Origin of the sequence: Streptomyces sp. NPDC091649 (genome assembly GCF_044756785.1) — a bacterium.
GTDB lineage: Bacteria > Actinomycetota > Actinomycetes > Streptomycetales > Streptomycetaceae > Streptomyces.
Genome location: NZ_JBIVTR010000001.1, coordinates 784826 through 841321, shown reverse-complemented (window position 1 = coordinate 841321; position 56496 = coordinate 784826). Strand labels below are relative to the sequence as shown.

The following is a 56496-nucleotide window of genomic DNA, read 5'->3' as shown; positions in this document are numbered from 1 at the left end:
GATCACCAGTGCCTTGGTGCGGTCGGTGATCTTCCGCTCGATGTCCGCGAGGTCCGGCATCCAGTCGGCCTGCTCGTCGCACCGGTAGTGCACGGCCGTCCCGCCGGCGAGCGAGACCGAGGCGGTCCACAGCGGGTAGTCGGGAGCCGGTACGAGCACCTCGTCGCCGTCGTCCAGCAGCGCCTGCATCGACATCTGGATCAGCTCGGAGACGCCGTTGCCCAGGTAGACGTCCTCGACGTCGAGGTCGATCCCCTTGGTCTGGTAGTGCTGCATCACCGCACGGCGCGCGGACAGCAGGCCCTTCGCGTCGCCGTAGCCGTGCGCGCCCGCCAGGTTGCGCAGGATGTCCTCGAGGATCTCCGGCGGGCACTCGAACCCGAACGCGGCGGGGTTGCCCGTGTTCAGCTTGAGGATGCGCTGACCGGCCGCTTCCAGCCGCATCGCCTCCTCCAGCACGGGACCCCGGATCTCGTAACAGACGTTGGAGAGCTTCGTGGACTGGATGACCTGCATGTCCGCGAGCTTACGGCGGCGTTTCGCGAGGTGCGCGGGGATCGCTCCCCGGCTGCTCCCTCCGGGGCACGCACCCGGCCCGCCCCGTCTTCCATCGCCATGCCCGGCGCCGCCCCGGGCCGTGGGATCGCCCGGTCGGGGCGGCGTCGCGGCTTGGAAAGGGGGCGTGGGAGGCCGGGGCGGGTGAGATGCGCCACGCGGGCCCCGGGGCGGGGCCCGCGCGGCGCCGGGGCGGTCGCGCTCGGGCCGCCGGGCGTCGCCCCTCCGGGCGCCGGACGGGCCCCGCCCCGGACGCTCTCACTCCGGCAGCCGGGCGCCCTCCGGGACCCGGAGGCCGAAGTCGTCGGCCAGGACGCGCAGCGCCTCGTCGCCGTCCTTCAGCCGCCGTTCCTTGATCGTGCCGTCGTCGGCCGTCTCCACCAGGTCGAGCCCGGACAGGGCGAGGTGGGAGCCGGCGAGGGTGCGCTGCGCGTACACCGCCTGCCGGAACGGCGAGCGCGGGTGCGTCGCGACGAACCAGTTGACCACCTCGTAGTCCGGCTGCTCGTTCGGGTCCAGGGTGAACGTGTACTGCGGCTCCCACGACCCTCCCTGGTCGGACCGCAGCTCCCACAGGGGCAGGGGGCCGTGGTGCGGTGCGTGGACCAGGCGGTGGTGGCGCGGCGTGTCGAACAGCTCGGAGTCCTCCACCAGCTCGATCGGCTCCATCAGCGCTCCGGTCGCACCGAATCCGACGTCCGCCAGATAGGGGTGCGGCTCTCCTTCCACGTCCACCCGCATCAGCATGTGCGTACGGGGGCGGACGTCACCGGGCGCGGCGCCCAGCACCACCCGCCCCGTCAGCGGCGTCACGGAGAAGCCGATCTGCCTCAGCACGGCGGAGAAGAGGGTGTTGTGCTCGTAGCAGTACCCGCCGCGCCCGCCGCGCACGAGTTTCGCCTCCAGGTCGCCGAGGGCCAGCGACGGTGCGGAGCCGAGGACGGCTTCCAGATTCTCGAACGGGATGCCGGTCAGATGGGCGCGGTGCAGTGACCGCAGCACCTCCAGCGTGGGGCGCGGCTCCCCGGTCCAGCCGATGCGGGTGAAATACGCGTCGAGGTCGAGTGTCATACGCCGACCGTACGCAGCCGGGGCGCGGGCGCGCCTCCGACCGCGGACCGAGTTCCCCGGCCGGGGGACCTCGTCCCCCGGACCGAGACCGGGGCGGGACAGGACAGCGGACAGGCCGGGCGGGGCGGAGCCGGGCGGGCCGGGGAGTCCGAGCGGACAGGCCGGGCGGGGCCGGGGGCCCGGCACGGGCCGGAACCTCAGCCCCGCCCGGCCCCGCCCGCCCCCGGTGCGGCACCCGTACGGCGGGTCGGGCCGTCAGATCCCGCTGGCCGAGCCGGCCGACGCGAGCAGCAGGGCCGTGTCGACGCCCTGCTCCTGGGCCGTACGGAGCAGCGCCGCGTCCCCCGCCTCCGCCACGGCGGGGCTGGTGGGGTCCTCGGCCACGGGCTCGCCCGCGTAGGCGGCGGTCGACGGGGCCATCGCCGTGAGCCAGTCGACGACCAGCGCGCCGAACTCCTTCTGGTCGATCCCCGCGTTCTCCACCAGGGCGAACGCGTGCCGCGCCCCGGCGAACATGGCGGACATCGCGCTGAGCAGGGCCACATCGTGGAGCGCCGCGAACCCCGGGTCGTCGCCGACGTACCGGGTGGCGGCGGGCACGGCCAGCACCTCCTGATGGGCGTCGAAGACGGCGCGGGATCCGCTGTAGAAGACATAGCCGCCGGCCTCCGGCGCACCGATCATCGGCGGTACGGCCATGATCCCGCCGTCCAGGAAGCGGGCCCCGCGCTCGTCGGCCCAGGCCGCGCGGGCGCGGGACTCGGCCGGGGTGGAGGTGGTGAGGTCGACCAGGTCCTTGTCCGTGAGGTCGGCGTCGGCCAGCGCCTCGCGGACCGAGGCGTCGTCCAGGAGGCAGACGACGACGAGCGGGCTCGCGGCCACCGCCTCCGCCGCCGTCGCGGCCACCCGGGCGCCCGCGGCGGCGAGTCCGGCGCTCCTGCCGGGACTGCGGTTCCAGACGGTCAGGGGGTGCCCGGCGGCGAGCCAGGTACGGGCGAGCGCGGCGCCCATCGCGCCGAGGCCGAGCAGGGTGAGAGGGGCGGGCGGGACGGAAGCGGAGATGGTGTCGGACATGCCGATTAGGCTGGCCGACGGTGCCGGGGGCGACAAGTACGCACTATGAGGTGGGTGGTTACCCCGAGGTGAGCGACCAGGTGGGCGAGAGGTGGACGATGCGGATCGTACGGAGGCCGGGGGCTTTCGTCTGCGGGATCGACGCGGCGATGGACGTGATCGGCGGCAAGTGGAAGGTGCTCATCCTGTGGGCGCTGAACGAGCGGACCTGCCGCTTCGGAGAGCTGCGCCGGGAGTTGCCCGGGGTGACCGAGAAGGTGCTCAGCTCGCATCTCAAGGAGTTGGAGGACGACGGCATCGTGCACCGTGAGGTGTATGCCGAAGTGCCTCCGCGCGTGGAGTACTCGCTCACCCCGCTGGGCCTCTCGTTGAACGCGGCGCTGGAACCGCTGGGGCGGTGGGGGCGCGACCACATCAGCCGCGGTGCGGACGAAACCGGTTCCGGGTCCGGGCCCGAGGCCGTGGTGGGACTGGGGCACGGGCAGGTCCAGGGCGTGTCCGGCGGATCAGGGCCGGGCAGGTCCTAGGGCCCGCCGTCGGCCGGGGCAAGGCCCTGGCCCCGGCCTGAACCGGCCTCTTGTGGTGCCCTGACATCTGCGCCAACATGCGCATGTCAAAAGCCGGAAGATCTCCGGCCCTTGGCACCACTGGAGGGGACCCCCCACATGAACAAGCCTCTCGTCGGCGCGTTTCTCGCCGCCCTGCTCCTGGGAGCGGGGGCCGCACCCGTCGCGGCGGCCGACCCCGCCGGCGGTGCGAACCGGGCTCCGGCCGAAGCCGTGCCGCAGGCACCGTACGCCGCACCCGCTGTCGCCGCGAAGGCGGTGAAGGCCGCGAAGGGCCCGAAGGCCGTGAACTTCGCCGGAACCGTCGCGCTCAGCAACTGCTCGGGCTCCGTGGTCCGTTCGCCCGACTCCGCCCCCACCGACCCCGCCCTCGTGCTCTCCAACGGGCACTGCATGGAGTCCGGTTTCCCGGGCCCCGGCGAGGTCGTCGTCGACCAGCCGTCCTCCCGGACGTTCACCCTGCTCAACGCCTCGGGCAGGGGCGTCGGCACGCTGAGGGCGAGCAAGATCGCTTACGGCACCATGACCGACACTGACCTCTCGCTCTACCAGCTCACCACCACCTACCGGCAGATCGAGGCGAAACACGGCATCCGGGCGCTGGAGCTGGACACCGCCCACCCGGTCGCGGGCACCGCCATCACGGTCGCCTCCGCCTACTGGAAGCGCACCTACAGCTGCGCCATCGACGGCTTCGCCCACCGGCTCAAGGAGGGCCGGTGGACCTGGAAGGACTCGGTCCGCTACACCCCGGAATGCCGGACCATCGGCGGTACGTCCGGCTCGCCGGTGATCGACGACGCCACCGGCAAGGTGGTCGCCGTCAACAACACCGGTAACGAGAGCGGCCAGGAGTGCACGGACAACAACCCGTGCGAGGTCGACGAGAACGGCGAGGTGACCGTCCGCGAGGGCATCAACTACGCCCAGCAGACCTACAACATGGTCCCGTGCATCGGGCCCGGCAGCAGGATCGACCTCGACCGCGAGGGCTGCGGGCTGCCCAGGCCGTAGCCGCGCCCCGCAGGTGATGCACGGTGCGCGCCGGGCGGCCCGGCTCCTCCTCAGGGCCGCCGGGCGCGCGCCGCCTCGATCCCGTCCAGCAGCACCCCGAGCCCCACCCGGAACGTCTCACGTGCCTCCCGCTCCGGGTAGGGTGCGGCCTCCGTGCCCTCGTGGCCGCCGTCCGGCCCCGGATACGGCTCCGCCGGCCCTTCCCCCTCCAGCCGGCTCACGGCGGGGAAGCGCTCCGCGAAGTCGGGGACCAGCTCCAGCAGGGCCGCCGAGCGCGCCGCCCACCACTCCTCGTCGGAGCTCCCGGTCGCCGCCGCGGCCAGCCGGGCGTCCGCCACCGCCTGCGCCGCGCCCCGCACGAACGGGAACAGCGTCCCCACCAGCCGCCGCAGCACCCCCGCCTCCAGCCCGGTCGCCCGCAGCAGGGCGACCAGTGTGTCCAGGCCCGCGTACTCGTGCGGCCCCAGCACCGGCCGCGCCTGCGAGACCTGGAGCACCCAGGGGTGCCGGACGTAGAACTCCAGCATCTCCCCGGCCCAGGCGGTGAGCGCCGCCCGCCAGTCGCCCGGCTCCGGGCGGCGGGCGGGCAGCTCGGCGTGGACGGCGTCGTACATCAGGTCCAGCAGTTCGCTCCTGCCGGGGACGTAGGTGTAGAGCGCCATCGCCGTGCGCCCCAGCCGGTCGCCGACCGCGCGCATCGACAGGGCCCCCATCCCCTCCTCGTCCGCGAGCGCCACGGCGGCCGCCACGATCGCGTCCACGCTCAGCCGGGGCTTGGGGCCGGGGCCGCCGCGCGGGAGGGCCGGGGTGTCCGCGCGCCACAGCAGGGAGAGGGAACGGCGGGGATCGCCCTGTCCGGCGAAGACGACCACGTGCGACTCCTTACGTCGTAAGGTAATGTCTGGCGGGTAATTCATTACGCCGTAAACTATCAGTGCGGGAGAGGTCGGGCGCGATGGGCCAGGAAATGCCGGTCACGTATGTGCGGGTCACGGACGTCGAGCGGGTCACCCCCCGGACGGCGAGGATCCGCTTCACCGCCGACGAACTGCCCGGCCTCCTGGAGGACCGCCCCGACCAGCAGATGAAGCTCTGCCTGCCGCGCGCCGGGCAGGCCGTCCCCCGGCTGCCGCGGCGGGACGCCGACGACCCGCACGGCATGCGCTGGTACGAGGCGTACCTCGCGATCCCGGAGGCGGAACGGCCCTGGACGCGCGGTTTCACCGTCCGCTCCTACGACCGCGAACGCAACGTGATGGCCGTCGACTTCGTGCTGCACGGCGAGGACGGCCCCGCCTCCCGCTGGGGCGCGGCGGCCCGTCCGGGCGACGTCCTCGGCATGATCGGCCCCTCGTCCCTCTACGCCCGCCCGCTGCCCGCCGCCCGGCGGATGCTGCTGGCCGGGGACGAGACGGCGCTCCCGGCCATCGCGACGCTCCTGGAGGCGCTGCCGGCGCGCACCGGGGCCGTGGTGTTCGCCGAGGTGGCGGACACGGCCGAGGAGCGGGAGCTGCCGCCCGCCGCCGGAGGGTCCGAGGTCCGCTGGGTGCACCGGGACCGGGGCGGCTCCCTGGCGGCGGCGGTGGGAGAAGCCGGGCCGGACCTCGACGGGGTGGACGCGGCCTGGGTGGCGGGCGAGGCGTCCGCCGTGCGGGCGCTGCGCCGTCACCTGGTCGAGGACCGCCGACTGCCCAGGTCCGCCGTCGAGTTCACCGGCTACTGGCGGCGCGCCCTCACCCAGGACGACGCCCCCACCGAGGAGGACCTCGCCTGGGCGGCGGAACGTGCCGCGGACGCTTCCTGAAGGAGTTCTCAGCCGTTCCCGGCGCCCGCTCCCCGGACCGCCCGGCCCGCCAGCACCGTCGTCCGCCTGCCGTCCTCGATGACGAACCGGCCGTCGATCAGCACGTGCGGGATGCCGGCCGGGAGCGCGCGCGGCTCCGCGAACGTGGACCCCGCCGCCACCGTCTCCGGATCGAACAGCACCAGGTCCGCGCGATACCCCTCGCGCACCAGGCCCCGGTCCGGGAGCCGCAGCCGGGCGGCCGGGCGCGAGGTCAGATGGGCGACGCACTCCTCCAGCGAGAGGATGCCCAGCTCCCGTGCGTACCGGCCCAGATACTGCGGGAACGTGCCGTACGCCCGGGGGTGCGGCTTGTCGCCCTGGAGGATGCCGTCGCTGCCGCCGGTGTGCACCGGGTGGCGCATGATCCGCTGGACGTTCTCCTCGTGGCCCACGTGCTGGAGGATCGTCGTCCCGAGCCGGTCCTCGGTGAGCAGCCGCCGCGCGGTCGCCCAGGGCTCCTCGCCCCGCAGTGCCGCCGACTCCGCCACCGTACGGCCCACGTACTCGGCCAGGTGCGGCGCGCCGACGCCGGAGATCTCGATGGTGTCCCACTCGATCGGCACCCCGTGGCAGCCGTCCGAGCCCAGCACCTCCAGGTGGTGCCGGATCCTCTCCGCGGTCTCCGCGTGCGCGAGCCGGGTGAGGACCGACTCCGGCCCGCCCTCGCCCGCCCAGCTCGGCAGCATGGCCACCAGCGTCGTGCAGCCCGGGGTGTACGGGTAGGTGTCGAGCGAGATGTCGGCCCCGGCGGCGAGCGCCCCGTCGAGCAGGGCGAGGAGATCCGGCGCCTTGCCCTTGTTCACGCCGAAGTTCATGGTGGCGTGGGCGAGATGCAGCGCGCAGCCGGCGTTCCGGGTGAGCCGCACCATCTCCTCGTACGCTTCGAGCGCTCCGGCTCCGTAACTGCGGTGGTGCGGGCAGTAGTAGCCGCCGTGGCGGGCCACCACCCGGCACAGCTCGGTGAGTTCGGCGTCGTCCGCGTACATCCCGGGCGTGTAGGTGAGCCCCGAGGACATGCCGACCGCGCCCTCCCGCATGCCCTGGTCCACCAGCTCCTTCATCCGGGCCAGCTCGGCCGCGGTGGCGGGCCGGTCGTCCCAGCCCACCGCGTACATCCGGACCGTGCCCTGCGGGACGAGGTAGGCGGCGTTCACCGCGATGCCCTGGCCGCCGAAGTTCCGGTCGAGGCGGTCCAGGTAGCCGCCCACCGTGCGCCAGTCGAAGTCGATGTCGCTCCCGTCGCCGTTCCAGCCGGTGATGGAGCGGCGGACCTCGGCGAGGGTGCGGTCGTCGGCCGGGGCGTACGACAGCCCGTCCTGGCCCAGCACTTCGAGGGTGACGCCCTGCGCGGCCTTGGCGCTGTGGTCGGGGTCGCGCAGCAGCGCCAGGTCGCTGTGGGCGTGCATGTCGATGAAGCCCGGGGCGAGCGCGAGGCCGTCCGCGTCCACGGTCCGCAGGGCGGTGGGCCGGGGGCCGGGGGAGCCCTCGGGGTGGATCTCGGCTATGCGGCCGCCGTCGAGGGCCACATCGGCGCGGTAGGAGGGCTCGCCGGTGCCGTCGACGACGAGCGCGTCACGCAGGACCAGGTCCATGGGTCACCTTTCCGGTCGGCCCGGGGGCGGGGCGCCCCCGGGCCTGCGGTTCTAGAAGAACGTGCGGATGTAGTCGGTGACCGTGCCGTCCGCCGTGACCAGCGGGATCAGCTGCCACTTGTCGAAGCTGGTGCAGGGGTGCGAGAGGCCCATGCCGACCCAGTCGCCCACCTCCAGCTCGGCCCCTCCCTCCGTGCGCACCCAGGTGTGCTGGTCGGAGAGACCGGTGACCGTGACCCCGGTGGCGGGCCGGACCGAGCCGTCCCGGCCGGAGCGGACCACCTGCGCCTCGGGCAGATCGAGGTCGTACGCCGCGTCCCGCTTGCCCGCGTTGAGGAACGCCTGCTCGCCGGTGGGGCGGGAGACGACCTGCGCCCAGAGGCGGAAGGCGGGCTCCAGGGCTCCTTCCCCGGGGACGCGGTTGAAGGGGGTGAGGTGCTTGTAGTGCCCGTCGTCGTGCGAGACGTACGCACCGGAGCGGAGCAGCTTCAGTACGGGGCCGCTCAGTCCGGGGATCTCCGTGAAGACGTCCGCGACCGCGTCGAACCAGGCGCTGCCGCCCGCGCTGACGACGATCTCGTCGGCGGAGGCGAACCGGCCGGCGGCGTCGAAGGAGGCGGCCAGCGCGACGAGCCGGCGAAGCCACTCCCGCACCCGCTCCGGGTCGGCGTCCGGCACCTCGCCCTCGTACCCGGCGACCCCCACCAGCCGCAGCGAACCGGCCGCCGCCACCGCGTCGGCCACCGCCGCGCAGTCGGCCTCCGTGCGTACCCCGGTGCGCGCGTCCTCGCCCGCGCCCAGCTCCACGACCACGTCGACCGGACGGGTGGCGCCCGCCGCGCTCAGGGCCGCCTCCATCAGCTCGACGCCGCGCACGGAGTCGACGTAACAGACGAAGCGGAACGCCGGGTCGGCGGTCATCTCGCGGGCCAGCCAGCGCAGGGCCACCGCGTCGACCAGTTCGTTGGCGAGGAAGATCCGGCCGATCCCGTACGCCCGGTAGACCCGCGCCTGGTGCGGCACGGCGGCCGTGATGCCCCACGCGCCGCGCTTCAGCTGGTCGACGAAGAGCTGCGGGGACATGGACGTCTTGCCGTGCGGGGCGAACGCGAGGCCGTGGCGCTCGGCGTACGTCTCCAGGAGGTCGAGGTTGTGCGCGACCGACTCGGCGGAGAGGGCGAGGACGGGAGTGGTGAACCCGCCGGTGAAGAGGTTGCGGCGCTCGGCGGCCAGGGCCCCGACGGTCAGGCCCTCCGCGTCCGGCGGCAGGGCCTTGAAGCGGTGGTCGACGCGTTCGTCGGCGAGGCCGGACGCCAGGGACGCGGGGGAGGCGCCGGGGGCGGAGGGCGCGGGGGCGGCGGTGTGGCCGGTGGGGCGTTCGGCTGCCAAGGGGAGCTCCTCGAAGTTCGTTGCAACATATGCAACACCCATTGCGTATATCGCTCAACGCTGTCTAACATCCGAGCCGATGCCCGGTCAATGGTGACCACCGGCCCGCACGCCGATCAGCGAGGAGCCCTCAGTGTCCGGACCCGCAGCAGGGACGGCCGGCGCCGCCACGACCATCGATGTCGTCTGTCTCGGTGAGTCCATGGTGACGTTCCTGCCCTCGCAGCCCGGCCGCCTCGCCGACGTGCCCTCCTTCGGGCGGGGGATCGGTGGCGCCGAGTCCAACGTGGCCTGCGCGCTCGCCGCCGCCGGGCACCGGGCGGCCTGGGTCGGCAGGGTCGGCGCGGACGGCTTCGGCGACCACCTCGTCGAGACGATCGCCGGCTACGGGGTCGACACCTCCGCCGTTCGCCGCGACCCCGACCGCCCCACCGGCATCTACTTCCGCACGGCCGCCGACCGGGGCGCCGGTGCCCACGAGGTCGCCTACTACCGCGCGGGCTCCGCCGCCTCCGCGATGTCCCCGGCCAACGCGCCGTACGAGGAGCTGTTCGCGGGCCGCGTCCTGCACCTCTCCGGGATCACGGCCGCGCTGTCCGCCGACTGCCTGGCGCTGCTGCGGGACCTGACGGCTCCGCGCCCCGGCCGCCCCCTCGTCTCCTTCGACGTGAACCACCGGCCGCATCTGTGGCGGGCGGGCGACGCGGACGCGTCCGTGCTGCTGGAGCTGGCCCGGCGGGCCGACCTGGTGTTCGTGGGCGAGGACGAGGCGGAGGAGGCGTGGGGGATCGTCGGCGCCGAGGCGATCCGGGCGGCGCTGCCGGAGCCGGCCGTGCTGGTCGTGAAGCGCGGGAGCGCGGGCGCGACGGTGTTCTCGGGGCTCCGCCCCGGACCCCGCTCCTCAAACGCCGGAGGGGCTGAGATTGCCGCCGGGGCCGGCTCGTCGCGTGCCGGAGGGGCTGAGAGCGCCGCCGGAGCCGGCTCGTGTGGTGCCGGAGAGGCTGAAAGCGATGCCGCCGGAGCTGAGAGCGTCGACACCGTCACTCTCGTCCCCGCCCTCCGCGTCGACGTCGTGGCCGCCGTCGGGGCCGGGGACGCGTTCGCCGCCGGATTCCTCTCCGCCACCCTGCGCGGGCTGCCCGTACGCGACCGGGTCCGGCACGGGCACCTCATGGCCGCCGCCGTCCTCACCGTCCCCGGCGACCTCACCGACCCGCCCGCCCGCGACCACGCCGACCGCCTCGCGTCCCTCGACGACGACGCCTGGGGGAGACTTCGTCTCGGCCCCGGCTGGACCGCAGCCGACCGGGCCCCCGAGGAGGTACGCACACCATGAGCCAGACCGTCGACCGGGCACTGAGCATCCTGCCGCTGCTCGCCCAGGGACCCGCCGACCTCGGCCAGGTCGCCGAGCGGCTCGGCGTCCACAAGTCCACGGCGCTGCGCCTGCTGCGTACGCTCCACGAGCACGGCCTCGTCTACCGCCAGGAGGACCAGCGCTACCGCCTCGGCGCCCGGCTCTTCGCGCTCGCGCAGGAGGCCGTCGAGAACCTCGACGTACGCGAGATCGCCCACTCCCACCTGGTCGCGCTGAACGACCGGTGCGGGCACACCGTCCACCTCGCCGTGTACGAGGAGCAGGAAGTCCTCTACATCGACAAGGTCGAGAGCCGCTACCCGGTCCGGATGTACTCACGGATCGGGAAGCCCGTGGCGATCACCGTCGCGGCCGTGGCCAAGCTGCTGCTGGCCGACCTCCCCGAGCCGGAGCGACGCGTCATCGCCGAGAAGCTCGACTACCCCATGTACACGTCCCGTTCGACGCCCAACGCCGCAGCCTTCCTCAACGAGCTCGCCGTCGTCCGCGAACAGGGATGGGCCACCGACCTCGGTGGCCACGAGGAGTCCATCAACTGCATCGGCGCCCCCATCCGCGGCGCGGACGGGCGGGTCGTCGCGGCCATGTCGGTGTCCGCGCCCAATGTGGTCGTCACCGCCGAGGAACTCCTCACCCTGCTCCCGCTGGTCCGGCGCACCGCCGACACCATCAGCCGGGAGTACTCCGGCACCACCCGACCCAGGAAAGCCTGATCAGACATGACCGAGAAGACCGCCCTCACCCCCTCCACCCACACCACCCCGCCCGCGAAGTTCTCGCACGGCGTGAAGAAGGGGAACATCCTCCAGGTCGCCGGCCAGGTCGGCTTCCTCCCCGCCGTGGAGGGCCAGGCCCCGACCCCGGCCGGTCCCACCCTGCGCGAGCAGACCCTCCAGACCTTCGCCAACGTCAAGGCGATCCTGGAGGAGGGCGGCGCGAGCTGGGACGACGTGATGATGATGCGCGTCTACCTCACGGACGTGGACCACTTCGCGGAGATGAACGAGATCTACAACGCCTACTTCGCCGAGCAGAACCTCAAGGAGGCCCCCTCGGCGCGGACGACGGTCTACGTGGGGCTGCCCAAGGGCCTGCTCATCGAGATCGACGCCCTCGCGGTACTCGGCTGACACGCCCTCGCCGACCGCCCCGGCCCGCTGACCACCACCCCGGTGAGCCGACCGGCCCGGCCCCGCCGCCCGGTCAGCTGACTGTCCAGGCCCTGACGCCCGGTGAGGTGGCCACCACCCCGGTCAGCCGACCGTCCGGCCCCGCCGCCCGGTCGGCTGAGCACCGTCCCGGTGAGCCGACCACCCGGCCCGCCGGCCCCCGTCCCCTGATCGCAGGCCCCCGCTGATCGCTCCACCCCACCCGCAGGACCGCTCCAGCACGCCGTACGGCACGGCGCCCCGCCCCCCGGGGGCGCCGTGCCGCGCTCCCCCCTGCCCTCCAGCACCACCGGAGTCCCCATGCTGCTCGCCGCCACCCCGCCTCCGGTCGAGACGCCACCGCGTACCGGTGGCCTGCTCCTCCTGATCGACGGCACCGCCGGTCTGCTGACCGTCGCCGCCCTCGGCATCGCCCTCCTGCTCTACCTGATCATCAAGGTCAGGCTCCAGCCGTTCGTCGCCCTCCTCGCGGTCTCCATAGCCGTCGGCCTCGGCGCCGGGCTCTCGGTCACCGAACTCTTCGGCACCGTGCAGAAATCCGCCGCCGTCTCGGTCATCGAATCCGGCATGGGCGGCATCCTCGGCCATGTCGCGATCATCATCGGGCTCGGTACGATGCTCGGTGCGATCCTCGAAGTGTCCGGCGGCGCCGAGGTGCTGAGCGCCCGCCTGCTGAACCTCTTCGGCGAGAAGCGCGCCCCCCTCGCCATGGGCCTGACCGGCATCATCTTCGGCATCCCGGTCTTCTTCGACGTCGGCATCTTCGTCCTCGCGCCGATCGTGTACGCCGCCGCCAGGCGCTCCGGCAAATCGATCCTGCTCTACGCGATGCCGCTGCTGGCGGGCCTGTCGATGACCCACGCCTTCCTGCCGCCGCACCCCGGCCCCGTGGCCGCCGCCGGACTCTTCAACGTCTCGCTCGGCTGGGTCATCCTGATGGGCGCCGTCGTCGGCATCCCCTCCGTCCTCGCCGCCTGGGCGTACGCCGCCTGGATCGGCAAGCGGATCTTCGTCGAGGTCCCGCAGGACATGGTGGAGGCGGCCGAGGAGGCCAAGGCCGCCGTCGCCGCCGAACAGCGGGCCGCCGGAGTCACCCCGCACGAGAAGCCGGTGCCGCTCGCCACGGTCCTCGCGATCATCGGCACCCCGCTGATCCTCATCCTCGCCGCGACGTTCTCCTCCATCGCCCTGGGACCCTCCACTCTCCGCTCGGTCGTCGAGTTCTTCGGCAACCCGTTCGTCGCCCTGACGATCGCCCTGATCCTCGCGTACTACCTGCTGGGCATCCGGCGCGGCTGGTCCCGCAAGTCCCTGGAATCGGTCTCCACGTCCTCGCTCAAGCCCGTCGGCAACATCCTGCTGGTGGTCGGCGCGGGCGGCGTCTTCGGCGCGGTCCTCAAGGGTAGCGGCATCGCGGACGCGCTGGCCGACACCTTCAACGACGTCGGCCTGCCGGTCATCCTGCTCGCCTGGCTGATCTCGGTCGTCCTGCGCGTCGCGCAGGGCTCGGCCACCGTCGCGATCGTCACGACGGCCGGGATCGTCGTCCCGCTGGTCGAGGGACAGGACCTGTCCCAGGCCCACCTCGCACTGATCATCATGGCGATCTCGGCGGGCTCGATCTTCGCCTCGCACGTGAACGACGGCGGCTTCTGGATGGTGTCGAAGTACTTCGGCATCAGCGAGCGCGACACCCTGAAGTCCTGGACCGTCCTGGAGACGGTGCTCTCGGTCGCGGGCTTCGTGGTCGCGGCGCTGCTCAGCCTGCTGATCTAGCCGACCGGGCAGCCCCGGCGCCGCCCGCGCACGGGACGGGCCGGCCCCCGTCCCCCCGCACGCCCCCTTGTGCCGCCCCGCCGATTGCGCTTCCTTGATCGGCATGGCTGAGACGAGCGCAACCACAGGCACAGCGGAGCCGGCCTCCCGACCACGCCGGTCCAGCTGGAAGTACATCGGCCCCGGCATCGTCGTCGCGGCGACCGGGGTCGGGGCCGGCGACCTGGTCGCGACGCTGATCGCCGGCAGCAAGTTCGGCTACACCCTGATGTGGGCGGCGGTGATCGGCTGCGTCGTCAAGATCTCGCTCGCCGAGGCGGCAGGCCGCTGGCACCTGGCGACCGGCCGCACGCTCTTCGACGGCTGGCGCAGCCTGGGGCCCTGGACCACGGTGTACTTCGCGGTCTACGTCGTGATCTGGGGCTTCATCTACGGGGCGACGGCCATGTCCTCCAGCGCCCTGCCCATCGTGGCGCTGTTCCCCGACGGCCCGGGGCTGAAGTTCTGGGCGATCGTCACCGGGCTGACCGGGCTGGTCTTCGTCTGGTTCAACCGGTACGCCGTCTTCGAGAAGGTCATGACGGTCCTGATCGGCATCATGTTCGTGGTGGTCGTGTACGTGGCCGCCCGCGTCGTGCCGGACGCCGGGGCCTCGTTCGCCGGACTGCTGCCGGTGCTCCCGGACGGCTCGCTCCTCTACACCCTCGGGCTGATCGGCGGGGTCGGCGGCACGATCACCATGGCCGCGTACGGGTACTGGGTCAACGCCAAGGGCTGGAGCAACTCCTCCTGGATGAAGGTGATGCGGCTCGACAACCGGGTCGCCTACATCACCACCGGCGTCTTCGTCGTGGCGATGCTGATCGTGGGCGCCGAGCTGCTGCACGCCTCGCAGGTCGCCCTCACCTCCGGCGACCGGGGGCTGATCGACCTGGGCAAGGTGCTGGAGGACCGCTTCGGAGCGGGCACCGCCAAGCTGTTCCTGGTGGGCTTCTTCGCCACGTCGTTCTCCTCGCTGATCGGCGTCTGGCACGGGGTGAGCCTGATGTTCGCCGACTTCGTGGAGCGGTTCCGGGCCCCGGCGGCAGCCGGTGCGGAGGGGACGGGTCCCGAGGGGACCGGAGCGGAAGGGGCGGGCCCCGAGGAGGCCGGGGAGCACGCGGGTCCGGCCGCCGCCGACCGCCGGCAGCGCTCGCTGCCGTTCCGCGCGTACCTCCTGTGGCTGACCTTCCCGCCGATGACCCTGCTCTGGCTGGACGAGCCCTTCGGCCTGGTCGTCGCGTACGGGGTGCTCGGCGCGTTCTTCATGCCGTTCCTCGCCCTGACCCTGCTCTGGCTGCTGAACTCCTCCCGTACGCCCGGGGAGTGGCGCAACGGATGGCTCAGCAACGGGATGCTCTCCCTGGCGGGGCTGCTGTTCGTCGTGCTGTGCGTCCAGCAGGTGCGCGAGCTGCCCTGGTGACACGGCGGCCCGAGGGGGACCGGCCCGGACGCGGCAGCGCCGCCGGGGGAGCGGCGGCGCTGCTGGTGCGGTGATCGGGTGCCGGGGTGCTACGGCAGGCTGCGGACGTGCGGGCCGACCGCCTTCGACCAGGCGAACCCGGCCGTCGCGTCCCAGTTCGTCGACCAGGTCATCGCGCCGCGCAGCGACGGGTAGGTCTTGGACGGTTTGAACGAACCGCAGCTGGTGCCCTTGGTCAGGCAGTCCAGCGCCGCGTTCACGATCGACGGGGAGACGTAGCCGCTGCCCGCGCCCCGGGTGGAGGCGGGGACGCCGATGCCGACCTGCGACGGGTCGAGGCCGCCCTCCAGCTGGATGCAGGCCAGCGCGGTGAGGAAGTCCACCGAGCCCTGCGAGTACACCTTGCCGTCACAGCCGAGCATCGAACCGCTGTTGTAGTACTGCATGTTGACGACGGTCAGGATGTCCTTGACGTTGAGCGCCGTCTTGAAGTACTCGCCCGAAGTGGACTGCATGTCGATGGTCTGCGGAGCCATCGTGATGACCAGCCCGCTGCCCGCCTTCGCCGACAGCTGGCGCAGTGCCTTCGTCATGTAGGCGGCGTTGAGGCCGTTCTCCAGGTCGATGTCGACCCCGTTGAAGCCGTAGTCCCGCATCAGCGCGTACACCGAGTCGGCGAACGCGGTGGCGGAGGCGTCGTCGTCGACGCGGACCGTGCCCAGCTCGCCGCCGATCGAGATGATGACGTTCTTGCCGGCGGCCTGCTTGGCCTTGATGTCCGAGCGGAACTGGGCGTCGGTGTAGCCGTTCAGCCCGGCGGTGTCCAGGTTGAAGGTGACCGCGCCCCGGGTCGCCGTGGCGTCCGCGAAGGAGACCGCGATGATGTCGTAGTCGGCCGGGACGTCACTGAGCCGCTGGACGGTCGCGCCGTTGTTGAAGTTCTGCCAGTAGCCGGTCACCGCGTGCTTGGGCACGGCCGGGCCCGGCCCGGGGTCCGAGTCCTTCTTCGCCGTACGGGCACTGATGGCGGCCGACTTGACCGACTCGCCGGCCGCGTTGGTGGCGCTCACCGAGAACTGGTAGGCGGTGTCCGCGGACAGGCCGGTGACGGTCGCCGAGGTCCCGGTGGAGGTGGTGGCCTTCGTGCCGTCACGGTAGACGGTGTATCCGGTGGCGCCGGAGACCGCGTTCCAGGAGAGGGTGACCGAGGACGCGGTCGTGGCGCCCGCCGTGAGGCCCGCGGGGGTCGCCGGGACAGCCGGGCCGGGGTCCTCGCCGCCCCCGCCGTCGGGGCCGAGCACCTCGAAGTCGTCGGCGAAGTAGGCGGCCTGCCCGTACCAGCCGTGGGTGTAGACGGTCACCGAGGTGGTGTTGGCGCCGGTCTTGAAGCTGGTGGACAGCTTGGTCCAGCTGGAGGAGCCCGGCGTCCAGGTGGACACGTCCGTGGTTCCGGTGCCGCTGACGCCGAGGTAGGCGTAACCGCCCTGCACCCAGGAGCCGAGGGCGTAGGTCGAGTTCGGCTTGACCTTGACCGACTGGGAGCACTTGGCGTTGTCCTGGCCGGCCGGGGTGGCCTTCAGCGCGGACGTGCCGCCGTGCACGGGGGTGGAGACCACCGCGCCGCTGCCGCCGGAGCAGGTCCAGCCGGCCAGACCCGACTCGAAGCCCGCGTTCCTGGCGTTGTTGACATCGGCGGCCTGGGCGGTGCTGACCAGTCCGGTGACGGTCAGGGCGGCGGCCGCGACGACGGCGATCGTGCCGCCGAGCACGGGCCGGGAGCGGCGCCTTCTGCGACTGCTGCCTGCGGAGCGTTCCACTGGTGCCTCCGGGGGGAGTTGGGGGAGTTGGTGGTGCCGGCGGGTCGTGCAGGAGTGCCGGACGGACGACGGGACCGGGGCCGGGGCTGCACGGGTGGGCGGAGCGGGGATCGGTGACGGTGGAGCGCGGTGACCTCGGGCAGGTCGAAGGTTCTCCGAGTGCGTCTCGGGCGACTCGGGTGAAGTCACGGTGACTCCGGACGAGCCGGGACGAACGGGGGTGTCGTGCGGCGATGGGGCAGAGTCGGGACGAAGGGGGTGTCGTGCGGCGACGGGGCGGAGTACTGGACCGGGGACGCGGAACACGGGGTTGTCCCGCGCCAAGCGGTGGCCACCGCTTGGCGCACAAAACTGGTCCAGACCATTCAAGTTGTCAAGACCTATGGCGGCGAAAGGTCGTCCGCAGGGGCGGCCGCGAGGCCGCGCGGCGGTCCGGCGGCACTCGCCCGAGGCCCTGGCCCCGGGCGGCGCGGGCAGACCGCGCGGGGTTCCGGACCGAGGTCCGTTCGCCCGGAAACGGGCCCCCGGCCGCACGCCGCCCCCCCCGCACGAGTGATCTTGCGGGAGTTCTTGGGGCGGTCACGGAAACGCCCTTACGAAAAGGGAGTCGGGCGCCCTGGAATCCGGGTTGACGTGCGGGAATGGACGGGTGGTCGAAGGCCGGTCGCGCACTGCGGTAACCCTCCGCAATGACAGCCCGGTTGACCGGAATCGATTTCAGCCCGTTTAGCACCCGAGCCCCGTAGGAACCGTGTTCGCATGACTCCGTACTGGTCTCCGATAACTGTTCTCTGCCTGGTGAGACCTGGCTAAAGTGCTGGGGGCAGGAGCACGGAGCAGGAGCGATTGCGGCCGGCGTCCCCACGCCGACCGGAGCCGGAACGGGGAAGAGCGTGCCGACCGCAATAGCAGTGACGAGCGCAGACCTGGTGCTGCCGCCCACCGACCAGCAGACGCCGACCGCCGCCCTGCTCCAGGCCCCCGAGGCCCAGGCGCTGGAGCTGGCGATCGGCGACATGCACCTGCTGCTCGAACAGCACGGGTATGTGATCGCCCTGTACTCCTCAGGCATCCGCCCCGAGCACGAGCGCCGCCTGCACTCCATCCGCTCGGTGCTGGAGAGCGACCGGATCGCCCTGGTCAAGGTGGACCTGCCGCCCCTCGGCCTCGCCGTACTGGTGCGCCAGTTACGACAGTTGTCCATCTGCGACTTCAGCCCCGGAGTGGTCGCCTCCGCCGCCCGGCTGCTCTCGCACTACATCCACGCGGGAGCCCTCGTCAACTCCGTCGCGCGGCTCGACCGGGTGCCGGTCAGTCTCAGGAGTCACGCGAAATCCTGGGTCCCCGGGTCCCAGTTCGCCGTCTTCCTGGGCCCCGAGCCGCACCTGATGAAAGTGGGCCCGACCGCCGAACCGCCGACGGGGCCGGATTTCGGCACGCATCTTCTGGTGGCCAGAGGGAATCTGCAGTCGGACTGGGTACAGGAGACCCTCGCGCCCGCCTGGAAGGTCCAGGCCGTCCACGACACCGCGGTCCCTGCCGACTCGTCACGCTGGTGGGGCACCGGCAAACTGGTGGAGTTCACCGCCCATCTCCCGGACCTCTCCGTGCTCTACCAACTGGTCTCCTCCGTACGCCGGGAGAAATGCCACTGGTGCTCCATGGAACTCATCGGCGACCGCTGCGCATTCTGTTCCGCTCCTCTCGCGGCTCCGGAGCACCGCGCGCTCCCCACCGGTGTCCTCCGCCACGGGGCCGACGAGTCGCCGGGCCCCTAGCGCGACCCACACCCGCCGCCCGCACCCGCCACCCGTCCCCGTGCTCGTACACCGTCCAACGCCACCGACCCCACTCCGCAGACCACGCTCGGCCGCAGCAGCGCGCGGAGGCACATGTAAGCGCGTAACCGCTCCACCGCACAGCTCTCCCGCACAGCTCGCCCGCACCGCGCCGCTCGCATTCCACCACCCGCTCCGACCCGCACCGCCCACACGGCACGGCCCCACCGCACCGCCGGCTCTGTCCGCCGTCCGCCCCACACATCCGATTCGAACGAGGTTGTCCGGACCATGAACTCCCGCCAGCGCCGCGGCGTGATACTCCTGCTCCTGTCGGTCCTGTGTGCCATCGCGGCCTTCGCCGGCGTGCTCTCGGTGATCAGCGACGTCAACTCCAAGGTCGGACCCGAGGTGACGGCGTACCAGCTCAAGACCAACGTGGCCCCGTACACCGCACTGAAGAGCGGGCAGTTCGAGAAGATCACGATGCCGAAACGCTGGCTGTCGGAGAACGCCGTGACCGACCTGCGCGAGGTCGAGTCGAAGATCGCGGTCACCGAGCTCCGCAAAGGCTCGCTCCTCCAGTCGGACATGATGGTCCGCAAGCCGGAACTCAGGGCCGGCGAACAGGAGATCGCCATCATGATCGACGCCTCCACCGGTGTCGCGGGCAAGATCACGCCCGGCGCGGCGGTCAACATCTACGCCACTTTCGCCGGCGAACAGCAGGGCGACGCGGCCCAGTCCAAGGTCATCGTCTCGAACGCCAAGGTCCTGGACGTCGGTGAACTCACCGCCCTCGACCCGGGCGCGGACGACCGGGGCAACCGGGCCACCGAGGCCGTGCCGATCACCTTCGCCCTGAACACGCTGGACACCCAGCGCGTCGCCTACGCCGAGTCCTTCGCGGAGCACGTGCGCCTCGCGCTCGTCGCCCCGGGCAGCGACGGCACCATCCGCCCGGGGGACCGCACCTACACCCTCGACAAGGACAAGTGAGGACGGGATGACCACCAGAATCCTCCCGGCCGTCGGTGACCTCGACGCGGCCCGCTCCGTCACCACCCTGCTCAGCCAGCTGCCCGACGCCGAACCGGCCACGCCCGTCGGCGACTCCACCCAGCTCATCGACACGCTGGCCCGCCTCGCGGGCGAGGCGCTCGACGAACTGCCCGAGGTGGTGCTGGTCCACGAGCGGATCGGCCCCGTGCCGGCCCTGGAGCTGATCCGGGAGGTGTCGCTGCGGTTCCCCTCCGTCGGCGTCGTCATGATCACCGCGGACGCCAGCCCCAACCTCTTCGCCGACGCGATGGACTCCGGGGCGCGCGGCCTGGTCGCCCTGCCGCTGAGCTACGAGGAACTGGCCAACCGGGTCCAGGCGGCGGCCCAGTGGTCCGCAGGCGTACGCCGCCACCTCACCGCCGGGCACGACGTCATCACCGGCCCCGGCGGCACGGTCGTCACGGTCACCGGGGCCAAGGGAGGCGTCGGCGCGACCGTCACCGCCATCCAGCTCGCGCTGGCAGCACAGGCGTCCGGCCACACCGTGGCGCTGGTGGACATGGACCTCCAGACCGGGGACATCGCCTCGTTCCTCGACGTCCAGTTCCGGCGCTCCCTCGTCGACCTCGCCCTGATCACCGACATATCGCCCCGGGTGCTGGCCGACGCGGTGTTCTCCCACTCCACCGGCCTCGCCCTGCTGCTCGCCCCCGGCGAGGGCGAGCGCGGCGAGGAGGTCAGCGACCGGTCGGCCCGCCAGATCGTCAGCGCGCTCCGCACCCGCTACGAGATCGTCGTCATCGACTGCGGCGGCCAGATGAACGGGGCCAACGCCGCGGCCGTCGAGATGGCGGACGTGGCCCTGCTCGTCACGACACCCGACGTGGTCGCGGTGCGCGGCGCGAAACGCATCGTACGGATGTGGGAACGGCTCCAGATCCGCAAGGCGGAGGAGACGGTCACCCTCGTCAACCGCTTCACCCGCAACACCGAGATCCAGCCCCAGCTGATCCAGAAGATCACCGGCACCCGGGTCGCCTCGGTGGCGGTCCCCGCGAACTTCAAGGAACTCCAGGCGTCCATCGACTCCGGGCGCCTGCACGAACTGGACCCCAAGAGCACGGTCAAGCAGGCGCTCTGGGGCCTGGCCGGAGAGCTGGGCATCGTCAAGGAGAGCGCGGCGGCGAAGAAGAGCGGCAGCGCCCTGGTCAAGAGGAGCAGCGGCGCCTTCAAGAACGACCGCGGCTCGATCGGACGGCCGCGCCGCCGGCGCGACGGCTCCGGCCGCGGCCCCGGAGACTCCGAGGGGACACGTTGAACGATGACCACCACACGGACGGCACGAAGCGGCATACGGGCGGGGACCACCGCCCTGCGTGACCGCCGGCACCGGGACCGCGGGCAGACGGCGGTCGAGTTCCTGGGCATGACCCCCTTCATCATCCTGATCATGCTCGTGCTCTGGGAGTGCGCCCTGATCGGCTACACCTTCAGCCTCGCGGGCAACGCGGCGGACGTGGGCGCGCGCAAGGGCAGCGGCGCGGAGTACGGGGCGGGGGCGGCCTGCCGGGCGGGGGCCACGAAGGACCTGCCGGACGCCTGGGAGAGCGCGGCGGATGTGCGGTGCGGCACGAGCGGAGGTCTGTACGAGGCGACGGTGGAGCTCAAGGTGCCCGTGCTGGTGCCGGGCCTCTTCGACCTCGACGCCAGGATCACCGGCAGAGCGGGATCGCCGAGGGAGGACCAGCGATGACGACACGTCCGCACCGGGAGCGAGACCGGCGCCGGGGCCGGGGCGGAGGCCGTGACAGCGACCGGGGCCAGGTCGCCATGGAGTACCTCGGCTTCCTCCCCCTGCTGCTCCTCGTCGCGATGGCGGCCATCCAGCTCGGCCTGGCCGCGTACGCCGCCAACCAGGCGGGCACGGCGGCCCGCGCCGGAGCCCGTACGGCGGCCAGCGTGGACGCCCGGGGCACCGGCCAGAGCAACGCCCGCGACGCCGTGAGCGACTGGGTGGAGGACGGCGGATTCACTTACCGCCAGAGCGGCGGCCGGGACATCACGGTCACGGTCCGGGTGAAGGTGCCGTCCGTCGTGCCGGGACTGGGCGACTGGTGGGCCGAGCGGAGCACGACCATGCCCGACGAGAGGTCCGGCACCGGTTTCTGACGCCCGCTTGCCTCACCCCGGACGCCGGGCCTGAACGCACCTGCCGGACCAGCACCATCCGCGACACCGAGGAGAGTTACGCAGATGAGCCTGCGGGCACGCATGACCGCTCCGGAGGAGCAGGGCGGAGCACGGGAGGACGGCCACATGGTGGCCGCCTACCGGGCCAAACTGCTGGAGGAGATCGACCTCGCGGAGATGTCCTCACTGGCCGCCGCCGACCGGCGGGCCCGGCTGGAACGCGTCCTCGGCCACATCATCAGCCGCGAGGGCCCGGTCCTCTCGACCGTGGAGCGCTCGCAGCTCATCCGCCGCGTCGTCGACGAGGCACTCGGCCTCGGGATCCTGGAACCGCTCCTGGAGGACGCGTCCATCACCGAGATCATGGTCAACGGCCCCGACCAGATCTTCGTCGAGCGCAACGGCAGGGTCGAACAGCTCCCGATGCGCTTCGGTTCCCACGAGCAGCTGATGCAGACCATCGAGAGGATCGTGTCGACCGTCAACCGCCGTGTCGACGAGTCCAACCCGATGGTCGACGCCCGCCTGCCCAGCGGTGAACGTGTCAACGTGATCATCCCGCCGCTGTCGCTGACCGGTGCGACGCTCACCATCCGGCGGTTCCCGCGCTCCTTCACGCTCCAGGAGATGATCGGCTTCGGTTCGCTGGACGAACAGATGCTGGTCCTGCTGGCCGGGCTCGTCCAGGCCAAGCTCAACATCATCGTCTCGGGAGCCACCGGCACCGGGAAGACGACCCTCCTCAACGCGCTGTCCGGACTGATCCCGAACGCCGAGCGCATCGTCACCATCGAGGACTCCGCCGAACTCCAGCTCCAGCAGAGCCATGTGATCCGCCTGGAGTCCCGCCCGGCCAACGTCGAGGGCAAGGGGCAGATCACCATCCGCGACCTCGTCCGCAACTCCCTGCGTATGCGCCCCGACCGCATCGTCGTCGGTGAGGTCCGAGGCGGCGAGTCGCTCGACATGCTCCAGGCGATGTCCACCGGCCACGACGGCTCGCTGGCCACCGTCCACGCCAACAGCGCCGAGGACGCGCTGATGCGTCTGCAGACGCTCGCCTCGATGTCGGAGGTCGAGATCCCGTTCGAGGCGCTGCACGACCAGATCAACAGCGCCGTCGACGTGATCGTCCAACTCACCCGGCACGCCGACGGAGCCAGGAAGATCACCGAGATCGCCGTCCTGGACTCGCACGGCCGCGACCCGTACCGCATCATCACGGTCGCCCGGTTCAACGCCCGGCCGATGGCCCCCGACGGCCGCGTCCACGGCGACTTCCAGTACCTCCCGCTGCCCCGGAAGGTCGCCGAGCGCCTCTACCTGGCCGGCCAGCCCATCCCGCAGGCGTTCGGCGTCGCCCAGTCCGCCGAACAGCTCGCCACCCGAGAGGCCAACTAGGTACCGCGCCATGGACAACGTCAACCTCCCCCTGATCACCGTCGGCGTCACGCTGCTGTGCTGCGTGCTCGGCGTGATGGGCCTGTACTCCTACGCCGGCGGAAAGGCCGACCGCGACGCCCTCGTGGAGAGGCTCTCCCACGTCGGGCAGATCCCCGAGACCGGCCGCGTCCGCCGCTTCCGGGGCCTCGACCGCAGACTCCGCGCCACCGTGCTCGGCCGGAAGCTGGAGCTGAAGCTCGCCGCGACCGGCATGGACATCACGCCCGGCGAGTTCGTCGTCTACGCGCTCGTCGCGATGGCCGGGCTCTGGATGATCGCCTCCTCCATGCTCGCGGCGTTCTTCGGCCCGGTCGCCGCCCTGATCGGCCTCTGGGGCACCAACGCGTTCCTCAACTGGCAGCGGATCAAACGCACTGAGCGCTTCATCAACCAGCTCCCCGAACTCTCCCGCATTCTCGCCAACGCCACCCAGGCGGGCCTCGCCCTGCGCACCTCGCTGTCGATGGCGGCCGAGGAGCTGGAGAACCCGGCCGGGGAGGAACTGGCCCGGGTCGCCCGGCGGCTGGGCGTCGGCGAACCCCTGGAGGACGCCCTCAGCGAGCTGACCGACCGGCTTCCGTCCCGCGAACTCGTCGTCCTGGTCACCACACTGGTCCTGTCCAACCGGGCCGGCGGCACGGTCGTCAGCTCCCTGCGCAACCTCACCGAGACGCTGGAGGAGCGCAAGGAGACCCGCCGCGAGGTCAAGACGCAGCTTTCCCAGGTCACCGTCACCGCTTACGCCGTACCGGTCTTCGGCGTCGGCGCGATGCTCCTCATGAACGCGGTCATGCCCGGCGCACTCGACCGGATGACCGGGGCCTTCATCGGCCAGGCCGCCGTCGTCGTCGCCATCGTCCTGTACGCGGTCGGGTTCGTCGTGATCCGCCGCCTGTCCCGCATCGACGTCTGAGACCAGGAAGAAAGGGGACGGACATGGACCTGCTGCTGGCCCTGGCCGTCGGCCTCGCCGTGTACGGGGCCATCCACGGCATACGGATGTACCGGGCCGACGCCAAGCTCCCCACCGACCTGGCGGTCGCCCTGGAGTCCGGAGCCTCCCGCACGAGCGCGGTCGGCTCCGGCATCGACCGCCTCGGCATGCGCTGGGCCCCCATGGTGCTGCGGATGATGGGCCCCAAGGCCGTCAACAAGAAGCGCCGCCAGATCGACCTGGCGGGCAACCCCGGCGGCCTCACCATCGACCGCTACGCGGCCCGCCGCGCGGTCTACGGCGCGCTGGGGCTCCTGGGCGCCTTCTCCATGCTCCTGCGCGGCCAGCTGTTCCTGGCCCTCCTGATGGTCGCCTTCGGCCTGTTCTGGGTGGAGGCCGGGATCTGGTCGGCGATCCGGGTGCGCCGCGAGCACATCGAGCGCACGCTGCCGGACTTCCTGGACGTCCTGGCCGTCGTCGTCTCCGCCGGGCTCGGCTTCCGGCAGGCGCTGGACCGGGTCGCGGAGAAGTACGAGGGCCCCTGGTCGGACGAACTGCGCATCACGCTCCGGCAGATGGACATGGGCGTCAGTCGCCGGCAGGCGTTCGACGAACTGCGCAGACGTAACGACTCCGAACAGGTCGCCATGTTCGTCACGACCCTCCAACAGGGGGAGGAGCTGGGGGCGCCGATCGTCGAGACGCTCATCCAGATCGCCAACGACATGCGCCGCACCGACGCCCAGAACGCCCGCCGCAAGGCGGCCAAGGCGGTCCCGAAGGCCACGTTCGCGGTGACCACGTTCCTTCTCCCCGGCACGCTCGTTCTTCTCACCGTCGGATTCGTGTACGGAGCCGACGTCGACTTCGACTTCCTCTTGGGGGGCTGACATGAACGACGGGCGGGATGGGGACGGAAACCCTACGTTCCGGAACCCCCGCTGAGCGGACGGACGGGACGCACACGGCGGGGGCATGGGAGGGACACACGCGGCGGGGGACATGAGGCAGACATGAGGCAGGCGGGAACGTGAGGCGGGGAACGTGAGGTGGAGGTGACAGGAGCATGGCATATCAGCTCAGCGGCGCCCAGCCCGGACTGACGGCCGAACTGACCCGCGCACACGCCGGCACCCCGGCCCGCCCGGCCTTCGCCATCCAGGTCAACGCCCTCCAGGCGATGTGCCGCCAGGTGTTCGGCTTCCGGCTGGCGATGATCGCGATAGCGACCCCGTACGCCATCAACCGCACCGCCCCCGGCCTGCCCACCTGGTTCATCGGCTCCGCGATCCTCGTCACCTTCATGGGCTCGTACGTCCTGTTCCGGGACTGGGAGCGCTTCGGCCCGGTGCTGCTGCGCCACCCCTGGATCCTGGCCGTGGACGTCTTCTTCGGCGCCCTGCTGCTGATCACCGCGACCCCCGAGTCGACGCTCGCGTACGTCACCGTCTGCACCCCGCTGCTGGCGGGCCTGATCCACGGCTGGCGCGGCGCGGCGGTCTTCGCGGCGCTCCAGGTAGTGATCGTCTTCGGCGTGTACACCAGCGTTCCGAAGCTGGAGGCGGGCGGGGCGACGACACTCCTCCTGCCCGGCTTCTGCGTGATCGCCGGGGCGGTCGGGGTCACCCTGCGCAACCTCCTGCTCCGCTTCGGTACGGCCACCCAGGCGCTCACCGAGACCCGGGCGCGGCTGGCGGTGCACGAGGCGGTGGAGGGCGAACGCACCCGACTGGCCCGGGAGATGCACGACTCGGTCGCCAAGACCCTGCACGGCCTGGCCCTGGCCGCCGACGGCCTGGCGGGCTCGGCGGACCGGATGGACCCGCCCACCGTGAAACGCCACGCCGAACTGGTCGCCCGCGCCGCCCGCCGGGCCGCCGCCGAATCCCGCGAACTGCTCACCGACCTCCGCCGGGAGCAAGGGCTGGAGGGCGGCGTCGACCTCGTCGCGGAACTGACGGCCCAGGCCCGCGACTTCACCGACCGCCACCCGGTCGCCGCCACGTTCCGCCGCCTCGCCGAGGAGACCCCGGTCCCACCCGTGCCGCAGGCGGTCGCCCGACAACTCCTCACCGTCGCCGCCGAGGCCCTGGAGAACGCCCACCGCCACGCCCACCCCTCGTACCTGATCGTCCTGGCGGGCGTGAAGGGCGGCGTGCTCCGCGTCAGCGTCTACGACGACGGCCGCGGCCTGCCCGCCGGAACGACGCTCGACACCCTCCGCCGGGCGGGCCACTTCGGCCTCGTCGGCATGGTGGAGCGGGCCGCCTCCATCGGGGCCCGTATCCGCATCGGCCGGGGAAAGGCCGAGACGGGCACGGAGGTGCGGGTGGAGCTCCCCCTGGCGGCGCTGACGGGCCCGGCCACCGAGGACAACAGCCCGCCGGCCTCCCCGCCCACCCCCGTGCCGCGGCTCGCACCACCGGCCTCGGCACCGCTTGCGCCCGAAAACATCACGCCCCTTCACCCATGAGCCCCCACCCGTGACCCCGACCCTGAGAGGAGGCCGCAGCATGCCGGACGATGTCTCCCCCACGCCGCCCCGCAACCGGGCGGCGGCTCACCACCACGTCCCCCGGCACACGTCGTCGCACATCCCGCCCGCCCAGGCCCCCGGCCCCGCCGGACAGCCCGGGTGGCCCGGGCACACTGCGAGCCGGCCCCCGGCCGCTCCGCCGCCCCCGACACGCGGAGGACCTCACCCGACGGGCGGGGGGCCGGCCTCGACACCCGGAGGGCCGGCCGTGTCCCCCTTCCCACCGGCCCCCGCACCGCCCGCGCCGGCCCGCCTGCGGGTGGTGGTCGCGGACGACAACCCGGTGGTCCGCGCGGGCCTGGGCGTCCTGCTCTCGGGCCGGGCCGACATCCACGTCGTGGCAGAGGCCGCGGACGGCCGCGAGGCATACGAGAAGGCGTACCAGCACCGCCCCGACGTGGTTCTGCTCGACGTCCGGATGCCCGGTGTGGACGGCATCTCGGCCCTGCCGCACCTGGTCGGCATCGCGCCCGTGCTGATGCTGACGTACAGCCGGGAGAGCGGCATCGTCCACGAGGCGCTGCGGCTGGGCGCCGGCGGCTACCTGGTGCACGGCGAGTTCACGGCGGACCAACTGGTACGGGCCGTGCGCGACACGAAGGAGGGCCGGGCCAACTTCACCGCCACAGCTGCCGACGCGCTGCTGGCCCACATGCGCCAGGGGGCGGCCCCACAGGGCGGCCCGCCGCCCGAGGGCCCGGGGTCGGCGCCACCGGCCGTGCCCGCGCACGTATCACCGCACCCGCTCGGGACATCGGAAAGTCTTTCGCAACTGCAACCTTCTGTGGGACAGTCTTCTGTGTCCGGGGGGCCGGCGCCCGTCCCGAACAGGCGGCAGTACAGGTTGAGTTCGCGGGAGGCGGAGATCATGGACCTGATTGCGTCCGGAATGAGTAATCAGCAGATCGCCGCTACCTGCTTCATCAGCGAGAAGACGGTCAAGAACCACATCAACCGCATCTTCACGAAGCTCCACAGCGTCACCCGCAGCGAGGCCATCGCCCACTGGCTCGGCACCGCGCCCCGGACCCCCGGACGGCAGCCATGACCACGCGGCCACGCGACGAGGAGACCGGGAACGCCGTTTGGGCCCGGGAATGGGCCCACGGACCCTCTGGACAAGCGGCGGTTTGCCCTTATGTTTCTCACGTCGCCAACGTCACCGGCCAGGAGGAAGCCGGTACCGATGGCGGCACCGCAGGAACGTGCGAGTCGGCCGGCAACCGGTCGGCCGAACCCGGAGGGGAACACCATGTCGAACATCACCCTGAAGACCGCCGTCCGCGTCAACGGCTGGGCCAACACCGCCGTCAGCAGCCTCCAGAAGCGTTACGCGGCGAAGGACCGGGGTCAGACGGCGTTCGAGTACCTGGGCATCATCCTCGTGGTCGTGGCGATCATCGGTGCGATCGTGGCGACGGGTATCGGTGGCGCAATCTCGGAGCGCATCGACGGGCTGGTCGATCAGATCACCGCCGCCTAGTGGCCGCTTGCTCCCGACGCGACCGAGGGCAGGCCTTCCCCATCTACATCATGATGGTGGCGGGCCTGCTCTTCCTTGCGTTGGCATTCTTTGCTGTTGGCAAGGCTTCCGCCTTGCGTAACGGGTCCCAAGGTGCCGCCGATGCCGCTGCGCTGGCTGCGGTTCAGGAGGCACGTGATGACTTCGGGGTTGGGTTCTATGCCTCGCTCCCCGGGAACATGCTGGACGCCTTCCTGGACACGCCTTTCGTTCCGCCCTGCTCCGCGGCCCAACGATTGGCCGACGCCAATGATGCCGACCCGACCATGTGCGTGCCGGCCTTCGGCTACATGCGCGACCGGATCACGGTTGAGGTCGAAGGCCGTAAGCCGGTGGACTCGCCGGTGCTCCCCGGTTCACAGAACAAGAAGGCCAAGGCCAAGGCCACCGCACTTATCGAGTTTCGCTGCCCCAATCCGAAGGCTGTGGACTTCAACAGTGACGGAGTCCAGGACCTCTTCGTCTTCACGTGCCGGAACGGAAAGATTCTCGAGATCGCGCCCGCAAGCCCTCCACCGTGGGAGAGCGTGAGCAGAACTCTCTTTGATGTGCGGTTGGTCGACCAGTGACAGTGAAGCGAACGACAGTAGAGGAATCGGACCATGAGCATGCGGAGCAGCACGAGGAATCGGAAGACGTTGGCGGTTGCTTCGATGTCCGCCGCGTTCATCCTGGCGCTTACCGGCTGTGGAAGCGACAACGACGGCAAAGCCAAGGAGGAGAATGCGGCACCGCCGTCGTCTGCTGCGAGCACGCCCGAGACCGAGAGCACGGGGAGCGACACTGTGGCGCAGCAGGATACGGCCGCCGGGGAGAACGTTGACACCAGTGTGAGGCTCGCCGAGATCCGTGGGCAAGCCGGTGTCGTGATGATCGTCAACCAAGTGCAGCGCGACTCAGGTGGATTCGTAACTGTGCAAGCGGAAGTCAAGAATGAGGGGGACAAGCCAGCCAATCCGGCCCAGTGGGCAGGGAGTGAAAGCGTCATTGTGCGCCAAAACCTGTCATCCGTAGGCGGTGCCACTTTGGTGGACAAGGTGGGAAAGAAGCGCTACTACGTGCTTCGCGACACGGATGGTCGATGCCTGTGCACCACTAAGATCAAGCCGCTTCAGCCAGGCGACTCCACTGTCGTGTTCATGCAATTCCCTTCCCCGCCGAGCACGACGACGGAGGTCGACTTCTCCGTTCCGACGTTCGCCACCACGTCGCTCAAGATCTCCGGGTGAAAGCAGGTATGACGTCCATGCGTGCGTTTGGGCTCCCCATCGCGACTGCTGTTCTCCTGGCCACGACGGCCTTGTTCGGTGTGCCGACGGCGACGGCTGATGATGGGCCCAGTGTCCCGCCAGGAACGCAGGCGACGTCGGAGCCGCCTGTTCCCATCGACCCGAACGACCCGGACCTGAAGATGCCGGAGGGCGGCACCCTCGCCCCCGGCCGGGTCCTCGACATCGTCCAGGTCGTGGAGGCCCTCGGCGGTGAGGAGCGCCGCGAAGACAGCAACGCCGACATCAAGTTCGCGCTCCAGGCCGAAGTCCTCTTCGGCAAGGACAGCGCGAAGCTGAGCTCGGCGGCCAACGCCCGTATCGCCGCCATCGCCGAGGAGATCAAGAAGCAGAACGCGACCAAGGTCCGCGTCTTCGGCTTCACCGACAACCTGGGGTCCTCGGCCCACGGAGACGTCCTGTCCAAGCAGCGTGCCGACGCCGTGCACGGGGTGCTGTCGAAGGAGCTCGGCCCCGCCATCACGTACGAGATCCGGGGCTACGGCGAGCAGTATCCGATCGCGAGCAACAGCAGCGAAGAGGGCCGAAAGAAGAACCGCCGCGTGGAAGTCTCCTTCCCGCGCGGAGAGGGATCCTGACCTCCCTCTCCTGGTGACCTCTCAGGAGATTCACCGGAGACTCACTGGTCAGCGTGCCCGTCATCGTCGGCTGAGCGATGGCGGGCACGGGCGTGCCGGGCGAAGAGGCAGGGGCGGGGGAGTTTCGCCGCCGCCGACCGGGGCGAGCAGCCGGGCACGCTGACGTGCGGCATGGGGCGGCACGGGGCGGCGCGCTCCGGACCCGGACAGCCGATGGTCACGTTGCCGGGGAGGGGACGGGTCGCGGCCCCCCCCTGCCATGGCAGGAAACCGGCCATATGTTCTTCGGCCCGTCACCCGAACGGCGGTCCGTCGTTGGTGTTGTGGACCGGAATCCGGAGTGCCCGACGCAGCAGACTGTGACACGCCGTGCGCCGCTGACACATGCATCAGGTGGGGTGCCGGGGTGCACATACGAACAGCGTCGAGGAGGGTGTGATGGGTGTGGAGGCCCACGCGACGAACGAACGGGTGACGGGGCGTACATGGACGGTGCGGCTGGACCCCGTCGGCCGCAGCCGTGCGGACGTACGCGTCTCATGCAGCCGCCCGGCCTGCCCCGCGCAGGTGCTTCCCTCCGCGGCCGTCGGCCGCACGGCCGCGGTCGAGCATCTCAAGGCCCACCTGCGCGCGGGGCCGGCCCCCCGCGCGTCGGTGTACTGCGCGTGCCGCGCCGAGGAATGCCACACCCACATCCGCCCCGCCGGTCCGCGTGAGCGCCCCGCGCCCTGGCGGTGCGGGGGCGCGGTCGTCCTGGCCGTGGTCACGGACCGGGAAGGGCGTTGGTGGCGGGTCATGGAGTGCTGCTCACGCTGTGCGGCCGCCCACCCCACCGCGAAGATCGTCGCCACCGCCCCGGTCCAGGACGGGCCGGCTCCGGTCGGCAGCTCCCGGGCCGCCGCCGCCCCCGCGTCAACCGGGCCGGCCGCCGTGTCGGCCGTCGGCCCGCACTTCTCGCACAGCGCCCCCGAGGCCGCCGTCCCGCACCAGGTGCCGTCGTCCCGGCCCGCGAGGCCGACGCGGCAGCGCCGTGGCCGACGAGGGAGGATCGCGCAACGCTTCGTCCCGCACGACCTGCGGCCGGTCGCCCTGCGCGACGAACTCGCCGAACTCGGTGAACTCTTCCGCGCCTACCAGCAGCGCGCGGAGCCCGACCTCGAGGTGCTCGCCGACCTCCACGCCCGCAAGGCGAAAGCCTTCGCCGCCTGGGCCGACGTCACGGCCGACACGGAACTGCGCCTGGACGCACAGCGCGCCGAACAAGCCGCCGAGACCGTGCGGCTCCAGCATCTGCATCGCATCGGTGAGGCTCCGGACGGCCAGGAACCGGCTGTCGCACGGCTGTTGACCGCACCCGCGCAGTGGGACCACGCGCGGGCGGTCCTCACCCATGTGGCCGACCACGCTCCCCTGCCGGGCCCGGACGCACGCCTGCTGGTGGTGATGCTGACGCTGCGCACCGCGCATTCCGGTATCGGCAACCTCGTCGGCCAGGACCTCAAGGGGCTGCCCCTGAGCGATGCCGAGCACCTGGTGGGGCAGCTGCTGGAGTGCGGCTGGCTGGGTATCGCCGGGACCGTCGAGGAACTGATCGCCTCCCGCCCGGAGTGCCCCACCCGGATCAGCGTGCCGTCGCTGACGCCCGACGAGGGCGACCCGGGTCCCTTCACGTTCGGCAGGAAGATGCGCCCCAAGCTCAGCGGTTGGGCGCAGCGGGTCGTCGGGGAGAAGAAGCTCCGCAAGGCCAAGACCGCGGCCGAGGTGCGGTTGCTCGCGTTGGCCCTGGCCACCGGGGTCGACGCCGACGGGCAGCTGGGGCACCAGGGGCAGGGCATCGGCCTGGATGTCCTCTCCTCCTGGTGCGACGTCGCCCCCGGCGACCTGCCGGAGCTGGTGGACCGGCTGGCCGCGGCGGACTGGCTGGCGGAGGCGGCCGTCACCGACACCCTCCTCACCGGCCGGCTGACCGAACGCGTCCTCCCCCTCAGTTGCCCGCTGACCTGAGAAGCCCTGCACCTCGGCGGGGGCGGGGACTCGGGCTGGCCTGACCCTGACGGGCCGGGCGCCCTCCAGGCCCCCCTACGACACCCCGAGCTGCCCGGCCAGATCCGCCAGGTCCTCCGCGTACAGATCGAACCGGTCCGAGGACGTGGGCGGGTCGCCGACCGGGCGGGCCACGTAGGCCGTGCGCAGGCCCAGCGCCTGCGCACCTCGCAGATCCCAGGCGTGGGCGGCGACCATCAACAGGCGATCCGCCGGCCGTCCCGCGACGGTGACCGCCAGGCGGTAGACCGCCGGGTCCGGTTTGTAGGTGCGGGCGTCCTCGGCGGACAGCGCCTGGTGCCAGCGCAGTCCGGCGTGGGCGTTCAGTTCCAGCAGGGCCGTCCGGCTCGCGTTGGAGAGGCCGATGAGCGGGAAGCGCGCGGCGAGCCGGGCGAGCCCCGCCACGGTGTCGGGCCACGGCGGGAGGCGGCGGGCCGACCGGGCGAGCGCCTCCACCACAGCCGCCGCGTCGGCCCCGGCGGCCTCCGCGACGAGCCGGGCGGCCTCCCGGTCGAGGGCGTCGCTGGGGAGATAGGGCCGGTCGCCGTCGAGGACGCGGCGCTGTTCCCGCTCGATGTGCTGCTGCCACAGCAGCAGAAGCCGCTCGGTCCCGGGGCCGTCGGGGGAGGGGGCGAGGGCGCGGATGCCGGTACGGAGTCCGGCGGGCTCGTCGACGAGGGTGCCGAGCACGTCGAATACGACGGCGTCGATCTTCAGCTCTGCCATGGAGGAGTCTCCCGGGGGACGGTGATGGAAGGAGGGCAGAGGCGACAACGCCGTAACTGGGTCTGCATATGCCTCACTTGACGGTGCTCGGCTCCACGAATGCGTAAGGGTAGGAGTTCGCCGCGTCGACCGTGCCCTTCATCGCGTTCGGGCGCACCACGAACGGGACTCCCTTTCTGCCCGGAGGCACTCGCCGCCAGTGAGGCGGCGGGCATGAGGACGCCTTCGATCCCCCGACGCCCTCCCGGCGTCGGCGAAGCCGTACCAGCGGACCGGCGGCAGGTCGTACAGGAGGCCGTACAGCGGTACGGACAGAAGTACGGACAGCATTACGGCCAGGGCGGCGAGCAGGTACAGGGCGCGGGAGGACTCGCGGTACGCGGCGACCGTTCCGCTTGGGGCCGGCCATGGGCCCGTGGGCCCACGCGGCCCCGGCCGCCGCTCAGTACGCTCGGCTGTGCCGGGTGTCGCCGACCACGACGCCGGAAGAACCACGATGGGGGTGGGGCGTCGATGGATGCCGGATTCTTCTACTCGTACCACCTGGGCTGGACCCGGGTGGACGCCCGGACACTGCTGGGCGATCTGGAGGCCGAAGGACTCCGCCCGGCGCATCCGGTGACCGGCCGCACGGTGCTCGTCAGCCTCGACTCCGCGTCGCTGGGGTCCCGTTCGCCCGTCACTCGCGAGCAGTTGCTGTCCATCGCCGGTCTCCAGCGGCTGCGCGAGGTCGGCTTCGTGTTGTGGACCGAAGGGGGCCTCGACCTGCTGGTGCGCATGCGGCGGGCCCGGGACGGCGTCGTCGCCGTCGAGTTCTCCGTCGGGGAGCTGCCCGAGCCGGAGCGGGAGCGTGCGGTGTGCGCCATCCGGCGGACCGTCGGACGCGCCTCCGTGCTGTGCATCGGCTTCGTCGTCGACCGGAGCGGCGCGACGGCCGCCACCGACTGGGACGGTGTCGTCATCGAGGGCGCCGCGCACCTCGACGCCTGGCCGGACACCGTCGCCGTACGGAACGAGACAGCGGCCCGGCATCCGCAGCTGGCGGTCATGGACGCGGTGGAGATGTCACCGTGGAAGGCGTTCGGGAACGAGGTGCTCGGCGTCTGAGCGGAGGCCCGGCCACCCGGACATCGAGGCCCGGCCACCCGGAGATCGAGACCCCGGCCGCCCGGACACCGACACCGGGGCCCGGCCACAGGTACGCCGCCGCCCCGGCCGCCGATAGGCCGCCGCCCCGGTCGCAGGTACGCCGACGCCCCGGCCGCCCGGGCTCCTACGCTGCGACCGCCCGGGAACGCAGCCCCGGCCGGGACGCCCGGGCCCAGAGGGGACCGGCTCTCCTCCCCGGATAGGGGGGAGCCCGGCGCCAAGGTCATAATCGGCCGTATGTCCGATCACCAGCTCCGCACCCGGACGCACACCGGTCCGGCCCCGGGCCCCCGCACTCCCGGGTCACGGTGCGCCGCCGCGTTCCGGGCCGCCGCGCCCGCGCTCGCGGTCTACGCCGCCGTGCGGGGCCTGGGGCTCCTGGTCTTCTGGGTGGCCGCGTCGGCCGCCGGGAAGGACCCCCTGGGGCCGCTCAGCGGACGCTGGGACTCCGTCTGGTACCAGCGCATCGCCGAGAACGGCTACCGCTACACCGTCACCCTCCCGGACGGCTCCGTCCACTCCGACCTGGCGTTCTTCCCTCTGCTCCCGGCCCTGGAGCGCGGCCTCCGGGAGGTGACCCCGCTCACCCTCGGCGGCGCCGGACTCCTGGTCGCCTGGACGGCCGGGCTGCTCGCCGCCTGGGGCATCTTCGCCGTCGGCTCCCGGCTGCGCGGACGGCGTACGGGCGTGGTGCTGGCCGCGCTCTGGGGCGTCTACCCGACGGCGTTCGTCCAGTCGATGGCGTACACGGAGACTCTGTTCACCGCCCTGGCGGCCTGGGCGCTGTACGCCGTCCTCACCGGCCGCTGGATCGTCGCGGGCGCGCTGTGCGTCCTGGCGGGACTCACCCGGCCCACGGCGGCGGCGCTCATCGCCGCCCTGGCGATCACCGCCGCCGTCACCCTCGTATGGGAGTACCGCGACGAGCGCCGCGCCGGCCCGGTCCTGCGCCGCAACGCCCGGATGATCGCGGGCGTGGCGCTCGCGCCGCTGGGCTGGCTGGCGTACGTGGTGTTCGTGGCCGTACGCGAGGGGAGCCCGTTCGCCTACTTCGACGTCCAGGCGCAGTGGGGCAACGACATCGACGGCGGACGCGCGCTCGCCGCCTTCATCGCCGGGCTCCCGTGGCCCGCCGCCCTCGGACTGTGCGCGGCGCTGGGCCTGCTGGGGTGGCTGGTGGTGCTCTGCGTACGGCAGCGGCAGCCGCTCCCGGTCCTCGTCTACGCCCTCACGATCGTCGTCATCTCGCTGATCGGAGCCGGGTACTTCGGCTCCCGGCCGCGCCTGATGATGCCCGCCTTCCCGCTGCTGCTTCCGCCCGCCGTCGCCCTGCTGCGGCCGCGCACCACGGGGCGCACCGCCGCCGTGCTCGCCGTCCTCGCCTGCGCGTCGGCCGGTTACGGAGCCTGGACCCTCCTGGGCGCGGGCCCGCCGTAGCCGCGCGAATGCCGTGCGGGCCGGCTGGAGCCGCACCACGCTCCGGGCCCGCTACCCCCCGTTCCGTGCGCGCCGAAAACGCTGCCCGACTACGTCCCCGACGCGGGGACCGCCGCCCTCGGCTCCACCCGTACGCCGGGCCGCACCCCCCACCGCTCCATCGCCCCGGCCTCCGCCTCCAGCACGTGCCGGGCTCGCGGCCGGGGCAGCCCGAGGCGGCCGGGTCGCATGGTGCGGACGGCCAGGACCGTGAACTTCCGGTCCAGGTAGGCCACATCGATGGGGAACCGCATCCGGAAGGTGTGCACACTCCCGCACGGGGTGAGCATCAACGCCCCCTCGATACCGTCCCGCCCGAGCAGCCCCCGGGTACGCGCCCGGTACGAGGCCGCTATCCGCAGCGGCACCTCCCGCGCCCCGGAGTCGGTGCCGATCGTGAGCGTCCCGTCGCCATCACGCCATGTCCTCATGGGCACCGACCGTAGCCCCCGGCGGACGCGGACGGACCGTGAACGGCCCCGCCCGCCCCCGGCGGACGCGGACGGACCGTGAACGACCCCGCCCGGGCCTTAGAGATCGTCTCGATTGGCTGACTTTCCGAGCCGGGGGGGGGGTGATCCGGTTGCCGTGGTGAGACGGGGTTACATGCTGCGGTCCGGGCCATGCCATGGCTCTGGACGTTCGGCGGCGGTCATCGGGAGTCTGCGCAGTTGGACCGGATCGGGGTAGAAGGCGGAGCTGTGGGGGCCGGCCATGTTCTCGCCGACGAGGTAGCGGTAGAGCCATTCGGTGAAGCTCATGTGGTGCTGTGACCAGCCGCCTTCTCCGTCCTCGACGAGGAGCCATGGGGTGTCAGCCCCAGCGGCGAGGAAGATTGTCTCTCCTCGGTCGGTGCTCGCGATCGGCCACAGACCCTCGCGGGTGCCGAAGCTCAGCTCCCTGAGTCCGAACAGCAGGCGAGGGTCCTCGTCCGCGTCGAGGTCGTCCCAGGGCACCTCGGACCATGCCCGGACCGTGTCGCGTATCCAGTGGCCCAGGTTCCACCGCTCGGTCGCCGGGTGGGAGAGATACAGGTGGCCGTTGAGTTCGATGGGAGCGTATGCGTCCACAAGGGCCCGGTAGTCGGAGGGCAGTTGTACGCCGAGTTGTGCGTGGAGCCGGTCCCACGCCGATGGGTCGGCATAGCGGTTCTGGGTCTCTCCGAGCATCGCCATGACGGCGTCCAGATAGTCAGTCATGGGCTACCTCGATGGTGTACGCACAGGTCTCGGCACGAAGCGGCGGGCCGAGGCCCGGGTGGGTCATCCGATTACGCCTTGGATCATCGCAGCCCTGGCACCGTCCTGCTCAGGCCGCCAGCCTGCGGTAGCAGATCAGGGTGGCGGCGATGCCGGCGAAGGCCAGGAAGTGTGCGGCCTTGCGCTCGTAGCGGCGATGCAGGCGGCGGCACCCGGCCAGCCATGCCACCGTGCGTTCCACGGTCCAGCGGTGACGTCCCAGTCGCTGGGAGGATTCGATGCCCTTGCGGGCGATGCGCGGTGTGATGTGCCGCGAGCGCAGCCACCGGCGCAGATGGTCGTAGTCGTACCCCTTGTCGGCATGCAGCTTGGCGGGGCGGCGCCGACGTGGTCCGCGGCGCGAGCGGATAGGCGGGATGCCGCGCACGAGGGGTTCCAGGCCCTGGCTGTCGTGCATGTTCGCGGCGGAGATCCCGATCGAGATGGGCAGACCGGTCCGCTCGGTGATCAAGTGGATCTTTGATCCTTTCTTGCCGCGATCTACGGGATTCGGACCCGTAAGTCCCCCCTTTCAGGGCCCGCATGTTCACCGAGTCGATCGCGCACCGGGACCAGTCCAACTCGCCGCGGGCACCGAGCTCGTCCAGGACCAGGCGGTGGAGCTTGCCCCACACCCGGGCCCGGCTCCATTCGGTGAACCTCCGGTGCGCGGTAGGCCCCGACGGGCCGAAGATCAGCGGCAGCTGCCGCCACGTACAGCCTGTGGTGGCTACGAACACGATGGCCGCAAGTACTTGCCGATCCCCATACCGACGTCGCCCGCCGCCCTGCGGACGCACCGGAGGAGCCGGGACCACCCGCTGGAACGACTCCCACAACCCGTCCGGAACCAGACGCTCGACCATAGCCATCACGTGAGTGAGCCTAATGATCAATCCAGTTGAGACGACCTCTTAGGGCGTGTCCGGCGGAGCTTGACCGGGTCCGCGGCGTCTGGCACGGCACCTCGCGGCGTTGCCGAAACGCCCGAATCGCTCCGCGATGAGGACGTTCCCGCGCCTTGCGACGCACCGCACCGGACGCCGCGGCCTATCCGGCCCTGATCCGCCGGGCATGCCCCGGGGCCCAAGCCGCCTGTCCCCGCCGCCCGTTAGGGTCGTCGGGTGGACGCCGCGCTGCTCGCCCTCGCCGCTGTCTGGGGTGCCGTCTCCGGACTGCTGATCCCCCGCGCCGCCTACCGGTTCTCCGTCGAGCCGGAGGAGCCCTGGCGCACGGCGTGCCCTGCGGGCCACCCGCTCACCGGCCCGGCCCACGGCTGGCTCGGCCCGGCCCGGTGCGCGCCCTGCGCCGCCCCGGCGGCCCCGGACGTCCCAGGGGCCCCGGGGGACCGAACCGCACCGGGAGCGCTCGGCGACACCGGAGGCGATACCGGAGGCGACACGGGAGGCGACACCGCCGCCGGCCGCCCGGGTGCCGGACCCGAGGCCCGAGCCGGTACCGGCGAGAGCCCCGTGGCCCCCGCCCCCGCCCCCGGCACGTCCGCCTACGCCCCCGGCGTCCTCGCCCCCCTGGTCACCGCGGCCGCCTGTGTCGCGCTCGCCGCCGCCACCGGGGCCAGGCCCGAGCTCGTCGGATGGCTGGCGCTGGCCCCCGTCGCCGTGCTCCTCGCCGTGGTCGACCGGCGCGTCCACCGGCTGCCCGACCCGCTGACCCTGCCCCTGGCGGTCGCGGCCGTCCTGCTGCTCGGCGGTGCCGCGCTGCTTCCCGGGCACGCCGGATCCTGGACCTCCGGCCTGCTGGGCGGCCTGGCCCTCGGCGGCTTCTACCTCCTGCTCTTCCTGCTCAACCCGAACGGCATGGGCTTCGGTGACGTGAAGCTCGCCGTGGCCCTGGGCGTCGCCCTCGGCTGGTACGGCTGGCCCGTGCTGTTCCTGGGCGGCTTCGCCGGGTTCCTGTTCGGGGCGGCGTACGGACTGGGCCTGGTGCTCCTGCGCCGGGCGGGGCGCAGGACCGGCATCCCGTTCGGACCGTTCATGATCGCCGGGGCGTTGACCGGCCTGCTGCTGGGGGCGCTGGCCGTGTGAGGAGGGGCGGCGTGCGGGGCGCGCTCCACGCGCTCCGGCCCGCCGGGCTTCCACGCGCCGCCGCCCGGGCCTCCGCACGCCCCGACCCGCTCCCGCACACCGCGCCCCCCCCGGCCCACACACCGCCCCGCGCGCCGCCGCCCCTGGCCCCCGGGACTCCCGCCCCCCCCGGGGACCCCCGCACGCCCCGGGCGCACAATCCGTTCGCGTGCTCCGGGTCCGCCTGACACGATTCCCGTATGCCCGAACCACCCGCTCCCGTCCCCCCGCCCTTCGACTCCGCGGCCTCCCGCGACCGGTTCGAGGCCCTCGTAGCCGAGGCCGACGCCGTTTCCGTGGACGGCTGGGACTTCTCCTGGCTCGACGGCCGGGCCACCGAGGAGCGTCCCTCCTGGGGGTACGCCCGCGCGATGGCCGACCGGCTCGGTCGGGCCCACGCCGCGCTCGACCTCCAGACCGGGGGCGGCGAGGTGCTGGCCGCTGCGCCGAAGCTCCCGCCGGTCACCGTGGCCACCGAGGCGTGGCCGCCCAACATCGCCCGCGCCACCGCCCTGCTGCACCCGCTCGGGGCGGTCGTCGTCGCCGACGAGGACGAACCGCCCCTGCCCTTCGGCGACGAAGCCTTCGACCTCGTGGTCAGCCGCCATCCGGTCACCACGTGGTGGGAGGAGATCGCGCGCGTCCTGACCCCCGGAGGCACGTACTTCTCCCAGCAGGTCGGCCCGGCCAGCGTCTTCGAACTCGTCGAGTACTTCCTCGGCCCCCAGCCGCCCGAGGTCCGCCGAAGCCGGCACCCCGAGGACGCGCGGGCCGCCGCGACGGCGGCCGGGCTGGAGGTGGTGGACCTGCGGTCCGAAACCCTGCGCACCGAGTTCCGCGACATCGGCGCGGTGGTCTACTTCCTGCGCAAGGTGATCTGGATGGTGCCCGGATTCACCGTGGAGCGGTACCGGCCCCAACTGGCCGCTCTCCACCGGCAGATCGAGGCGGAGGGGCCGTTCCTCGCCAGCACCGCCCGCTTCCTCGTCGAGGCCCGCAAGCCCCGGTGACGGCGGCCGGGCCCCGGCTCGCGGTCAACTTGCCTGGTCCGTACGCCAGTTCAGCGGCGCCCCCCAGGCAACGGGATCGGGCGGGCGGCCGTCCTACTCGTCGGGACGCACACACGGTGAAGAGGTGGGCGCGGTCATGACCGTGGAGAGGGAAGACGGTGCGGGGACTCCCGGGCGCGCGCGGCCCGGCAACGCCGACTGGCTCGCGGGTGCCAGGATCACCGCCGTCCTCGGGGTCTACTACCGGCCCGAGGGCCGGGCCGGCGAGCCGGAGGCCGTCGAGTTCGTCCTCGCCGAGGACCAGTCCGTCCTGCTGACCTGCGCCTCCGACCGGACGCTCCGCGTCACCCCCGGCGCATGGCCCCGGCTGCCCGACTGGTGCGTACCGGCGAGCCGGTGGCAGCACGCCCCGCCCGCCCTCCTGCCCCCGGCGCCGTCCGATGGAGCGTGGACGGTCGTGGGCACCCAGGAGCTCAGGGACGCCGACGGGGAGGTGCTCGAAGCGGTCATCCGGTGCGAGGAAGGCGACTTCGTGGTGGTCGCCGGAGACACGATGGCGATCGGCTTCGCTCCCGCTCCCGCTCCCGCTCCAGCCCCTGCTCCCACCGCCCCACTCCCACCACGCCAGCCCCCGCTCCCACCACTACCAGCCCCCGCTTCCACCGGCTCCCACCGCCTCGGCTTCCGCCCCTGACCCCCGCCCGTAGGCCCGGCCCGCCCGTAGGCCCGGCCCGCCCGTGGGCGCAGGGCGGCGGTGGGCCCGGCCCGAGCGTGGGCGCAGGGCGGCGGTGGGACCGGCGGCCGAGCCCGGGCATGCCCCACGTGCAGGCCAAGGCCCGCCCGCGAGCGCGCCCGGGGGCGGGGCGGCAGCGGCCCCCGGCCCGGCCGCGTCAAGCCGGCGCCGCGCGGCGACCCCTCGATACCGGGGCCGATAGTGGGACCCGTGCTGCCCCGCTGTCAGGCACGCCACCGGGCCCGGCGGGGGGCGCGACCGGGTGCGGCGCGCCCTCTCGGTGGGCGTGAGCCGCACGCGCAGGGGAGCCCGGCGAATCCGGAGAGTCATGGTGGCGTGGCGTGGCGCGCGGCAGCACTTACGAAGGGTTATGGTGGAAACCCCCCCTCGGGCCGGTCCGTATCCCCCCCCCACGGACCGGCCCGTTTTTTGTGCGCCGGCACGAACGCGCACGGGCCGGCGCGAACACCCCCGCACTCCGCACTCCGCACCGGCCGTCGGCGGCCCCGCCCCGCCGGGGCCGGCGTCAGCTGCGGCCGGCCCAGATGTTGGTGCCGGCCGTGTCCACGGCGAAGGCGTCGATCTCCCTCAGCTCCTCGGCGGTCAGCTCCGGACCCGCGAGAGCGGCCACGTTCTCCTCCAGCTGGCGCACGCTCGACGCGCCGATCAGCGCCGAGGTCATCCGGCTGTCGCGCAGCACCCACGCGATGGCGAGCTGGGCCAGCGACTGGCCGCGGCCCCGCGCGATGTCGTTGAGCCCGTTGAGCCGGCGGACCACCTCGTCAGAGAGCAGACCCGGGTCGAGGGACTTGCCCTGGGTGGCGCGCGATCCCTCCGGGATGCCGTTCAGGTACTTGTTCGTGAGCAGGCCCTGTGCGAGCGGTACGAAGGAGATGCAGCCCATTCCGGCCGCCTCCAGGGTGTCGAGCAGCCCGTCGTCCTCGATCCAGCGGTTGATCATGGAGTAGGACGGCTGGTGGATCAGCGCCGGCACGCCCATCTCCTTGAGCAGCCCGGCCGCCTCGGCAGTCTGCTCCGCGTTGTACGAGGAGACGCCCACGTACAGCGCCTTGCCCTGCTGGACGGCGGACGCCAGGGCGCCCATCGTCTCCTCCAGCGGGGTGTGCGGGTCGAAGCGGTGCGAGTAGAAGACGTCGACGTAGTCGAGGCCCATCCGCTTCAGGGAGGCGTCGAGCGAGGACAGCAGGTATTTCCGGGAGCCCCACTCGCCGTACGGGCCGGGGTGCATCAGATAACCGGCCTTGGTCGAAATGACCAATTCGTCACGGTATGGGGTGAAATCCTGGGCGAAAAGCTTGCCGAAGTTCAGCTCGGCGGAGCCGGGCGGCGGGCCGTAGTTGTTGGCCAGGTCGAAGTGGGTGACGCCGAGATCGAAGGCGCGGCGCAGGATCGCCCGCTGGGAGTCCAGGGCCCGATCGTCGCCGAAGTTGTGCCACAGGCCCAGCGAGAGGGCCGGAAGCTTGAGGCCGCTGCGCCCGGTCCGGCGGTACTCCATGGAGTCGTAGCGCGAACCGGCGGCGCGGTAGCGCAGGTCGGGGGAGAGGTAATCAGTCACGTTTCATTCCTTATCACGGAGTTGTGACAGACCGGGTTGGGCCCCCGTGCCCCGGCCGCAGTAATGTGGCGGCTTCGGGGAATGCCGATGTGCGGCGCGGCGAAGGCCCGCGTGGCCCGTGCCAGTGGTAGGGGCGCGGACCGCCGAGGGATCGTGCGGCGGTGATGGCCGTGCAGCGATCCCCTGCGGGGGACGGCCCCCGGACCCCCGGCGACGGGGAGGGCGGGCCCCTGGCCCGTACGGAACCGAGAGGGTGAACGCAGTGAACTTCCGCGACCTGGTGTACAGGCTCTACGCGCGCCGGGTGGGGGGCCGCCTGGACCACGACCAGGTGCCCAAGCACATCGGGGTCATCCTCGACGGCAACCGGCGGTGGGCCAAGGCGTCCGGTGGATCGGCCGTGCAGGGCCACCAGGCCGGTGCGGACAAGATCTCCGAGCTGCTCGGCTGGTGCAGCGAGACCGAGGTCGAGGTCGTCACCCTCTGGATGCTGTCCACGGACAACTTCGACCGGCCCGAGCACGAGCTGAAGCCGCTGCTCGGCATCATCGAGAACACCGTGCGCAACCTCGCCGCGGACGGACGCTGGCGCGTCCACCACGTCGGCACGCTGGACCTGCTTCCGCCGGAGACGCAGACGGTGCTCAAGGAGGCCGAGGAGTCCACGCACGGCACCGACGGAATAATCGTGAACGTCGCGGTCGGATACGGCGGCCGCCAGGAGATCGCGGACGCGGTGCGCTCCCTGCTCCTGGAGCACGCGGAGAAGGGCACGACCTTCGAGGAGCTGGCCGAGGTCGTCTCCACCGACCTGATCTCCGAGCACCTCTACACCCGGGGCCAGCCCGACCCCGACCTGGTGATCCGGACGAGCGGCGAGCAGCGGCTGTCGGGCTTCATGCTCTGGCAGAGCGCCCACTCGGAGTACTACTTCTGCGAGGTCTTCTGGCCGGCCTTCCGCAAGGTCGACTTCCTCCGGGCGCTGCGCGACTACGCCGCCCGCCACCGCCGCTACGGGGCCTGAGCGAGGGCCCGTTCCGCTCCTGTCGCCCACGCGTCTCCCCGGCTCCCCTATATAGGGGAGCCATGCGCGTATACAGCGGGGTCATCGCGCGTCCACCGGGACTTCTCCACACCGTGTCATATGCGGCGGCATGGCTTCCCGCGATAGAGGGAATACCCCTGTCAGGTCGACATCCGGTCACCAACCAGGCGGATGTCGCATCCAAGTGAGCGGCACCCAGCCCGCTCGCCCGGGAGGCCCTTTGCGCACGAAGGACCGTAGACAGTCTGCGGCCGACGCGGTGGCCGTGGTCCGGCCCGCGCACAGGGGCCCGATCCCGGTCCGTCCTCTCCCTTCGGGGAGTTCCGCGACCGTCCGTCGCACTCCCCGTCCTCGTCCGAGGGGGTACGTCCTTCCGTGGTGACCAGCAGCAAGCGCCGCATGCTCGACCGGCGCACCTACGTTCTCGACACCAGCGTCCTGCTGGCCGACCCAGGCGCCATGGCCCGCTTCGACGAGCACGAAGTCGTGCTGCCGATCGTGGTGGTCACGGAACTGGAGGCCAAGCGGCACCATCCCGAGCTCGGGTACTTCGCCCGGCAGGCCCTGCGCCTGCTGGACGACTTCCGGGTCCGGTACGGCCGGCTGGACGCCCCGATCCCCCTCGGGGATCTGGGCGGGACGCTCCGTGTCGAACTCAACCACTCCGATCCCGGCGTCCTGCCCGCCGGCTACCGGTTGGGGGACAACGACTCACGGATTCTCGCGGTCGCACGCAACCTCCAGGCCGAGGGGTACGACGTCACCGTCGTATCCAAGGACCTGCCGCTCCGCATCAAGGCGTCCTCCGTGGGGCTTCTCGCCGAGGAGTACCGCGCGGAGCTGGCCATCACGGACTCCGGCTGGACGGGCATGAGCGAACTGCCCCTCTCGGGGGAGCAGGTCGACCTGCTGTTCAGCGAGGAGACGCTGTACGTCCCCGAGGCCGCCGACCTCCCCGTGCACACCGGCCTGGTCCTCCAGTCCGAGCGCGGCAAGGCCCTCGGCCGGATGACGGCCGAGGGCAACGTGCGGCTCGTGCGGGGCGACCGGGAGGCTTTCGGCATCCACGGGCGCAGCGCCGAGCAGCGGATCGCCCTCGACCTCCTCCTCGACGCCGACGTCGGCATCGTGTCGCTGGGCGGACGCGCGGGCACCGGCAAGTCGGCGCTGGCCCTCTGCGCGGGCCTGGAGGCGGTGCTGGAGCGCCGTCAGCACAAGAAGGTGATGGTCTTCCGCCCCCTGTACGCGGTGGGCGGGCAGGAGCTCGGCTATCTCCCCGGCAGCGAGGCCGAGAAGATGAGCCCCTGGGCGCAGGCGGTCTTCGACACGCTCTCGGCGGTCGCCGGGCGCGAGGTCATCGAGGAGGTCCTCGGGCGCGGGATGCTGGAGGTCCTGCCGCTCACCCACATCCGCGGCCGCTCGCTGCACGACGCCTTCGTGATCGTGGACGAGGCGCAGTCCCTCGAACGGAACGTCCTGCTGACCGTGTTGTCCCGTATCGGGGCGAATTCGCGTGTCGTGCTCACCCATGACGTCGCCCAGCGGGACAACCTCCGGGTCGGCCGGTACGACGGAGTCGTCGCCGTCGTCGAGAAACTGAAGGGCCACCCGCTGTTCGCCCACGTCACGCTCACGCGGTCGGAGCGTTCACGGATCGCCGCGCTGGTGACCGAAATGCTGGAGGAAGGCCAGATCTGACGCGTTCGTGCCTGTGATGCCGTCCGGCGAGCCAAGGAGCTTAGCCGGGCGGCATCGTGCTGTGCCGTCATTTCCGGAAAGCCGTAGGGCCAAACGAGGTGTGACCTTTCCCACGTGGCACAGAATTGCCTCCCGGTGTCCCGGTCCGGCAGAGTCTTGCTTCCGTCAGGCCCCGCATACGGCACTTGGGCACCTCCAGAGGCGCCACGCATCACACAACTCAACACGAGACGCCCGTATGCCGCCCGCGAGCACCACGCGGCAGCCTCTTCACCGGGGTTGCCCAACGGGCCCGTGCCTCCCGTGACCCACGCAGTAGGGAGGCCAGTGCCGGGGGCACGATTGCGCCCGCGAGGTCACCTAAGCGGGCGATGCTGGAAGGACACCATGTGAGCCGGATCTCGGTCCGGGGGTTCGCCGTGGCATCTGCCACCGCGGTCACCACCGTAGGCGCCGTCGTAGGCGTTGCCGCGGGCGGCGCACCTGCCGCCGACGACAACAACAACTTCGAGGCGGCCGCAGCCGACACCACGCTGCTCGCAGACATCCCCGCGGGCCAGCAGGCCCAGGTCCAGACCGCTTCGCTGACGCAGCAGGCCGATGCCCAGGCATCCGCCGCCGACGCCGCCGCGAAGAAGTCGGCCGAGGAGTCCGCCCGCCTCCAGGCCGCCAAGGACGCCAAGTCCAAGAAGCAGGCGGCCGAGGACCGGGCCGAGGCCGAGCGCAAGGCGGCGAAGGCGAAGAAGGAAGCCGCCGAGCGCGCCAGCCGTTCGTCCGTCCGCGACGCCGCCTCCTTCTCCGCGCAGGGTTCCTACAGCGTGGCCGACGTCAAGGCGATGGCCCGTCAGATGGTCCCGGCGGACCAGTTCCAGTGCTTCAGCAACATCGTGAACCACGAGTCGACCTGGAACTACCGTGCGACCAACCCCTCCTCCGGGGCGTACGGCCTGATGCAGGCGCTCCCGGGCCACAAGATGTCGTCCGCCGGCGCCGACTGGCAGACCAACCCGGCCACCCAGATCAAGTGGGGGCTCAGCTACATGGAGAACCGTTACGGCGGCCCGTGCGGCGCCTGGTCCTTCTGGCAGGCCAACAACTGGTATTAGAGGGAGCGGGCGAAGTCCTCGGACCGCGCTCTCAACCTCGCGAGGCCCCTCACCGTCCAGACGGTGGGGGGCCTCGCGCGTGTACGGTCGCATCCCGGCGATCCGGGGGCTCCGCGAAGCGCCTGGACAGGCCGCGGCGCGCTGGGCGGCGAAAATGGGGGAAGGAAAGAGAGCATGTCGAAACTGCCGGGCTGGCTGGGCCGCTTCGGGTCCGAACTGACGGAGCTGGGCGCGCGACTGGACGAGCGGCGGGCACGCGCGGCCGCCGACGACCCCCTCGCGGCGCGTGAGTCCTCCGCCGTCGCCGAGGCCGAGGACCCCGGGCAGGTGCCCGCGCCGCCCTCGTACGCCCCCTCGGTCGCCGCCAAGCCGGATCCGGTCGCGGCGATCCCCTGGGGGATGCGGGTCGCCGCGGAGGCCGGCTGGCGCCTCCTCGTCCTCGCGGGGACGCTCTGGGTGCTGATGCGGGTGATCAGCGCGGTCCAGCTCGTGGTGCTGGCCTTCGCCGCCGCGCTCCTCGTCACCGCGATGCTCCAGCCGACCGTCGTCCGGCTCAAGCGGTTCGGGCTGCCCCACGGGCTCGCCACCGCCGTGACCGCCGTCCTCGGGTTCGTCGTCATCGGCCTGGTCGGCTGGTTCGTGGTGTGGCAGGTGATGGACAACCTCGACACGCTCTCCGACCGGGTCCGGGACGGCATCGACGAGTTGAAGCGCTGGCTCCTCGACAGCCCCTTCCACGTCACCGAGTCGCAGATCAACGACATCGCCAAGAACCTCAACGACACCATCGGCACCAACACCGAGGAGATCACCTCCGCCGGCCTCCAGGGCGTCACCGTGATGGTGGAGTTCCTCACCGGGCTGCTGCTGGCGATGTTCTCCACCCTCTTCCTGCTCTACGACGGCCGGCGCATCTGGGAGTGGTCGCTCAAGCTGGTGCCCGCCGCGGCCCGCCCCGGGGTCGCCGGCGCGGGGCCGCGCGCCTGGCGCACCCTGACCGCGTACGTGCGCGGCACGGTGCTCGTCGCCCTGATCGATGCCATCTTCATCGGATTCGGCCTCTACATCCTCAATGTGCCGCTCGCGGTGCCGCTGGCCGTCTTCATCTTCCTGTTCGCCTTCATCCCCCTCGTCGGCGCCGTGGTCTCCGGGGCGCTCGCGGTGGTCGTCGCCCTGGTCACCGAAGGGGTGTGGACCGCGCTGTGGGCGCTGGTGGTCGTCCTGGCGGTGCAGCAGATCGAGGGCCACATCCTGCAGCCGTTCATCCTCGGCCGCGCGGTCCGGGTCCATCCGCTCGCCGTGGTCCTCGCGGTGGCGACCGGCGGTCTCGTCGCCGGCATCGGCGGGGCGGTGGTCGCCGTACCGCTGGTCGCCGTGACCAATACGGTGGTCGGCTATCTGCGCACGTACGGGGGGTCGGGCGCCCCGGGCGACGGCGGCGGGCACCACGGGGCCACCGCCCTGTCGATGAACCCCGCGCACGCCACGGCGGCGCCCCCGGGCGCCGGGAGCGCCCCGTCCGAGCCCCACCCCGCCCTGGCGCCCCAGGACGCCCCGGGCGACGACGGGCAGGAAGGCCGGCCGCCGCGGGAATCGAGGGACAACCCTTAAGGGCTGTCCCGTAGCGGGAGGCGCGCAGCGGAACGAGAAGAAGAGCCCCGGGGACGGTCGGTCGTCCTCGGGGCTCTTCTCGTATCAGGGGTGGTGCGGTGTCACTACTCGGCGAGTACGGCCTCGGCGTCGAGGGTCACACCGACCGCCTGGATCACCGAAGCGACCTTGACGGCTTCCTGAATGGTCTCACGGTCCACGCCGGCCTTGCGCAGCACCTGCTCGTGGGAGTCCAGGCACTGACCGCAGCCGTTGATCGCGGAGACGGCGAGCGACCACAGCTCGAAGTCGACCTTCTCCACGCCCGGGTTGCCGATGACGTTCATCCGCAGGCCCGCGCGGAGCGTGCCGTACTCCGGGTCCGACAGCAGGTGCCGGGTCCGGTAGAAGACGTTGTTCATCGCCATGATCGCGGCGGCCGACTTCGCCGCGGTGTACGCCTCGGCGGAGAGGTTGGCCTTCGCCTCGGGCTCCAGCTCGCGCAGCACCTTCGGCGAACGCGAGGCGATCGCGCAGGCCAGCACGGTGCCCCACAGCTGCTGCTGCGGGAGGTCGCTGTTGCCGATGACCGAACCGAGGTTGAGCTTCAGGTCCTTGGCGAAGTCCGGTATGGCGGACTTCAGTTCGTCGAGAGCCATGTCGGTATCAGCTCACTCGCCCGAGAGGAGCGCGACCGGGTCGAGGGTGTTCTCGCCCTTGGTCCAGTTGCACGGGCACAGCTCGTCGGTCTGCAGGGCGTCGAGGACCCGCAGGACCTCCTTGGGGTTACGGCCCACGGAGCCGGCGGTCACCATCGTGAACTGGATCTCGTTGTTCTGGTCGACGATGAAGACGGCGCGCTGGGCGAAGCCGTCCTCGCCCTCGATGCCGAGGTCACGCATGAGCTCGTGCTTCGAGTCGGCCAGCATCGGGAAGGGCAGGTCGGTCAGGTCCGGGTGGTCCTTGCGCCAGGCGTGGTGCACGAACTCGGAGTCACCGGAGAAGCCGAGGACCTGGGCGTCCCGGTCGGCGAACTCCTCGTTCAGCTTGCCGAAGGCGGCGATCTCGGTGGGGCACACGAAGGTGAAGTCCTTCGGCCACGCGAAGACGATCTTCCACTTGCCCTCGTAGGTCTTGTGGTTGATCTGCTCGAACTCCTTGCCGCTCTCCAGCGAAACACAAGCGGTCAGGTCGAACTCGGGGAACTTGTCACCGACAGTGAGCACGCGCTCTCCTTGCAACGTCTGGAATTCCCTTTTAGGGGCGTTCCTGAGGGTTGGACGGGTCCCACCTTGGCACAGAGTGCATTGATCACGGAAATAGCTACACTCGGTCGAGATGATCGGAGGTGCCTATCAGTGGGCCAGGGGAATCAGGGCATACGCCCCAAGCAGCACACCAAGCAGCCCAGCCTGTCGCAGCTACGCGCCTTCACGGCCGTGGCGGAACATCTGCACTTCCGGGACGCGGCGGCGGCAATCGGGATGAGTCAGCCGGCACTCTCCGGAGCGGTGTCCACCCTGGAGGAGGCACTGGGTGTCCAGCTCATCGAGCGTACGACGCGCAAGGTGCTGCTCTCACCCGCCGGGGAGCGGCTCGCCGTGCGGGCCGGGGCGGTGCTGGAGGCCGTCGCCGCGCTGATGGAGGAGGCGGAGGCGGTCCGTGCCCCGTTCACCGGAGTGCTCCGGCTCGGCGTGATCCCGACCGTCGCCCCGTATCTGCTGCCCACCGTGCTCCGGCTGGTCCACGAGCGCTACGCCGACCTCGACCTCCAGGTCCATGAGGAGCAGACGTCCTCGCTGCTGGAGGGCCTCGCCGCCGGGCGGCTCGACCTGCTGCTGCTCGCCGTGCCGCTCGGGGTCCCCGGGGTGAGCGAGATCCCCCTCTTCGACGAGGACTTCGTGCTGGTCATGGAGCAGGACCACTGGCTCGGCGGCCGACCGGACATCCCCCGCGACGCGCTGCGCGAACTGCCGCTCCTGCTCCTGGACGAGGGGCACTGCCTGCGCGACCAGGCCCTGGACATCTGCCGCGAGGCCGGCCGGACCGAGGGTGCTCCGGTGACCACGACCGCCGCCGGGCTCTCCACCCTGGTCCAGCTGGTCGCCGGAGGGCTCGGGGTGACCCTGCTGCCCCGGACCGCGCTGACGGTGGAGACCGGCCGCAACGAGGCGCTGACCACCGGGTACTTCGCCGACCCCGCGCCGACCCGGCGGGTGGCGCTGGCCATGCGCGGCGGATCGGCGCGGGGCGGCGAGTTCGAGGAGCTGGCCGCCGCCCTGCGCGAGGCGATGCGGCCGCTGCCGGTGCGGCTGGTGGCGGAGGGCTCCTGAGGGGCCCCGGACGTACGGGCGGGGCCCCTGTTCCCAGAGGCCCCGGCCGTACGCGGGTCGTGCGGGTGTCACTCGCTGCGGAGTCCGTCCGGGCGCATCGTGCGCCACAGCGGCGGCAGCGACAGCAGGGTGACCAGCACGATCAGCGCGCCGCCCGCGCCCGCCATCGGCCAGAACAGCCACCAGTCGGACACCTGCTTCTGGATCATCCAGACGAGCGTGGCCCCGAGCCCCAGGCCGCCCGCGACCGCCACCGCCAGACCGAGCACCACCGGCACGGCGGTCTGCCACAGCACCGACCAGCCCAGCGTGGAGCGCCGGGTGCCGAAGGCGACCAGGACCGACAACAGCCTCCTGCGCTCGCGCAACTGCTCCAGCTGGGAGACCAGCATCGAGGCGGCGATGAGCAGCAGCACCGCCGTCGCCCCCAGCTGGAGGCCGGTCTGGATGCTCGCGTACTGGCGGTTCCGCTCGACCGGATTGAGCGTGACGAAACGCATGCCCGGGTCGATCTCGGCCGCCGTGTTGCGTACGTGTTCGGCGACGTCCGGAACACTCTGGTCCACCCGGATCTGGGTGGTGATCGTCGCGTCGGGCAGAGCGCCCGCGTCGACCGCGCCGAGGGTGGCCATGATCCCCCAGTGGGGGTCGCCCATCGGGTCCTCGCGGCCCGTCACGGTCCGGGAATCGGCGGGCAGTGTCCACCGCATCGGCTTCTTCCCGGAGCCGACTTCGAGCACCTCGCCCTTGCGGGCGGTCTCGTCGACCCAGGCGGTCATGTCCTTGTCGTCCCGCGGATGGACGACGAAGGTGTCGCCGTCCGCGCAGGCGCCGATCCGGGCCAGCTCGCGCAAGGTCTCGCAGGTGCCGACGGTCAGCGAGGTGGTGGGCTGGACGTCGTCCTCGCCGTAGTCGCCGGGCTTGCTCGCGAACGCCTCCACCGAGCCGATGACCACCTCCACGCCCTTGGTCGCGCGGAACCGCTCGATGGCCGCGGTGGCCCCCTCGCCCGTGACGTTCTCGGAGTATCCGGCGAACTGGGCCCGCGAGGTGTCCTGGCCCGTCATCCGGATGAAGTCGGCGTTCATCGCGGCGAACAGCATCTGCAGGGCGATCGCCCCGGCCACCGCGACCGTGACCCCGCTGACCGCACGGGACGCGGCCCCGCTGCTCAACTGAAGCCTGCGGGTGGCGAGCTGCCAGGGCACCGGGCCGCCGCGCAGCCGGTTCACGCACGCCTCGACCAGCCACGGCAGCAGCAGGGCGAGACCGAACAGCACCAGCACCGCGCCGGTGATGATCGGGAACGGGTTGACCGGCGCGTACTCCTCGACCCGGCCCCAGAGCGCGAGCACCGCGAGACCCGCCAGCGGCACCGGCAGCCGCCACCACAGGCGGCGTCCCCGGTCGCGCCCCCGGCGTACGACGCCGAGCGGCTCGATCACCACGGACCGCATCGCGGCCAGGGTGACGAGCACGGCGGTCAGCGGCACCGCCGCCCCGATCAGCGCCGCCAGCCGGAGGTCGGGCATCAGGTCGGCCGGGAAGGCGCTGAAGTCCCAGATCTCCACGGCGCCGGCGAACTGCCGGCCCGCCAGGAAGAACCCGAGGCCGAGCAGTAGCCCGAGCAACGCGCCGAACAGCGCTTCTCCGGCGGCGATGCGCCGGGTCGTCCGGATGTCCGCGCCGACCAGGCGCAGCGCGGCCAGCCGCCGGTCGCGGCGGTCACCGCCGAAGCGCACGGCCGTGGCGATGAAGATCGCGACCGGCGCCAGCAGCACGACGCACACCATGATGACGAGCACGATCAGAATCGGCGGGAAGGGGTCTCCCTGGCGGTCGTCGCCGTACGCGGCGATCCGGTGACCCCCGCCGGCCGAGGTCAGGGTGTCGCTGCCCGCGTAGTAGAGCAGCTCACCGGGGGAGCGCAGCCCGGCGTCGCCGATCGTGTCCGTGATCGCGTACGGCAGCCGCTCCCGCAGCAGTTCGCTGCGCGGCTCGGCCAGCAGCTCCTTCAGGGCGGGGGAGGCCGCCATCTCGCCCGGACCGGGGAAACGGGCGACCCCCGGCGGCAGGACGGGCGTCGGACCGTCCGGGCGCATCAGATAGCCCCCCACGGTCCGGTCGCGGAAATCGGTGGTCGTGTTGATCCGCAGCACCGAGCTGTCCGACTTCTCCACCCCCGCGCCGGGAGAGGCGGAGGCCGGCGCCTCGCTGCGGGCCTGCTCGCGCGCGTTCCGTTCGTCGAGCAGATGCGGTACGGAGGAGGCGAGGAGCAGCAGTGCGACGCCGAGGCCGACGCCGACGGCGGTCAGCAGCGTACGGATCCAGCCCTCGCGGCCCCCGGCCGCGGCGAAGCGGATACCCAATCCGAAGTCGCGGAGCGTCACCGCGCCCCATGAGGGCGGCGCCGGGCGCGGCGGTGCCGGGGCCCGCTTCTCGTCGAGCAGGGTCATACGGCGTGCTCCAGGTCGCGGGCCCGGCCGTCGCGCACGGTGACGTCACGGTCGGAGTAGGCGGCGACCCGGGCCTCGTGGGTCACCAGGACCACGGCGACGTTGGCCGAGCGGGCGGCCTCGGTGAGCAGCTCCATCACCCGCTCGCCGTTGAGGGAGTCCAGTGCGCCGGTCGGCTCGTCCGCGAAGATCACCTTCGGTGACGCCGCCAGCGCACGGGCCACCGCGACCCGCTGGCCCTGCCCGCCGGAGACCTCGCCGGGGCGCTTGGACCGGAGGTCGTCGACCTCCAGGCGCTCCATCCACTCCAGGGCGGTGCGCTCGGCGGACCTGCGCCTGACGCCGTTCAGCCGCAGCGGCAGGGCGACGTTCTCCACGCAGGTCAGCTCCGGGACGAGCTGGCCGAACTGGAAGACGAAGCCGAAGTCGCTGCGCCGCAGGGCGCTGCGCTCGGCGTCCGACATCGCGGACAGCTCGTGGCCCGCGTAGGCGATGGTGCCGGAGTCGGGGGTGATGATCCCGGCCAGGCAGTGCAGCAGGGTCGACTTGCCGGAACCGGAGGGGCCCATCACGGCGACGACCTCGCCGGGGTGCACGGAGAACGACGCGCCGTCCAGGGCGGGCGTCGAGCCGTAGGTCTTGCGCAGGTCGTGCGCGGCGAGCAGGGAGCCTTCGGGGATCACGCGGCCACCACCTTGGCGAGCTGGTCGAGGCGGGCGGCGGTCAGTTCCAGCCAGCGCAGATCGGCTTCCAGATGGAACAGCGCGTGGTCGCAGATCAACTGGTCGGCCAGGTCGCCCTTGCGCTTGCGGTCGGTGAGGACGCGCATCATGCGCAGGTGCGCCGAGCGCTGGGAGTCGAGCAGATCGGCGGCGCTGCGATCGGTCAGGAGCGCGAGGACGACCTTGGTGTAGAGCGTCGACTGGAGGTAGGGCTCCGGCTTCTCGGGCTGCGCCAGCCACTGCGAGACATCGGTGACCCCGGCGTCGGTGATGGCGTATCGCTTGCGCTCGGGGCCTCCTTCGCTCTCGACCCCGTCGACCTCGACGAGTCCGTTCTTCAGGAGCCGGGACATCGTCGAATAGACCTGGCCGTAGTGCAGCGGGCGGTCCTGGCCGAACTTCTCGTCGAAGGTCCGCTTCAGGTCGTAACCGTGCCGAGGGCCGGACTCCAGGAGCCCGAGGAGGGTGTGACCGATAGACATGAGGAGCACTGTACACGGTGTGTATACCTGCGGTGTATACGCGTCCGGAAAGTGACCCCGGCCAGTTCCACGGGCCGGGGTCGGGGCGCTACGGGGTGTTCCGGGTGTCGGATCCGGGCTCCTGCGGCGGCTGTTTGGGAGGCCGTCCCCGGCGGGCGATCGGGCGCGCCGCCCCCGGCAGCCGGCCCGCCTCCGCGAGCGCCCGCCGCAGCAGGAACTCGATCTGCGCGTTGGCGCTGCGCAGTTCGTCGGAGGCCCAGCGGGCGAGCGCGTCGTGCACCGCGGGGTCCAGCCGCAGCAGCATCTGCTTGCGCTGCCGCGACCGGGACGCCGGTGTCCGCCGGGGAGGCGTCGGCTCGGTCACTGGTAGAGGGAGCCCGTGTTGAGGACCGGCTGGGCCGCGCGGTCACCGCACAGCACGACCATCAGATTGCCGACCATGGCCGCCTTCCGCTCGGAGTCCAGTTCCACGATGTCCTGCTCGGCGATCCGGGTCAGGGCCATCTCGACCATGCCCACCGCGCCCTCGACGATCTGCTGACGGGCCGCGACGACCGCGCCCGCCTGCTGGCGCTGGAGCATCGCGGAGGCGATCTCCGGGGCGTACGCGAGGTGGCTGAAGCGCGACTCGATGATCAGGACGCCCGCGGCCCTCACCCGGGCGGTCAGCTCGACGGCGAGCTTCTCGGTGATCTCCTCCGCGTTGCCGCGCAGGGAGAGGCCGTCCTCCTCGTGGGCGTCGTACGGGTACTCGATGGCGATGTGCCGTACGGCCGCCTCGGTCTGGGTGGCGACGAACTCCAGGAAGTCATCGACCTCGAAGAGCGCCTGGGCGGTGTCCTCGACCTTCCAGACGACGATCGCGGCCAGCTCGATCGGGTTGCCGTAGGCGTCGTTGACCTTGAGGACGGCGGTCTCGTGGTTGCGGACGCGGGTGGAGATCTTCCGGCTGGAGGTCAGCGGGTTGATCAGGCGGAGCCCGTCGGTGCGGATGGTGCCGACGTACCGGCCGAAGAGCTGGATCACCCGGGCCTCGCCGGGAGCGACCATCTTCACACCGCTCATGCAGAAGAACGAGGCGATCACGAGCAGCACCCCGAGGATGAAGAGCGGGACGCCGACCGCATTGTTGCCGCCCGCCCCGATCACCCCGCCGACGATGGCGAGGCCGACCCCCGCGAACACCCCGAGCACCGTCAGGAGCAGTCCGACGCCGCCCGGTATGGAGTGTGCGGGGACCTCCCTGACCTGGGGTGCGGGCATGTCGGGCGCGTCGGTCGTCAGGCCGTCCGCCGCGGTCTCCGGTCGGTGGTCGACGTGCTGTCCGGTCATGGGATCCCCCGTTCGGTGCGGCCTCGCGCCGCGCTATCAATGTGATTACACATTAACGGTTCCCGCAACCTTGTCCATCTCTGGGGAGTCGGTTCCTAGGGAGTGGGTGCTGATTGTCACGTCCGTAAAAGACCGGATCGCTCGTCTTTTGTCCCTGTCGGCGGTGTTAGCTGGCAGGTCTGAGTGAACTGAGGAAACCGAGCGGGCCGGTCGAGCAGAGAAGCGGGAGCAACACACCAATGGGTCGAGCGGATGCGCGACGAGCCCAGGCGCGGGAGTCGCGCCGGGCCCCGAAGAGCGGCGGCATACGCGGACTCTTCACGTGGAAGAAGCTGCTGGGCGCCTTCTTCGGGATCGTCCTGCTGGGCATGGGCGCGTTCGGCGCGCTCTACGTCTACGTCGACGTTCCGGCCGCCAATGCCATGGCGGAGCGGCAGAGCAACGTCTACCAGTACAGCGACGGCACGGTCCTCGCCCGTACCGGCAAGGGCGTCAACCGTCAGATCGTCGACCTGGACGACGTTCCGACGAAGGTCCAGCACGCCTTCGTCGCCGCCGAGAACAAGTCGTTCTACAACGACGAGGGCGTCGATCTCAAGGGCACCACCCGGGCTCTCCTCAACACTCTCAGGGGCAAGGGCAAGCAGGGTGGCTCGACCATCACCCAGCAGTACGTGAAGAACTTCTACCTGACGCAGGACCCCACCGTGAGCCGCAAGCTCAAGGAGCTGGTGATCTCGCTCAAGGTCGACCAGCAGGAGTCCAAGGAGACGATCCTCGCCGGGTACATCAACACCGCCTACTACGGGCGCGGAGCCAGCGGCATCCAGGCCGCCGCCCAGGCTTACTACGGCGTCGACGCCAAGGACCTGAACGTCTCCCAGGGCGCGTACCTCGCCTCCCTCCTCCAGGCCCCCAGCCAGTACGACTGGAACACCGCGACCGACACCGGCAAGAAGCTGGTCAAGGAGCGCTGGGCCTACACCCTGCGCAACATGGTCGAGATGAAGTGGCTGACCGAGTCCGAGAAGGCCGACCTGAAGTTCCCCTACCCGGACAAGCCCAAGCCCGCCCAGGGCATGGAGGGCCAGGCCGGCTACCTCGTCGAGGCCGCCAACGAGGAACTGGAGAAGCAGGGCGTCTCCGCCGCGGACCGCGACGCGGGCGGCTGGACCTTCACCCTCACCGTCGACAAGAAGCGCCAGAAGGCGCTGGAGAAGTCGGTGGACGACCAGCTGGAGTCCAAGCTCGACCGCGAGGGCAACAAGGTCGACGCCACCGTCCAGGCCGGCGCCACCTCCGTCGACCCGAAGACCGGCGAGGTCGTCGCCCTGTACGGCGGCGAGGACTACGTCAAGCACTACATCAGCAACGCCACCCGCCAGGACTACCAGCCCGCCTCCACCTTCAAGCCGCTGGTGCTCGCCTCGGCCCTGGAGAACGAGTCGAAGACGCAGGACGGCAGCCTGATCGGGCTCAACACCATGTACGACGGCACGAGCAAGCGGCCCGTCGTCGGCAGCGACACCCCGTTCGCCCCGCAGAACGAGGACGACCGCAGCTACGGCCGGATATCCGTGCAGAAGGCCATGAACAGCTCGGTCAACTCCGTCTTCGCGCAGATGATCGTCGACGTGACGCCCGCCGCCGTGAAGGAGACGGCGCTCGCCGTCGGCGTACCGGACAAGAACTTCCCCGAGCGCCCCGCCGTCACCC

General features: G+C 71.7%; 52 protein-coding genes and 1 pseudogene (2 of these 53 only partly in view). 34 read left to right on the top strand and 19 right to left on the bottom strand.

Annotated elements, in window-relative coordinates; translation table 11 throughout:
- The 3 genes from ACIQMU_RS03630 to ACIQMU_RS03620 all read right to left on the bottom strand — a co-directional run.
- Nucleotides 1-516 carry the 5' end (the start) of a pyridoxal phosphate-dependent aminotransferase gene (locus ACIQMU_RS03630; protein ID WP_352240446.1) on the bottom strand. The gene continues 696 nt to the left of window position 1, outside the view, so 516 of the gene's 1212 nt are visible here — the first part of the coding sequence; it begins with the start codon at nucleotides 514-516; its stop codon lies beyond the left edge, outside the window.
- 297 nt (nucleotides 517-813) lie between these two features.
- Nucleotides 814-1626 carry an arylamine N-acetyltransferase gene (locus tag ACIQMU_RS03625; protein ID WP_352240447.1) on the bottom strand — a complete coding sequence of 271 codons (813 nt, stop codon included), beginning with the start codon at nucleotides 1624-1626 and terminating at the stop codon, nucleotides 814-816.
- 255 nt (nucleotides 1627-1881) lie between these two features.
- Nucleotides 1882-2700, bottom strand: a complete 819-nt coding sequence (locus tag ACIQMU_RS03620) for an NAD(P)-binding domain-containing protein (RefSeq protein WP_352240448.1) — start codon at nucleotides 2698-2700, stop codon at nucleotides 1882-1884.
- A 98-nt stretch (nucleotides 2701-2798) separates the two neighbouring features.
- On the opposite strand from ACIQMU_RS03620, the gene ACIQMU_RS03615 reads away from it, so the two are divergent.
- Both ACIQMU_RS03615 and ACIQMU_RS03610 read left to right on the top strand, forming a co-directional pair.
- A complete protein-coding gene (locus tag ACIQMU_RS03615) occupies nucleotides 2799-3227 on the top strand; it encodes a helix-turn-helix domain-containing protein (protein WP_352240523.1) in 429 nt (142 codons plus the stop codon).
- A 138-nt stretch (nucleotides 3228-3365) separates the two neighbouring features.
- Nucleotides 3366-4280, top strand: coding sequence for a serine protease (locus ACIQMU_RS03610; RefSeq protein ID WP_352240449.1), 915 nt, complete (start codon nucleotides 3366-3368; stop codon nucleotides 4278-4280).
- A 50-nt stretch (nucleotides 4281-4330) separates the two neighbouring features.
- Here ACIQMU_RS03610 and ACIQMU_RS03605 read toward each other — a convergent pair whose 3' ends face one another.
- Nucleotides 4331-5152 carry a TetR/AcrR family transcriptional regulator C-terminal domain-containing protein gene (locus tag ACIQMU_RS03605; RefSeq protein WP_352240450.1) on the bottom strand — a complete coding sequence of 274 codons (822 nt, stop codon included), beginning with the start codon at nucleotides 5150-5152 and terminating at the stop codon, nucleotides 4331-4333.
- 83 nt (nucleotides 5153-5235) lie between these two features.
- On the opposite strand from ACIQMU_RS03605, the gene ACIQMU_RS03600 reads away from it, so the two are divergent.
- Complete coding sequence (locus ACIQMU_RS03600; protein WP_352240451.1) at nucleotides 5236-6084, top strand: siderophore-interacting protein; 849 nt, start codon at nucleotides 5236-5238, stop codon at nucleotides 6082-6084.
- An 8-nt stretch (nucleotides 6085-6092) separates the two neighbouring features.
- Here ACIQMU_RS03600 and ACIQMU_RS03595 read toward each other — a convergent pair whose 3' ends face one another.
- The gene (locus tag ACIQMU_RS03595; RefSeq protein WP_352240452.1) at nucleotides 6093-7718 is read right to left on the bottom strand and encodes a D-aminoacylase; all 1626 of its coding nucleotides are present in this window, start codon (nucleotides 7716-7718) and stop codon (nucleotides 6093-6095) included.
- Between the two features lie 51 nt (nucleotides 7719-7769).
- Nucleotides 7770-9107 (bottom strand): alanine racemase, encoded by a 1338-nt coding sequence (locus ACIQMU_RS03590; protein WP_352240453.1) that lies wholly within the window; start codon nucleotides 9105-9107, stop codon nucleotides 7770-7772.
- 133 nt (nucleotides 9108-9240) lie between these two features.
- Between ACIQMU_RS03590 and ACIQMU_RS03585 the strand changes: the two genes are divergently transcribed.
- From ACIQMU_RS03585 to ACIQMU_RS03565, 5 genes are all read left to right on the top strand, one after another.
- Nucleotides 9241-10443 carry a sugar kinase gene (locus ACIQMU_RS03585; RefSeq protein WP_402688147.1) on the top strand — a complete coding sequence of 401 codons (1203 nt, stop codon included), beginning with the start codon at nucleotides 9241-9243 and terminating at the stop codon, nucleotides 10441-10443.
- Entirely contained in the window at nucleotides 10440-11198 is a 759-nt protein-coding gene (locus ACIQMU_RS03580) for an IclR family transcriptional regulator (RefSeq protein WP_352240455.1), read from the top strand. Before ACIQMU_RS03585 ends, ACIQMU_RS03580 begins: the two co-directional genes overlap by 4 nt.
- A 6-nt stretch (nucleotides 11199-11204) precedes the next feature.
- Entirely contained in the window at nucleotides 11205-11615 is a 411-nt protein-coding gene (locus ACIQMU_RS03575; protein ID WP_003966665.1) for a RidA family protein, read from the top strand.
- Between the two features lie 339 nt (nucleotides 11616-11954).
- Nucleotides 11955-13430 carry a GntP family permease gene (locus ACIQMU_RS03570; RefSeq protein ID WP_402688243.1) on the top strand — a complete coding sequence of 492 codons (1476 nt, stop codon included), beginning with the start codon at nucleotides 11955-11957 and terminating at the stop codon, nucleotides 13428-13430.
- Nucleotides 13431-13533: 103 nt separating this feature from the next.
- Nucleotides 13534-14892: an Nramp family divalent metal transporter gene (locus ACIQMU_RS03565; protein ID WP_352240456.1), complete on the top strand. Its 1359-nt coding sequence runs from the start codon at nucleotides 13534-13536 to the stop codon at nucleotides 14890-14892.
- An 89-nt stretch (nucleotides 14893-14981) separates the two neighbouring features.
- Here ACIQMU_RS03565 and ACIQMU_RS03560 read toward each other — a convergent pair whose 3' ends face one another.
- The gene (locus ACIQMU_RS03560; protein ID WP_402688146.1) at nucleotides 14982-16709 is read right to left on the bottom strand and encodes a chitinase; all 1728 of its coding nucleotides are present in this window, start codon (nucleotides 16707-16709) and stop codon (nucleotides 14982-14984) included.
- A gap of 911 nt (nucleotides 16710-17620) precedes the next feature.
- On the opposite strand from ACIQMU_RS03560, the gene ACIQMU_RS03555 reads away from it, so the two are divergent.
- The 15 genes from ACIQMU_RS03555 to ACIQMU_RS03485 all read left to right on the top strand — a co-directional run bounded on the left by ACIQMU_RS03555 (nucleotide 17621) and on the right by ACIQMU_RS03485 (nucleotide 31985).
- A complete protein-coding gene (locus tag ACIQMU_RS03555) occupies nucleotides 17621-18487 on the top strand; it encodes a hypothetical protein (RefSeq protein WP_402688145.1) in 867 nt (288 codons plus the stop codon).
- 291 nt (nucleotides 18488-18778) lie between these two features.
- Nucleotides 18779-19486: a Flp pilus assembly protein CpaB gene (cpaB, locus tag ACIQMU_RS03550; protein ID WP_352240459.1), complete on the top strand. Its 708-nt coding sequence runs from the start codon at nucleotides 18779-18781 to the stop codon at nucleotides 19484-19486.
- Between the two features lie 7 nt (nucleotides 19487-19493).
- Nucleotides 19494-20807, top strand: a complete 1314-nt coding sequence (locus ACIQMU_RS03545) for an AAA family ATPase (protein ID WP_352240460.1) — start codon at nucleotides 19494-19496, stop codon at nucleotides 20805-20807.
- A gap of 3 nt (nucleotides 20808-20810) precedes the next feature.
- Nucleotides 20811-21242: a TadE family protein gene (locus ACIQMU_RS03540; protein WP_352240461.1), complete on the top strand. Its 432-nt coding sequence runs from the start codon at nucleotides 20811-20813 to the stop codon at nucleotides 21240-21242.
- On the top strand, nucleotides 21239-21658 hold the full coding sequence (locus tag ACIQMU_RS03535) for a TadE/TadG family type IV pilus assembly protein (RefSeq protein ID WP_402688144.1): 420 nt from the start codon (nucleotides 21239-21241) through the stop codon (nucleotides 21656-21658). The genes ACIQMU_RS03540 and ACIQMU_RS03535 overlap by 4 nt, the downstream gene beginning before the upstream one ends.
- A gap of 84 nt (nucleotides 21659-21742) precedes the next feature.
- Entirely contained in the window at nucleotides 21743-23080 is a 1338-nt protein-coding gene (locus ACIQMU_RS03530; RefSeq protein ID WP_402688143.1) for a CpaF family protein, read from the top strand.
- 10 nt (nucleotides 23081-23090) lie between these two features.
- Nucleotides 23091-24035, top strand: coding sequence for a type II secretion system F family protein (locus ACIQMU_RS03525; RefSeq protein WP_352240464.1), 945 nt, complete (start codon nucleotides 23091-23093; stop codon nucleotides 24033-24035).
- Nucleotides 24036-24058: 23 nt separating this feature from the next.
- A complete protein-coding gene (locus tag ACIQMU_RS03520; RefSeq protein ID WP_352240465.1) occupies nucleotides 24059-24946 on the top strand; it encodes a DUF5936 domain-containing protein in 888 nt (295 codons plus the stop codon).
- A gap of 176 nt (nucleotides 24947-25122) precedes the next feature.
- Complete coding sequence (locus ACIQMU_RS03515; protein WP_352240466.1) at nucleotides 25123-26529, top strand: histidine kinase; 1407 nt, start codon at nucleotides 25123-25125, stop codon at nucleotides 26527-26529.
- A 40-nt stretch (nucleotides 26530-26569) separates the two neighbouring features.
- Nucleotides 26570-27640, top strand: coding sequence for a response regulator (locus ACIQMU_RS03510; RefSeq protein ID WP_402688142.1), 1071 nt, complete (start codon nucleotides 26570-26572; stop codon nucleotides 27638-27640).
- Nucleotides 27641-27844: 204 nt separating this feature from the next.
- The gene (locus ACIQMU_RS03505) at nucleotides 27845-28075 is read left to right on the top strand and encodes a Flp family type IVb pilin (RefSeq protein WP_388535027.1); all 231 of its coding nucleotides are present in this window, start codon (nucleotides 27845-27847) and stop codon (nucleotides 28073-28075) included.
- Nucleotides 28075-28683 (top strand): pilus assembly protein TadG-related protein, encoded by a 609-nt coding sequence (locus ACIQMU_RS03500; protein WP_402688141.1) that lies wholly within the window; start codon nucleotides 28075-28077, stop codon nucleotides 28681-28683. Before ACIQMU_RS03505 ends, ACIQMU_RS03500 begins: the two co-directional genes overlap by 1 nt.
- Nucleotides 28684-28716: 33 nt before the next feature.
- Nucleotides 28717-29343 (top strand): hypothetical protein, encoded by a 627-nt coding sequence (locus tag ACIQMU_RS03495; RefSeq protein ID WP_402688140.1) that lies wholly within the window; start codon nucleotides 28717-28719, stop codon nucleotides 29341-29343.
- Nucleotides 29344-29360: 17 nt separating this feature from the next.
- On the top strand, nucleotides 29361-29981 hold the full coding sequence (locus ACIQMU_RS03490; RefSeq protein WP_402688139.1) for an OmpA family protein: 621 nt from the start codon (nucleotides 29361-29363) through the stop codon (nucleotides 29979-29981).
- 438 nt (nucleotides 29982-30419) lie between these two features.
- On the top strand, nucleotides 30420-31985 hold the full coding sequence (locus ACIQMU_RS03485) for a hypothetical protein (RefSeq protein WP_402688138.1): 1566 nt from the start codon (nucleotides 30420-30422) through the stop codon (nucleotides 31983-31985).
- A gap of 75 nt (nucleotides 31986-32060) precedes the next feature.
- Here ACIQMU_RS03485 and ACIQMU_RS03480 read toward each other — a convergent pair whose 3' ends face one another.
- Nucleotides 32061-32750 (bottom strand): haloacid dehalogenase type II, encoded by a 690-nt coding sequence (locus tag ACIQMU_RS03480; protein ID WP_402688137.1) that lies wholly within the window; start codon nucleotides 32748-32750, stop codon nucleotides 32061-32063.
- A gap of 513 nt (nucleotides 32751-33263) precedes the next feature.
- Between ACIQMU_RS03480 and ACIQMU_RS03475 the strand changes: the two genes are divergently transcribed.
- A complete protein-coding gene (locus ACIQMU_RS03475) occupies nucleotides 33264-33857 on the top strand; it encodes a hypothetical protein (protein ID WP_352240473.1) in 594 nt (197 codons plus the stop codon).
- Nucleotides 33858-34136: 279 nt separating this feature from the next.
- Nucleotides 34137-35336 carry a hypothetical protein gene (locus ACIQMU_RS03470; protein WP_402688136.1) on the top strand — a complete coding sequence of 400 codons (1200 nt, stop codon included), beginning with the start codon at nucleotides 34137-34139 and terminating at the stop codon, nucleotides 35334-35336.
- 89 nt (nucleotides 35337-35425) lie between these two features.
- Here ACIQMU_RS03470 and ACIQMU_RS03465 read toward each other — a convergent pair whose 3' ends face one another.
- The 3 genes from ACIQMU_RS03465 to ACIQMU_RS03455 all read right to left on the bottom strand — a co-directional run bounded on the left by ACIQMU_RS03465 (nucleotide 35426) and on the right by ACIQMU_RS03455 (nucleotide 37479).
- Entirely contained in the window at nucleotides 35426-35806 is a 381-nt protein-coding gene (locus ACIQMU_RS03465) for a DUF192 domain-containing protein (protein WP_352240475.1), read from the bottom strand.
- A gap of 171 nt (nucleotides 35807-35977) precedes the next feature.
- On the bottom strand, nucleotides 35978-36574 hold the full coding sequence (locus ACIQMU_RS03460; protein ID WP_352240476.1) for an SMI1/KNR4 family protein: 597 nt from the start codon (nucleotides 36572-36574) through the stop codon (nucleotides 35978-35980).
- Nucleotides 36575-36683: 109 nt separating this feature from the next.
- Nucleotides 36684-37479 (bottom strand): IS5 family transposase gene (locus tag ACIQMU_RS03455; RefSeq protein ID WP_402688135.1). Its coding sequence is split into 2 segments (ribosomal slippage): nucleotides 36684-37143 and nucleotides 37142-37479, totalling 798 coding nucleotides; the frame shifts between segments, so codons are not numbered across the junction.
- Nucleotides 37480-37737: 258 nt separating this feature from the next.
- Here ACIQMU_RS03455 and ACIQMU_RS03450 point away from each other — a divergent pair.
- The 3 genes and pseudogenes from ACIQMU_RS03450 to ACIQMU_RS03440 all read left to right on the top strand — a co-directional run.
- Nucleotides 37738-38658: a prepilin peptidase gene (locus ACIQMU_RS03450; RefSeq protein ID WP_402688134.1), complete on the top strand. Its 921-nt coding sequence runs from the start codon at nucleotides 37738-37740 to the stop codon at nucleotides 38656-38658.
- 239 nt (nucleotides 38659-38897) lie between these two features.
- Entirely contained in the window at nucleotides 38898-39707 is an 810-nt protein-coding gene (locus ACIQMU_RS03445; RefSeq protein ID WP_402688133.1) for a class I SAM-dependent methyltransferase, read from the top strand.
- A gap of 136 nt (nucleotides 39708-39843) precedes the next feature.
- Nucleotides 39844-40287 (top strand): annotated as a pseudogene (locus tag ACIQMU_RS03440) (hypothetical protein); the annotation flags it as partial.
- A gap of 679 nt (nucleotides 40288-40966) precedes the next feature.
- On the opposite strand, the gene mgrA reads toward ACIQMU_RS03440, so the two are convergent.
- Complete coding sequence (gene mgrA / locus ACIQMU_RS03435) at nucleotides 40967-42016, bottom strand: L-glyceraldehyde 3-phosphate reductase (RefSeq protein WP_352240479.1); 1050 nt, start codon at nucleotides 42014-42016, stop codon at nucleotides 40967-40969.
- A 262-nt stretch (nucleotides 42017-42278) separates the two neighbouring features.
- Here mgrA and ACIQMU_RS03430 point away from each other — a divergent pair, with 262 nt between their 5' ends.
- From ACIQMU_RS03430 to ACIQMU_RS03415, 4 genes are all read left to right on the top strand, one after another.
- Nucleotides 42279-43040, top strand: a complete 762-nt coding sequence (locus tag ACIQMU_RS03430) for an isoprenyl transferase (protein WP_352240526.1) — start codon at nucleotides 42279-42281, stop codon at nucleotides 43038-43040.
- Nucleotides 43041-43436: 396 nt separating this feature from the next.
- On the top strand, nucleotides 43437-44759 hold the full coding sequence (locus ACIQMU_RS03425; RefSeq protein WP_352240481.1) for a PhoH family protein: 1323 nt from the start codon (nucleotides 43437-43439) through the stop codon (nucleotides 44757-44759).
- Between the two features lie 389 nt (nucleotides 44760-45148).
- Nucleotides 45149-45865: a transglycosylase SLT domain-containing protein gene (locus tag ACIQMU_RS03420; RefSeq protein ID WP_352240482.1), complete on the top strand. Its 717-nt coding sequence runs from the start codon at nucleotides 45149-45151 to the stop codon at nucleotides 45863-45865.
- A gap of 174 nt (nucleotides 45866-46039) precedes the next feature.
- Nucleotides 46040-47476: an AI-2E family transporter gene (locus tag ACIQMU_RS03415; protein ID WP_352240483.1), complete on the top strand. Its 1437-nt coding sequence runs from the start codon at nucleotides 46040-46042 to the stop codon at nucleotides 47474-47476.
- A 104-nt stretch (nucleotides 47477-47580) separates the two neighbouring features.
- Here ACIQMU_RS03415 and ACIQMU_RS03410 read toward each other — a convergent pair whose 3' ends face one another.
- Nucleotides 47581-48114: an alkyl hydroperoxide reductase gene (locus ACIQMU_RS03410; protein WP_003966620.1), complete on the bottom strand. Its 534-nt coding sequence runs from the start codon at nucleotides 48112-48114 to the stop codon at nucleotides 47581-47583.
- 12 nt (nucleotides 48115-48126) lie between these two features.
- Complete coding sequence (locus tag ACIQMU_RS03405; RefSeq protein ID WP_007452441.1) at nucleotides 48127-48681, bottom strand: peroxiredoxin; 555 nt, start codon at nucleotides 48679-48681, stop codon at nucleotides 48127-48129.
- A gap of 132 nt (nucleotides 48682-48813) precedes the next feature.
- Here ACIQMU_RS03405 and ACIQMU_RS03400 point away from each other — a divergent pair, with 132 nt between their 5' ends.
- Nucleotides 48814-49788, top strand: a complete 975-nt coding sequence (locus tag ACIQMU_RS03400) for a LysR substrate-binding domain-containing protein (protein WP_352240484.1) — start codon at nucleotides 48814-48816, stop codon at nucleotides 49786-49788.
- 68 nt (nucleotides 49789-49856) lie between these two features.
- Here ACIQMU_RS03400 and ACIQMU_RS03395 read toward each other — a convergent pair whose 3' ends face one another.
- From ACIQMU_RS03395 to ACIQMU_RS03375, 5 genes are all read right to left on the bottom strand, one after another.
- Entirely contained in the window at nucleotides 49857-52244 is a 2388-nt protein-coding gene (locus ACIQMU_RS03395) for an ABC transporter permease (protein ID WP_402688132.1), read from the bottom strand.
- A complete protein-coding gene (locus tag ACIQMU_RS03390; protein ID WP_352240486.1) occupies nucleotides 52241-52927 on the bottom strand; it encodes an ABC transporter ATP-binding protein in 687 nt (228 codons plus the stop codon). The genes ACIQMU_RS03395 and ACIQMU_RS03390 overlap by 4 nt, the downstream gene beginning before the upstream one ends.
- Nucleotides 52924-53448, bottom strand: a complete 525-nt coding sequence (locus ACIQMU_RS03385; RefSeq protein ID WP_352240487.1) for a PadR family transcriptional regulator — start codon at nucleotides 53446-53448, stop codon at nucleotides 52924-52926. The genes ACIQMU_RS03390 and ACIQMU_RS03385 overlap by 4 nt, the downstream gene beginning before the upstream one ends.
- Before the next feature lie 88 nt (nucleotides 53449-53536).
- The gene (locus tag ACIQMU_RS03380) at nucleotides 53537-53812 is read right to left on the bottom strand and encodes a hypothetical protein (protein WP_352240488.1); all 276 of its coding nucleotides are present in this window, start codon (nucleotides 53810-53812) and stop codon (nucleotides 53537-53539) included.
- Entirely contained in the window at nucleotides 53809-54780 is a 972-nt protein-coding gene (locus ACIQMU_RS03375; RefSeq protein ID WP_402688131.1) for an SPFH domain-containing protein, read from the bottom strand. Before ACIQMU_RS03375 ends, ACIQMU_RS03380 begins: the two co-directional genes overlap by 4 nt.
- Nucleotides 54781-55019: 239 nt before the next feature.
- Between ACIQMU_RS03375 and ACIQMU_RS03370 the strand changes: the two genes are divergently transcribed.
- Nucleotides 55020-56496: the 5' portion of a transglycosylase domain-containing protein gene (locus tag ACIQMU_RS03370; protein WP_402688130.1), read on the top strand. 761 nt of this gene lie beyond the right edge of the window; the window shows 1477 of its 2238 coding nt (coding positions 1-1477); its start codon is at nucleotides 55020-55022; the stop codon falls past the right edge of the window.

What these genes read in the sequence shown, in the direction of transcription:
- ACIQMU_RS03415 (WP_352240483.1), top strand. Translation starts at nt 46,040, where the DNA reads ATGTCGAAACTGCCGGGCTGGCTGGGCCGCTTCGGGTCCGAACTGACG.
- ACIQMU_RS03410 (WP_003966620.1), bottom strand. Translation starts at nt 48,114, where the DNA reads ATGGCTCTCGACGAACTGAAGTCCGCCATACCGGACTTCGCCAAGGAC.
- cpaB (WP_352240459.1), top strand. Translation starts at nt 18,779, where the DNA reads ATGAACTCCCGCCAGCGCCGCGGCGTGATACTCCTGCTCCTGTCGGTC.
- ACIQMU_RS03545 (WP_352240460.1), top strand. Translation starts at nt 19,494, where the DNA reads ATGACCACCAGAATCCTCCCGGCCGTCGGTGACCTCGACGCGGCCCGC.
- ACIQMU_RS03510 (WP_402688142.1), top strand. Translation starts at nt 26,570, where the DNA reads ATGCCGGACGATGTCTCCCCCACGCCGCCCCGCAACCGGGCGGCGGCT.
- ACIQMU_RS03595 (WP_352240452.1), bottom strand. Translation starts at nt 7,718, where the DNA reads ATGGACCTGGTCCTGCGTGACGCGCTCGTCGTCGACGGCACCGGCGAG.
- ACIQMU_RS03580 (WP_352240455.1), top strand. Translation starts at nt 10,440, where the DNA reads ATGAGCCAGACCGTCGACCGGGCACTGAGCATCCTGCCGCTGCTCGCC.
- ACIQMU_RS03485 (WP_402688138.1), top strand. Translation starts at nt 30,420, where the DNA reads ATGGGTGTGGAGGCCCACGCGACGAACGAACGGGTGACGGGGCGTACA.
- ACIQMU_RS03565 (WP_352240456.1), top strand. Translation starts at nt 13,534, where the DNA reads ATGGCTGAGACGAGCGCAACCACAGGCACAGCGGAGCCGGCCTCCCGA.
- ACIQMU_RS03505 (WP_388535027.1), top strand. Translation starts at nt 27,845, where the DNA reads ATGTCGAACATCACCCTGAAGACCGCCGTCCGCGTCAACGGCTGGGCC.
- ACIQMU_RS03480 (WP_402688137.1), bottom strand. Translation starts at nt 32,750, where the DNA reads ATGGCAGAGCTGAAGATCGACGCCGTCGTATTCGACGTGCTCGGCACC.
- ACIQMU_RS03460 (WP_352240476.1), bottom strand. Translation starts at nt 36,574, where the DNA reads ATGACTGACTATCTGGACGCCGTCATGGCGATGCTCGGAGAGACCCAG.
- ACIQMU_RS03570 (WP_402688243.1), top strand. Translation starts at nt 11,955, where the DNA reads ATGCTGCTCGCCGCCACCCCGCCTCCGGTCGAGACGCCACCGCGTACC.
- ACIQMU_RS03465 (WP_352240475.1), bottom strand. Translation starts at nt 35,806, where the DNA reads ATGAGGACATGGCGTGATGGCGACGGGACGCTCACGATCGGCACCGAC.
- ACIQMU_RS03470 (WP_402688136.1), top strand. Translation starts at nt 34,137, where the DNA reads ATGTCCGATCACCAGCTCCGCACCCGGACGCACACCGGTCCGGCCCCG.
- ACIQMU_RS03445 (WP_402688133.1), top strand. Translation starts at nt 38,898, where the DNA reads ATGCCCGAACCACCCGCTCCCGTCCCCCCGCCCTTCGACTCCGCGGCC.
- ACIQMU_RS03490 (WP_402688139.1), top strand. Translation starts at nt 29,361, where the DNA reads ATGCGTGCGTTTGGGCTCCCCATCGCGACTGCTGTTCTCCTGGCCACG.
- ACIQMU_RS03620 (WP_352240448.1), bottom strand. Translation starts at nt 2,700, where the DNA reads ATGTCCGACACCATCTCCGCTTCCGTCCCGCCCGCCCCTCTCACCCTG.
- ACIQMU_RS03530 (WP_402688143.1), top strand. Translation starts at nt 21,743, where the DNA reads ATGAGCCTGCGGGCACGCATGACCGCTCCGGAGGAGCAGGGCGGAGCA.
- ACIQMU_RS03610 (WP_352240449.1), top strand. Translation starts at nt 3,366, where the DNA reads ATGAACAAGCCTCTCGTCGGCGCGTTTCTCGCCGCCCTGCTCCTGGGA.
- ACIQMU_RS03515 (WP_352240466.1), top strand. Translation starts at nt 25,123, where the DNA reads ATGGCATATCAGCTCAGCGGCGCCCAGCCCGGACTGACGGCCGAACTG.
- ACIQMU_RS03395 (WP_402688132.1), bottom strand. Translation starts at nt 52,244, where the DNA reads ATGACCCTGCTCGACGAGAAGCGGGCCCCGGCACCGCCGCGCCCGGCG.
- ACIQMU_RS03495 (WP_402688140.1), top strand. Translation starts at nt 28,717, where the DNA reads ATGAGCATGCGGAGCAGCACGAGGAATCGGAAGACGTTGGCGGTTGCT.
- ACIQMU_RS03600 (WP_352240451.1), top strand. Translation starts at nt 5,236, where the DNA reads ATGGGCCAGGAAATGCCGGTCACGTATGTGCGGGTCACGGACGTCGAG.
- ACIQMU_RS03535 (WP_402688144.1), top strand. Translation starts at nt 21,239, where the DNA reads ATGACGACACGTCCGCACCGGGAGCGAGACCGGCGCCGGGGCCGGGGC.
- ACIQMU_RS03625 (WP_352240447.1), bottom strand. Translation starts at nt 1,626, where the DNA reads ATGACACTCGACCTCGACGCGTATTTCACCCGCATCGGCTGGACCGGG.
- ACIQMU_RS03525 (WP_352240464.1), top strand. Translation starts at nt 23,091, where the DNA reads ATGGACAACGTCAACCTCCCCCTGATCACCGTCGGCGTCACGCTGCTG.
- ACIQMU_RS03375 (WP_402688131.1), bottom strand. Translation starts at nt 54,780, where the DNA reads ATGACCGGACAGCACGTCGACCACCGACCGGAGACCGCGGCGGACGGC.
- ACIQMU_RS03520 (WP_352240465.1), top strand. Translation starts at nt 24,059, where the DNA reads ATGGACCTGCTGCTGGCCCTGGCCGTCGGCCTCGCCGTGTACGGGGCC.
- ACIQMU_RS03615 (WP_352240523.1), top strand. Translation starts at nt 2,799, where the DNA reads ATGCGGATCGTACGGAGGCCGGGGGCTTTCGTCTGCGGGATCGACGCG.
- ACIQMU_RS03385 (WP_352240487.1), bottom strand. Translation starts at nt 53,448, where the DNA reads ATGTCTATCGGTCACACCCTCCTCGGGCTCCTGGAGTCCGGCCCTCGG.
- ACIQMU_RS03475 (WP_352240473.1), top strand. Translation starts at nt 33,264, where the DNA reads ATGGATGCCGGATTCTTCTACTCGTACCACCTGGGCTGGACCCGGGTG.
- ACIQMU_RS03540 (WP_352240461.1), top strand. Translation starts at nt 20,811, where the DNA reads ATGACCACCACACGGACGGCACGAAGCGGCATACGGGCGGGGACCACC.
- ACIQMU_RS03575 (WP_003966665.1), top strand. Translation starts at nt 11,205, where the DNA reads ATGACCGAGAAGACCGCCCTCACCCCCTCCACCCACACCACCCCGCCC.